This is a genomic window from Bradyrhizobium sp. LM2.9 (assembly GCF_054056555.1).
In genome coordinates this window covers 5238709-5295398 of sequence record NZ_JBSRYJ010000002.1, presented here as the reverse complement: position 1 = coordinate 5295398, position 56690 = coordinate 5238709, and the positions used below count along the sequence as shown (strand labels likewise).

51 protein-coding genes and 6 pseudogenes (1 of these 57 running past the window's edge) are annotated in these 56690 nt (G+C 61.7%); 36 read left to right on the top strand and 21 right to left on the bottom strand.

What is annotated here, in order from left to right:
- Positions 1-155, top strand: the final stretch of a protein-coding gene (locus tag ACVWW3_RS27465) for an efflux RND transporter periplasmic adaptor subunit (protein WP_456672201.1). 1102 nt of this gene lie to the left of the window's left edge; 155 of the gene's 1257 nt are visible here — the last part of the coding sequence; its start codon lies off the left edge, out of view; it ends in the stop codon at positions 153-155.
- The gene (locus ACVWW3_RS27460) at positions 152-3325 is read left to right on the top strand and encodes an efflux RND transporter permease subunit (RefSeq protein ID WP_456672200.1); all 3174 of its coding nucleotides are present in this window, start codon (positions 152-154) and stop codon (positions 3323-3325) included. Before ACVWW3_RS27465 ends, ACVWW3_RS27460 begins: the two co-directional genes overlap by 4 nt.
- A gap of 357 nt (positions 3326-3682) precedes the next feature.
- On the opposite strand, the gene ACVWW3_RS27455 is transcribed toward ACVWW3_RS27460, so the two are convergent.
- Positions 3683-3877 carry a hypothetical protein gene (locus ACVWW3_RS27455; protein ID WP_456648051.1) on the bottom strand — a complete coding sequence of 65 codons (195 nt, stop codon included), beginning with the start codon at positions 3875-3877 and terminating at the stop codon, positions 3683-3685.
- 514 nt (positions 3878-4391) lie between these two features.
- Here ACVWW3_RS27455 and ACVWW3_RS27450 point away from each other — a divergent pair.
- Both ACVWW3_RS27450 and ACVWW3_RS27445 read left to right on the top strand, forming a co-directional pair.
- Positions 4392-9988, top strand: a pseudogene (locus ACVWW3_RS27450) (AAA family ATPase).
- A complete protein-coding gene (locus tag ACVWW3_RS27445; protein WP_456672199.1) occupies positions 9960-10274 on the top strand; it encodes a sensor histidine kinase in 315 nt (104 codons plus the stop codon). Before ACVWW3_RS27450 ends, ACVWW3_RS27445 begins: the two are co-directional and overlap by 29 nt.
- Here the strand turns inward: ACVWW3_RS27445 and ACVWW3_RS27440 are convergent.
- Positions 10269-10661, bottom strand: a complete 393-nt coding sequence (locus tag ACVWW3_RS27440) for a response regulator transcription factor (RefSeq protein ID WP_456672198.1) — start codon at positions 10659-10661, stop codon at positions 10269-10271. The genes ACVWW3_RS27445 and ACVWW3_RS27440 overlap by 6 nt on opposite strands.
- A gap of 222 nt (positions 10662-10883) precedes the next feature.
- Between ACVWW3_RS27440 and ACVWW3_RS27435 the strand changes: the two genes are divergently transcribed.
- The 13 genes from ACVWW3_RS27435 to ACVWW3_RS27375 all read left to right on the top strand — a co-directional run bounded on the left by ACVWW3_RS27435 (position 10884) and on the right by ACVWW3_RS27375 (position 21380).
- On the top strand, positions 10884-11519 hold the full coding sequence (locus ACVWW3_RS27435) for a response regulator transcription factor (RefSeq protein WP_456672197.1): 636 nt from the start codon (positions 10884-10886) through the stop codon (positions 11517-11519).
- Between the two features lie 356 nt (positions 11520-11875).
- Positions 11876-12130, top strand: coding sequence for a hypothetical protein (locus ACVWW3_RS27430; RefSeq protein ID WP_456648054.1), 255 nt, complete (start codon positions 11876-11878; stop codon positions 12128-12130).
- 290 nt (positions 12131-12420) lie between these two features.
- Positions 12421-12822 carry an SPW repeat domain-containing protein gene (locus ACVWW3_RS27425; RefSeq protein ID WP_456648055.1) on the top strand — a complete coding sequence of 134 codons (402 nt, stop codon included), beginning with the start codon at positions 12421-12423 and terminating at the stop codon, positions 12820-12822.
- 154 nt (positions 12823-12976) lie between these two features.
- Complete coding sequence (locus tag ACVWW3_RS27420; RefSeq protein ID WP_456648056.1) at positions 12977-14002, top strand: hypothetical protein; 1026 nt, start codon at positions 12977-12979, stop codon at positions 14000-14002.
- Between the two features lie 379 nt (positions 14003-14381).
- Positions 14382-14681 (top strand): BufA1 family periplasmic bufferin-type metallophore, encoded by a 300-nt coding sequence (locus ACVWW3_RS27415; protein WP_456648057.1) that lies wholly within the window; start codon positions 14382-14384, stop codon positions 14679-14681.
- A gap of 82 nt (positions 14682-14763) precedes the next feature.
- The gene (gene bufB, locus ACVWW3_RS27410) at positions 14764-15639 is read left to right on the top strand and encodes an MNIO family bufferin maturase (RefSeq protein WP_456649737.1); all 876 of its coding nucleotides are present in this window, start codon (positions 14764-14766) and stop codon (positions 15637-15639) included.
- Positions 15626-16411, top strand: a complete 786-nt coding sequence (locus ACVWW3_RS27405; RefSeq protein ID WP_456672196.1) for an HvfC/BufC family peptide modification chaperone — start codon at positions 15626-15628, stop codon at positions 16409-16411. The genes bufB and ACVWW3_RS27405 overlap by 14 nt, the downstream gene beginning before the upstream one ends.
- Complete coding sequence (locus ACVWW3_RS27400) at positions 16411-16920, top strand: DoxX family protein (RefSeq protein ID WP_456648059.1); 510 nt, start codon at positions 16411-16413, stop codon at positions 16918-16920. The genes ACVWW3_RS27405 and ACVWW3_RS27400 overlap by 1 nt, the downstream gene beginning before the upstream one ends.
- Positions 16921-17249: 329 nt before the next feature.
- Positions 17250-17603 carry an NAD(P)-binding protein gene (locus ACVWW3_RS27395; RefSeq protein ID WP_456672195.1) on the top strand — a complete coding sequence of 118 codons (354 nt, stop codon included), beginning with the start codon at positions 17250-17252 and terminating at the stop codon, positions 17601-17603.
- Positions 17494-18846, top strand: a complete 1353-nt coding sequence (locus ACVWW3_RS27390) for a GMC family oxidoreductase (protein ID WP_456672194.1) — start codon at positions 17494-17496, stop codon at positions 18844-18846. The genes ACVWW3_RS27395 and ACVWW3_RS27390 overlap by 110 nt, the downstream gene beginning before the upstream one ends.
- A gap of 218 nt (positions 18847-19064) precedes the next feature.
- Positions 19065-19580 (top strand): Dps family protein, encoded by a 516-nt coding sequence (locus ACVWW3_RS27385; protein ID WP_456648061.1) that lies wholly within the window; start codon positions 19065-19067, stop codon positions 19578-19580.
- A gap of 529 nt (positions 19581-20109) precedes the next feature.
- Positions 20110-20577, top strand: a complete 468-nt coding sequence (locus ACVWW3_RS27380; protein ID WP_456672193.1) for a DUF3095 family protein — start codon at positions 20110-20112, stop codon at positions 20575-20577.
- Positions 20460-21380: a DUF3095 family protein gene (locus ACVWW3_RS27375; protein ID WP_456672426.1), complete on the top strand. Its 921-nt coding sequence runs from the start codon at positions 20460-20462 to the stop codon at positions 21378-21380. The genes ACVWW3_RS27380 and ACVWW3_RS27375 overlap by 118 nt, the downstream gene beginning before the upstream one ends.
- 68 nt (positions 21381-21448) lie before the next feature.
- On the opposite strand, the gene ACVWW3_RS27370 is transcribed toward ACVWW3_RS27375, so the two are convergent.
- The 6 genes from ACVWW3_RS27370 to ACVWW3_RS27345 form a co-directional block, all read right to left on the bottom strand.
- Positions 21449-22456, bottom strand: coding sequence for an AraC family transcriptional regulator (locus tag ACVWW3_RS27370; RefSeq protein WP_456648063.1), 1008 nt, complete (start codon positions 22454-22456; stop codon positions 21449-21451).
- 526 nt (positions 22457-22982) lie between these two features.
- Complete coding sequence (locus ACVWW3_RS27365) at positions 22983-24395, bottom strand: xanthine dehydrogenase family protein molybdopterin-binding subunit (RefSeq protein WP_456672192.1); 1413 nt, start codon at positions 24393-24395, stop codon at positions 22983-22985.
- Positions 24392-25192: a molybdopterin cofactor-binding domain-containing protein gene (locus ACVWW3_RS27360; protein ID WP_456672191.1), complete on the bottom strand. Its 801-nt coding sequence runs from the start codon at positions 25190-25192 to the stop codon at positions 24392-24394. The genes ACVWW3_RS27365 and ACVWW3_RS27360 overlap by 4 nt, the downstream gene beginning before the upstream one ends.
- Before the next feature lie 4 nt (positions 25193-25196).
- On the bottom strand, positions 25197-25652 hold the full coding sequence (locus tag ACVWW3_RS27355; protein WP_456649738.1) for a (2Fe-2S)-binding protein: 456 nt from the start codon (positions 25650-25652) through the stop codon (positions 25197-25199).
- Positions 25653-26258: 606 nt separating this feature from the next.
- Positions 26259-27857: an OprO/OprP family phosphate-selective porin gene (locus ACVWW3_RS27350; RefSeq protein WP_456648065.1), complete on the bottom strand. Its 1599-nt coding sequence runs from the start codon at positions 27855-27857 to the stop codon at positions 26259-26261.
- 559 nt (positions 27858-28416) lie between these two features.
- On the bottom strand, positions 28417-29394 hold the full coding sequence (locus ACVWW3_RS27345) for a LysR family transcriptional regulator (protein WP_456648066.1): 978 nt from the start codon (positions 29392-29394) through the stop codon (positions 28417-28419).
- Positions 29395-29624: 230 nt separating this feature from the next.
- Here ACVWW3_RS27345 and ACVWW3_RS27340 point away from each other — a divergent pair, with 230 nt between their 5' ends.
- From ACVWW3_RS27340 to ACVWW3_RS27330, 3 genes are read left to right on the top strand one after another with little or no spacing between them, the layout of a single operon-like run.
- Positions 29625-30854: an ABC transporter substrate-binding protein gene (locus tag ACVWW3_RS27340; protein ID WP_456648067.1), complete on the top strand. Its 1230-nt coding sequence runs from the start codon at positions 29625-29627 to the stop codon at positions 30852-30854.
- Positions 30830-31558, top strand: coding sequence for a nitroreductase (locus ACVWW3_RS27335; protein WP_456648068.1), 729 nt, complete (start codon positions 30830-30832; stop codon positions 31556-31558). The genes ACVWW3_RS27340 and ACVWW3_RS27335 overlap by 25 nt, the downstream gene beginning before the upstream one ends.
- A gap of 14 nt (positions 31559-31572) precedes the next feature.
- Positions 31573-32112: a 4-hydroxylaminobenzoate lyase gene (locus ACVWW3_RS27330; RefSeq protein WP_456648069.1), complete on the top strand. Its 540-nt coding sequence runs from the start codon at positions 31573-31575 to the stop codon at positions 32110-32112.
- A gap of 885 nt (positions 32113-32997) precedes the next feature.
- On the opposite strand, the gene ACVWW3_RS27325 is transcribed toward ACVWW3_RS27330, so the two are convergent.
- Positions 32998-33240: a hypothetical protein gene (locus ACVWW3_RS27325; RefSeq protein ID WP_456648071.1), complete on the bottom strand. Its 243-nt coding sequence runs from the start codon at positions 33238-33240 to the stop codon at positions 32998-33000.
- Between the two features lie 777 nt (positions 33241-34017).
- Between ACVWW3_RS27325 and ACVWW3_RS27320 the strand changes: the two genes are divergently transcribed.
- Both ACVWW3_RS27320 and ACVWW3_RS27315 read left to right on the top strand, forming a co-directional pair.
- On the top strand, positions 34018-34200 hold the full coding sequence (locus tag ACVWW3_RS27320) for a helix-turn-helix domain-containing protein (protein ID WP_456649739.1): 183 nt from the start codon (positions 34018-34020) through the stop codon (positions 34198-34200).
- A 353-nt stretch (positions 34201-34553) separates the two neighbouring features.
- Positions 34554-34853: a hypothetical protein gene (locus tag ACVWW3_RS27315; protein WP_456648072.1), complete on the top strand. Its 300-nt coding sequence runs from the start codon at positions 34554-34556 to the stop codon at positions 34851-34853.
- Between the two features lie 119 nt (positions 34854-34972).
- Here the strand turns inward: ACVWW3_RS27315 and ACVWW3_RS27310 are convergent, their stop codons facing one another.
- The gene (locus ACVWW3_RS27310) at positions 34973-35191 is read right to left on the bottom strand and encodes a hypothetical protein (protein WP_456648073.1); all 219 of its coding nucleotides are present in this window, start codon (positions 35189-35191) and stop codon (positions 34973-34975) included.
- Between the two features lie 385 nt (positions 35192-35576).
- Between ACVWW3_RS27310 and ACVWW3_RS27305 the strand changes: the two genes are divergently transcribed.
- Positions 35577-35888 carry a DUF736 domain-containing protein gene (locus ACVWW3_RS27305; RefSeq protein ID WP_354096987.1) on the top strand — a complete coding sequence of 104 codons (312 nt, stop codon included), beginning with the start codon at positions 35577-35579 and terminating at the stop codon, positions 35886-35888.
- 375 nt (positions 35889-36263) lie between these two features.
- Positions 36264-37454: a DUF932 domain-containing protein gene (locus ACVWW3_RS27300; protein WP_456649740.1), complete on the top strand. Its 1191-nt coding sequence runs from the start codon at positions 36264-36266 to the stop codon at positions 37452-37454.
- 181 nt (positions 37455-37635) lie between these two features.
- Here ACVWW3_RS27300 and ACVWW3_RS27295 read toward each other — a convergent pair whose 3' ends face one another.
- Together ACVWW3_RS27295 and ACVWW3_RS27290 are read right to left on the bottom strand one after the other, a co-directional pair.
- Positions 37636-37887, bottom strand: coding sequence for a helix-turn-helix domain-containing protein (locus ACVWW3_RS27295; RefSeq protein WP_208086328.1), 252 nt, complete (start codon positions 37885-37887; stop codon positions 37636-37638).
- 397 nt (positions 37888-38284) lie between these two features.
- Positions 38285-39333, bottom strand: a pseudogene (locus ACVWW3_RS27290) (IS110 family RNA-guided transposase).
- A 278-nt stretch (positions 39334-39611) separates the two neighbouring features.
- Between ACVWW3_RS27290 and ACVWW3_RS27285 the strand changes: the two are divergent.
- From ACVWW3_RS27285 to ACVWW3_RS27265, 5 genes and pseudogenes are all read left to right on the top strand, one after another.
- Positions 39612-40076, top strand: coding sequence for a DUF2840 domain-containing protein (locus ACVWW3_RS27285; protein ID WP_456648074.1), 465 nt, complete (start codon positions 39612-39614; stop codon positions 40074-40076).
- Complete coding sequence (locus ACVWW3_RS27280) at positions 40073-40585, top strand: S26 family signal peptidase (protein WP_456648075.1); 513 nt, start codon at positions 40073-40075, stop codon at positions 40583-40585. The genes ACVWW3_RS27285 and ACVWW3_RS27280 overlap by 4 nt, the downstream gene beginning before the upstream one ends.
- Positions 40582-41481 (top strand): lytic transglycosylase domain-containing protein, encoded by a 900-nt coding sequence (locus ACVWW3_RS27275; protein WP_456648076.1) that lies wholly within the window; start codon positions 40582-40584, stop codon positions 41479-41481. The genes ACVWW3_RS27280 and ACVWW3_RS27275 overlap by 4 nt, the downstream gene beginning before the upstream one ends.
- 250 nt (positions 41482-41731) lie before the next feature.
- A pseudogene (locus ACVWW3_RS27270) lies at positions 41732-43494 on the top strand (relaxase/mobilization nuclease domain-containing protein).
- 36 nt (positions 43495-43530) lie between these two features.
- Positions 43531-44289: pseudogene (locus tag ACVWW3_RS27265) on the top strand (type IV secretory system conjugative DNA transfer family protein); the annotation flags it as partial.
- Here the strand turns inward: ACVWW3_RS27265 and ACVWW3_RS27260 are convergent.
- Together ACVWW3_RS27260 and ACVWW3_RS27255 are read right to left on the bottom strand one after the other, a co-directional pair.
- Positions 44277-44591, bottom strand: a complete 315-nt coding sequence (locus ACVWW3_RS27260; protein WP_456649741.1) for an aldo/keto reductase — start codon at positions 44589-44591, stop codon at positions 44277-44279. The pseudogene ACVWW3_RS27265 and the gene ACVWW3_RS27260 sit on opposite strands and share 13 nt — an antisense overlap.
- Before the next feature lie 206 nt (positions 44592-44797).
- Complete coding sequence (locus ACVWW3_RS27255) at positions 44798-46141, bottom strand: tyrosine-type recombinase/integrase (RefSeq protein WP_456672425.1); 1344 nt, start codon at positions 46139-46141, stop codon at positions 44798-44800.
- On the opposite strand from ACVWW3_RS27255, the pseudogene ACVWW3_RS27250 reads away from it, so the two are divergent.
- Positions 46130-47432: pseudogene (locus tag ACVWW3_RS27250) on the top strand (IS256 family transposase). The gene ACVWW3_RS27255 and the pseudogene ACVWW3_RS27250 overlap by 12 nt on opposite strands.
- Here ACVWW3_RS27250 and ACVWW3_RS27245 read toward each other — a convergent pair.
- On the bottom strand, positions 47416-47649 hold the full coding sequence (locus ACVWW3_RS27245; protein ID WP_456648078.1) for a hypothetical protein: 234 nt from the start codon (positions 47647-47649) through the stop codon (positions 47416-47418). The pseudogene ACVWW3_RS27250 and the gene ACVWW3_RS27245 overlap by 17 nt on opposite strands.
- Before the next feature lie 461 nt (positions 47650-48110).
- On the opposite strand from ACVWW3_RS27245, the pseudogene ACVWW3_RS27240 reads away from it, so the two are divergent.
- A pseudogene (locus tag ACVWW3_RS27240) lies at positions 48111-48651 on the top strand (disulfide bond formation protein B).
- Between the two features lie 3 nt (positions 48652-48654).
- Here ACVWW3_RS27240 and ACVWW3_RS27235 read toward each other — a convergent pair.
- The gene (locus ACVWW3_RS27235; RefSeq protein WP_247445197.1) at positions 48655-49740 is read right to left on the bottom strand and encodes an AbrB family transcriptional regulator; all 1086 of its coding nucleotides are present in this window, start codon (positions 49738-49740) and stop codon (positions 48655-48657) included.
- 99 nt (positions 49741-49839) lie between these two features.
- Positions 49840-50121 carry a PsiF family protein gene (locus ACVWW3_RS27230; RefSeq protein WP_247445196.1) on the bottom strand — a complete coding sequence of 94 codons (282 nt, stop codon included), beginning with the start codon at positions 50119-50121 and terminating at the stop codon, positions 49840-49842.
- Between the two features lie 202 nt (positions 50122-50323).
- Here ACVWW3_RS27230 and ACVWW3_RS27225 point away from each other — a divergent pair, with 202 nt between their 5' ends.
- Entirely contained in the window at positions 50324-50821 is a 498-nt protein-coding gene (locus tag ACVWW3_RS27225; RefSeq protein WP_247445195.1) for a hypothetical protein, read from the top strand.
- Positions 50822-50868: 47 nt separating this feature from the next.
- On the opposite strand, the gene ACVWW3_RS27220 is transcribed toward ACVWW3_RS27225, so the two are convergent.
- The gene (locus tag ACVWW3_RS27220; RefSeq protein WP_247445193.1) at positions 50869-51417 is read right to left on the bottom strand and encodes a TetR/AcrR family transcriptional regulator; all 549 of its coding nucleotides are present in this window, start codon (positions 51415-51417) and stop codon (positions 50869-50871) included.
- 111 nt (positions 51418-51528) lie between these two features.
- On the opposite strand from ACVWW3_RS27220, the gene ACVWW3_RS27215 reads away from it, so the two are divergent.
- The 3 genes from ACVWW3_RS27215 (at position 51529) to ACVWW3_RS27205 (ending at position 53195) form a co-directional block, all read left to right on the top strand.
- Positions 51529-51957 carry an acyl-CoA thioesterase gene (locus tag ACVWW3_RS27215; RefSeq protein WP_456648079.1) on the top strand — a complete coding sequence of 143 codons (429 nt, stop codon included), beginning with the start codon at positions 51529-51531 and terminating at the stop codon, positions 51955-51957.
- A gap of 3 nt (positions 51958-51960) precedes the next feature.
- Positions 51961-52437 (top strand): PaaI family thioesterase, encoded by a 477-nt coding sequence (locus ACVWW3_RS27210; RefSeq protein ID WP_456648080.1) that lies wholly within the window; start codon positions 51961-51963, stop codon positions 52435-52437.
- Positions 52438-52535: 98 nt separating this feature from the next.
- Entirely contained in the window at positions 52536-53195 is a 660-nt protein-coding gene (locus ACVWW3_RS27205; RefSeq protein ID WP_456648081.1) for a DsbA family protein, read from the top strand.
- Between the two features lie 77 nt (positions 53196-53272).
- Here ACVWW3_RS27205 and ACVWW3_RS27200 read toward each other — a convergent pair whose 3' ends face one another.
- Positions 53273-53479 carry a hypothetical protein gene (locus ACVWW3_RS27200; RefSeq protein WP_456648082.1) on the bottom strand — a complete coding sequence of 69 codons (207 nt, stop codon included), beginning with the start codon at positions 53477-53479 and terminating at the stop codon, positions 53273-53275.
- Between the two features lie 187 nt (positions 53480-53666).
- On the opposite strand from ACVWW3_RS27200, the gene ACVWW3_RS27195 reads away from it, so the two are divergent.
- Positions 53667-54566, top strand: coding sequence for a nucleotidyl transferase AbiEii/AbiGii toxin family protein (locus ACVWW3_RS27195; RefSeq protein ID WP_456672190.1), 900 nt, complete (start codon positions 53667-53669; stop codon positions 54564-54566).
- On the opposite strand, the gene ACVWW3_RS27190 is transcribed toward ACVWW3_RS27195, so the two are convergent.
- Both ACVWW3_RS27190 and ACVWW3_RS27185 read right to left on the bottom strand, forming a co-directional pair.
- Positions 54561-55643 carry a phospholipase gene (locus ACVWW3_RS27190; protein WP_456648083.1) on the bottom strand — a complete coding sequence of 361 codons (1083 nt, stop codon included), beginning with the start codon at positions 55641-55643 and terminating at the stop codon, positions 54561-54563. The genes ACVWW3_RS27195 and ACVWW3_RS27190 overlap by 6 nt on opposite strands.
- Before the next feature lie 28 nt (positions 55644-55671).
- Positions 55672-56643, bottom strand: coding sequence for a S1C family serine protease (locus tag ACVWW3_RS27185; protein WP_456648084.1), 972 nt, complete (start codon positions 56641-56643; stop codon positions 55672-55674).
- Positions 56644-56690: the final 47 nt, after the last annotated feature.

Genomic DNA, 56690 nt, shown 5'->3' with positions numbered 1-56690 from the left:
TCGATGACGGGCTGCGCGTGATCCGCGAAGGACTGAACGCGGAGGACCGCGTCATCGTCAACGGCATTCAGCGCGCCCGCGTCGGCGCCAAGGTGACACCGAAAATGGCGCAGCCGCCAGCAGGCGACAAGGCTCCGGCAGGTGCCAAGCCATGAACCTCGGAAAGCTCTCCATCAGTCAGCCTATCCTCGCAATGGTGCTGTCGATCGTGCTTGTGATCGTCGGCACGATCGCTTATCAGACGTTACCGGTGTCGGAATATCCGCAGGCGGTGCCGCCGACCGTCACGGTGACAACACAATATCCGGGCGCCTCCGCGCAGACCGTGTCCGACACGGTCGCAGCTCCGATCGAGCAGGAGATCAACGGCGTCGAGGACATGCTGTATCTCTACAGCCAGGCGACCTCGAACGGCCAGCTCACCATCACCGTCACCTTCAAGCTCGGCACCGACCTCGACAAGGCCCAGGTGCTGGTGCAGAATCGAGTCGCGATCGCGCAACCGCGGCTGCCCGAGGAGGTACAACGCAACGGCGTCGTCACTCGCAAGAATTCGCCAGATATCTTGATGGCCGTCTTCGTGCTGTCGCCCGACGAGAGTTTCGACCAGCTCTACATCTCCAACTACACGCTGCTGCAGGTACGCGACCAGCTACTGCGGCTCGACGGCGTCGGTGACATTCAGATGTTCGGCGCGCGCGACTACTCGATGCGCTTGTGGCTCGATCCCGACAGGATCGCCAATCTCGGCCTGACCTCGACCGAAGTACTGGCGGCGATCCGCGCGCAGAACCTGCAGATCACCGGCGGACAGATCGCGGAGCCGCCGATCGCCGATCGCGCATTCCAGCCGAATCTCACCTTCACAGGACGCCTCAAAGACATCAGGCAGTTCGAGGACGTCGTGGTGAAAGCCGGTTCCGACGGCCGTACCGTACGTCTGCGCGACGTCGCCCGCGTCGAACTCGGTGCGCTGTCCTACGCCACCAGCAGCCGCATATTGCGCAAGTCGGCCGTTGCAATGGTGGTGACGCAACGGCCCGGATCGAATGCGCTCGCGACCGCGAAGAACATCTCCGACACGATGGCGAAGCTGAAGGAGAGTTTTCCGAAGGGGCTCGACTACAATATCGGTTACAATCCCACCGAATTCATCGCCCAGTCCGTTCACGAGCTGATCAAGACGATCTACGAGGCGATGGCGCTCGTCGTCATCGTGGTGCTGGTGTTCCTGCAGGGCTGGCGGCCTGCGATCATCCCGATCATCGCGATCCCGGTGTCGCTGGTAGGTACTTTCGCGGTGATGGCCGCGCTCGGATTCTCGATCAACAATCTGACGCTGTTCGGCCTCGTCCTCGCGGTCGGCATCGTGGTCGACGACGCCATCGTGGTGGTCGAGAATGTCGAACGCCATCTCCGGCGCGGCATGAGCCGGCGCGACGCCGCGCTGAAAACCATGGAGGAGGTCGGCGGCGCGCTGGTCTCGATCGCGCTGGTGCTCTGTGCGGTGTTCGTGCCGACCGCTTTCCTCGGTGGCATCTCCGGACAGTTCTTCCAGCAGTTCGCTGTCACCATCGCGGTCGCGACCGCGATCTCCTGCTTCTGCTCGCTGACGCTGTCACCCGCGCTGGCCTCTCAGATTCTGGTCCCGCATGAGGAGAAGCGGTCCGCAAGGCGTTGGAACGTAATCGCGCGCGGCTGGTCTGCCTTCACTGGTGCTTTCAACCGTGTGTTCGACTGGCTGTCGAATGGCTATGCGGCTGTGGCATCCTTCGTAATCTGGCATTCGACGCCGATGCTGTTGCTCTATGTCGCATTGATCGGCAGCGCCGGCTGGCTGCTCGCGACCACCTCGCAGGGCTTCATCCCGGCGCAGGATCGCGGTTACCTCATAATCTCGGTGCAGTTGCCGGGTGCCGCGTCGCTCGCGCGAACGGCTGCGGTGGTGCGCGAAATCGAGCGGGTTGCGCTGGACACGCCGGGTATCGTCCGTGTCGGGGCGTTCAGCGGCTTTTCCGGCGCAACCCGCACGCAGGCCGGCAACGCCGCGGCGTTGTTCCCTGTGTTCGATGAGCCCGAGGCGCGGATCAAGAAAGGTCTTACCGCTAATGCCATCACGGCCGAGCTGCGCAAACGGCTGTTGGCGATCCAGGGCGCCTTCATCATCGTCATTCCGCCGCCGGCCGTGCCCGGCATCGGCACCGGCGGCGGCTTTGCCATCCGCATCCAGGATCGACAAGGACGCGGCCCCGAATTGCTCGCAGCCGCGACCAACGAGCTCGTCGCCGCGGCGCGGAAGTCGCCAGATATGACCTCTGTTTTCTCGCCGTTCACGGCGAACACGCCGCAGATGTTCGTCGATATCGATCATATCAAGGCGCAGAAGCTCGGCGTCCCCATTGCCAGCATTACCGACACGATCCAGACTTACTTCGGCTCGACCTATGTCAACGATTTCAACCTGTTCGGACGTACCTATCACGTCACCGCCCAGGCAGATCTCCCATTCCGCAAAGAGACTTCCGATCTCGCGCGGCTGCGTACCCGCAACGGGGCCGGCGACATGGTAATGCTCGGCAGCGTCGTGGATTTCAAGGACGTCTCGGGGCCTGATCGTGTCGCACGCTACAATCTATACTCGGCGTCCGAGGTGCAAGGTGAGCCGGCGGCCGGCGTTAGCTCGACGACGGCGCTCAATGCTATCAAACAGCTGGCCGACGAAACGTTGCCGAGCGGCTTTTCCTTCGAATGGACCGATCTGTCCTACCAGCAGGTGACGGGTGGCAATGCCGGCCTCTACGTGTTCCCGATCTGTGTGCTGTTCGTCTATCTGGTGCTGGCGGCGCAATATGGCAGCTGGACGTTGCCGTTCGCGGTGATCCTGATCGTGCCGATGTGTCTGTTGGCCGCCACCATCGGTGTGCGGATCATGGGACAGGACGTCAACATCCTGACCCAGATCGGTTTTGTGGTGCTGGTGGGGCTGGCGGCCAAGAACGCCATTCTGATCGTCGAGTTCGCGCGCGACATCGAGCTTGAGGGCAGGCCGCGGCTGGAAGCGGTCATCGAGGCCTGCCGGCTGCGCCTGCGGCCGATCCTGATGACGTCGTTCGCCTTCATCCTCGGCGTGCTGCCGCTGGTGGTGTCGACCGGTTCGGGCTCGGAGATGCGCCAGGCGGTCGGCGTGGCCGTGTTCTTCGGCATGCTCGGCGTCACGCTGTTCGGCCTGATCTTCACGCCGATCTTCTACGTGGTGGTGCGTAACCTCGCGGAAGGCAAGAACGAGGGCAAGCCGACTCAGACGGCCGCGGCCGCGGCGGAGTGAGTCGCGGTGACTGCGATGCACGATCAAACCGGGACACTCGCGCGACCACTCGAAACGGCAGATCGAGTACGCCGACGATGTGCAGGGGTCGCCTCGCGCGGGCGGCAGAGATGACGTCTATTGTCATGTTCCTCGCCGCCGCGACGTTCGCATCGGCCAGGCTGATCACCTGTTTCGGATGCCGGCGGGGATCGCAACGGTTGCGGTCAAGCCGCACACCAGCGGAAAGTTATTGATCGCGAACTGGACCGCCACGCGTCGCGCCAGACGTCCAGGTGTAGAGGGGACAGACGTTGGCAACCCCAACGTAGCTACCGCTGGGCCGCTGCCGCGACGCTACTCGTCGGCTCACGTATTTCACTCGTAGTAGCAACGGATCGAGCAATCCCGTGCGGCGTCGAGCGAAGCTCTCTTGGCTCGCTGTTCGTAGTTGTCGGCACGAGCCTTAAGCTGAGTCGCAATCACTTGGTCCGTCATGGCTTTGGCAGAGCGAAGCACCGTCTGCGCTTTTCTCAAATACTCTTTGCCTCGTTGTGAGATTTGAACCGTCATGACGCCCTCGCGCGATTTTCCGGCGGCTGGTCGAAAGCGACTCGGAACCAGCCGATTCAACTGTGGTCACCCTAGCGGCGCGCCGTGAAGCGATCGACGCACCTCGGACCTCCTGGCCCACGATCGTTCAACGGAACGCCGACTTCGGTCCGTATCGAGGGCGGGGACGATTGGTTGCAGATTGAATTCAAGTCGGTTGAAAGGAAAGTCACCTCTCGCCATGGAGTTGATAGCTGACCGTTATCGGAACGGCTGGGGCGCGCCTGGGGTTCTGCGCTGAGAGGGCGGCGCTCGTTCCACGAGGATTTCGATTGAGTGGAGCTCTCGGCTCCTTGAGGTTCTCGGCAATAAGGTTGGCTGCCGTGAGGAGGGGAATCCGCATCAGCCGTGTCCGGTAAGACCAAGGGACGGCTGGCATTTCTCGGGCGATGGAGTAGATTTCTCCACGCCGGAGAGGCCGCGCGTGTCGCGCACGAAGAGCTTCAAGCCGATGCCAGACGCCGGAGTCTGACAGATGATGCAGCAGTCGCTGAACGTCGCCTACTCGGACGGTAGTTCTCAGGTGTTGTGGGAGGACGGCGAGCGCGTGTTCAGCCGCGGTTGGCGACCGGACGACAATGGCAACCGGCTTGCCGTGCTGCTTGTTGCCCCTGCCGCCGACCAGCCGTCCCGGTCCACACTCGATCGCCTCACGCACGAATACGAGCTGAAAGATGAGCTCGACGGGACATGGGCGGCGCGGCCGCTGGCCCTCATGCGCGACGCCGGTCGGACCGTGCTAGTGCTTGATGACCTGGGCGGCGAGCCGCTCGAGCGTTTGCTCGGTGGGCCCATGGAGGTAGGACGCTTCCTGCGCCTGGCTATCGCTGCTACCTGGGCTGTGGGCAAGCTTCATCAGCGCGGACTCATCCACAAAGACATTAAGCCGGCTAATATTGTGGTGGACTGCGCGGATGCACACGTGCGGCTCACCGGGTTTGGCATTGCATCGCGCCTGTCCCGCGAGCGGCAGGCGCCCCGAGCCGCCCGAGACCATCGCCGGTACGCTTGCCTACATGGCACCCGAGCAAACCGGACGGATGAACCGCTCGGTCGACGCGCGCAGCGATCTCTACGCCCTCGGTGTCACGCTGTACCAGATGCTAACGGGCGCTCTGCCCTTCACGGCGGTCGAACCGATGGAATGGGTGCACTGCCATATTGCAAGAAAGCCGGTGCCGCCCGGCGAGCGGTTAAAAAACCTCCCAGGCTCTGTCTCTGCGATTATTATGAAGCTGCTCGCCAAGACTGCCGAGGAGCGTTACCAGACGGCTGCAGGCGCCGAGAGCGATCTACGGCATTGCCTTGCTGAATGGGAAACCCGGGGCGATATCGACGATTTCCCGCCAGGGGAACACGACACTCCGGACCGGCTGCTGATCCCCGAGAAATTGTATGGTAGGACAGCCGAGATCGATAGCCTGCTTGCCTCTTTCGACCGTATCGTCGCTGGCGGCAGGCCGGAGTTGGTGTTGGTTTCGCGGATACGCCGGCATCGGCAAGTCCGCGGTCGTCAACGAGCTTCATAAGCCACTTGTTCCGCCCCGCGGTCTTTTTGCATCGGGCAAGTTTGACCAGTACAAGCGCGACATCCCGTACCTCACCCTTGCGCAGGCCTTTCAGAGCCTGATCCGTCCGCTTTTGAGCAAGACCGAAGCGGAGCTGCGGCAATGGCGAGAGGCGCTGCTCGAGGCGCTCGAACCGAACGGTCGGCTCATTGTTGATCTCGTCCCGGAATTGAAGCACATCATCGGCGAACAACCACCGGTCCCCGAGCTGCCGCCACAGGATGCGCAGGGCCGTTTTCGGCTGGTGTTCCGGCGATTTATCAGCGTATTCGCGCGGCCGGAACATCCGCTCGCCCTGTTCCTCGACGATCTCCAATGGCTCGATGTAGCAACGCTCGATTTGCTCGAGGATCTGTTGACCCGGCCGGATGTGCGGAACCTGTTGTTGATTGGCGCTTACCGCGACAACGAAGTCGATCCCATCCATCCGCTGATGCGCAAGCTCGAAGCGATGCGCCTAGCTGGAGCGATATTGCAAGACATCGTGTTGGCACCCCTGACCTGTGAAGACTTGGGACAACTAATCGCGGATTCTGTCCACAGCGAACCAGAGAAAGTCGCGCCGGTGGCGCGGCTGATCCACGAGAAGACAACCGGCAATCCGCTTTTCGCTATTCAGTTCATTTCTGCGCTCGCCGACGAAGCATTGCTCACTTTCGATTATGGCGAGGCGCGATGGTGCTGGGACCTGAATCGCATTCACGCCAAAGGTTACACCGACAATGTGGTGGACCTTATGGTGGGGAGACTGAACCGCCTGTCCGCCGAAACCCGGAACGCATTGCAGAAGCTCGCCTGCCTGGGCAACGACGCAGGGTTCGAGATGTTGCGGATCGTTTACCAGGAGTCCGAAGAGGAGATGCATGGCCGGGTTTGGGAAGCGGTGCGAGCAGGGTTGATCTTTCGTTCGGAAGATTCCTACAAGTTCCTCCACGACCGTGTCCAGGAAGCCGCCTACTCCTTGATCCCGGAGGAATCGCGTGCCGAAGCCCATCTCCGAATAGGGATGCTGCTCGCAGCGCAGACCCCTCCAGAGAAGCTGAAGGAGACGATCTTCGAAATCCTCAATCAGCTCAACCGCGGCTCGCATCTCATCACGTCAACTGAGGAGCTTGAGCGGGTCGCGGAGTTGAATTTCATTGCGGGTAAGCGCGCTAAGAGCTCGACAGCATATGCCTCGGCGCTGAGCTACCTGGTCTCCGGCGTAGCTCTGCTGCGAGGGGACTCTTGGGAGCGCCAGCACGACCTGATCTTTGAGTTAGAGTTGCACCGGGCCGAATGTGAGTTCCTCACTGGTGCACTGGCGGAAGGCGAGCAGCGCCTGGCGTTGCTGTCGGCCCGGGCCGCAACGACGATCGAACGAGCCCGCGTTACGTGCCTGCAGGTGGATCTTTACACGACCCTGGATCAGGCCGGCCGCGCGATCGCAGTCGGTCTCGACTATCTCCGGCACCTGGACATCGACTGGTCGCCGCACCCGACGGAAGACGAGGCTCGGCGCGAGTTTGAGCGGATCTGGTACCAACTCGGCTCCCGCTCGATAGAAAGCCTCATTGATCTGCCTTTGATGAGCAATGCCGCATCGCTCGCGACCCTCGACGTCCTGACGAAGCTCGGGCCGCCAGCTTGGCATACGGATGCGAACCTGGCTTCCCTGGTCATCTGTCGAGCAGTCAATCTCAGCCTCGAGGGTGGCAATTGCGACGGCTCATGTTACGCCTATGCGGTGCTTGGCAGGCTTGCTGGACCGAAATTCGGTGACTACCAGGCGGGACTTCTATTCTGCCGTCTCGGCTATGAACTGGTCGAACAGCGCGGGCTAAAGCGCTTCCAGGCCAGGATCTATCTGAACTTTGGAAGTTTGGTCACGCCCTGGACGAGACATGTCCGGGAAGGTCGTGATCTGCTGCGGCGTGCGTTTGAGGCGGCAAACCAGATCGGTGACCTCACCTTTGCGGCGTACTGCTGCAGCCACCTGAACACGAACCTTCTTGCGGCGGGCGATCCACTCGATGAGGTGCAAAGCGAAGCCGAGCGCGGTCTCGCGTTTGCGCAGAAGATGCGGTTCGGCCTTCTGATTGACTCCATCGCCGGCCAGCTTGGGCTGATTCGGACACTCCGCGGCTTGACGCCGATTTTCGGTTCCTTTGACGATGGGCAGTTTAGCGAACTCCTACTGGAGTCCCGCTTCTGCAGGAACCCGGATCTGGCGCTCGCCGAGGGCTGGTACTGGGTCCGCAAGTTGCAGGCGCGCTTCTTTGCCGGCGACTATGTGTCGGCCATCGAGGCCTCGTCGCGAGCTCAACGGCTGCTGTGGACGTCGCCGTCAATGTTCGAAACGGCAGAGTATCACTTCTACAGCGCACTCTCCCAAGCGGCATCCTGCGAGTCCGCAGCGGCCGGCCAGCAGCATGTCGAGGCACTGGCCGCGCACCACCGACAGCTCGAGGTCTGGGCGACGGCTTGCCCGGACAACTTCGAGAACCGCGTCGCGCTCGTCGGTGCGGAGATCGCCCGAATCGAAGGCCGCGCGCTCGATGCCGAGCATCTTTATGAGCACGCTATCCACTCGGCACACAAGTACGGCTTGGTCCACAACGAGGCGCTCGCCAACGAAGTCGCTGCACGCTTTTATGCCGCGCGCGGGTTCAAGAAGATCGCGCATGCCTATCTGCGGGACGCGCGGTACGCATACGTCCGTTGGGGAGCCGACGGCAAGGTACGCCAACTCGACGGGTTGTATCCGCATCTCAGGGAGGAAAACCCGGTTACCGGCTCCACAAGCACGATTGGCTCATCCCTCGAACAACTGGATCTAGCTACTGTTATCAAAATCTCGCAAGCCGTGTCGGGCGAGATCGTTCTAGAAAAACTGATCGACACGCTGATGCGCACGGCAATTGAGTACGCGGGTGCCGGGCGAGGTCTGTTGATCCTTGCGGTAGGTGACGGGTACCGGATTGAGGCGGAAGTCACGATCAGCAATGATATGGTGACCGTCGGTCAGCGACAAGCAGGTGTAACCGCTGCAAATCTCCCGGATTCCATTCTACACTACGTGATCCGGACAAAAGAGAGCGTTCTTATCCACGATGCCGCTGTCGCGAACCCGTTTTCCGCCGATGAGTACATCCATAAGCATCGCGCCCATTCAATTCTCTGCCTGCCGTTGCTCAAACAAGGCAAACTGGCCGGGGTACTCTACCTAGAAAACAACTTGGCGGCCCACGTTTTCACACCTGACCGCGTCACAGTGTTGAAGGTGCTTGCGTCGCAGGCCGCAATCTCGCTCGAAAATTCGCGGCTTTATGACGATCTCGCGGATCGGGAAGGGAAGATTAGGCGTTTGGTCGACGCCAACATCATCGGGATCCTCATTGTCGACCGCGAAGGGCGGATCTTCGAAGCTAATGATGCGTTTTTACGTATCGTGGGATATGACCGTGAGGACCTGGTCCGGGGTCGCCTGCACCGGGCTGGGTTGACCCCGCCGGAGTGGCGCGAGCTCGACAAACGTGCCCGGGAAGAACTGAACTCGACTGGAAGGCTTCAGCCCTTCGAGCAGGAATATTTTCGGAAAGACGGCAGCCGCGTGCCTGTGCTTATTGGTGCCGCGCTGTTCAAGGAAGGAGGTGACCAGAGTCTTGCGTTCGTGCTCGATCTGACCGAGCGCAAGCGGGTCGAGGAAGCGCTTAGCCAAGCGCAGAGACTCAGCCGCACTGGCAATTGGATCTATAACGCGAGGACGATGCATTACCTCTATTGGTCGGACGAGAGTTACAGGATCTGGGGGTTTGATCCGCTCCAGGGCCTTCCAAGTCGACAAAGTATGTGGGAACGCATTCACCCAGAGGACCGCGACAGAGTTTGGGGAGCGATTCAGGAGGCCGTGCACCAGAAAAGAGATTTCATGGCCGAGTTCAGACTCCTGCTACCTGATGGAACAATCAAATGGGTCGAAGGAACTAGCCATCATATGTTTTCCCCCCGGGACACGCTGGCTGAGGTTATCACCACAACCGTCGACGTGACGGAACGAAGACGGGCACAGAACGAACATGAAAAGCTGCGCCAGCTCGAGTTGGATTTCACCCATATGAACCGCGTGAACATGATGGGAGAATTGGCCGCCTCGCTGTCTCACGAAATTCTGCATCCCATCGCGACCGCTCGTAACAACGCCCGTGCAGGGATGCGCTTTTTGGAAATGAACCCGCCAAATCTGGATGAGACCAGGGAAGCGCTCGCTTGCGTTGTCAGGGACACGGACCGAGCAAAGGATATCGTCGGACGGATGCGCGATCACATCAAGAAAGCGCCTCTGCGAAAAGAGCGTTTTGATCTCAATTCGGCTATCAACGAAGTAATTTTACTGGCGCAAAGCGTGATCCGCAGGAATCGCGTTTCGGTCCCAAACTCAGCTTGCAGATGGACTGCTTCCGGTTATGGGGGATTGCGTTCAATTGCAACAGGTCTTGCTGAACTTGATTCTGAACGCGGCTGAAGCAATGGGCTCGGTTGAGGAGGGGCCGAGAGAACTGTTGATCAGTGTCGAGGAGGATCAGACGGGCGTCCTCGTAGTCGTACGCGATTCGGGACCGGGCATTGATACGGAGCATCTCGATCGAGTCTTCAACGCCTTCTACACCACGAAGTCCGGTGGAACGGGGATGGGGCTGTCGATATGCCGCTCCATCATCGACGCCCATAGGGGCAAGCTGTGGGCGGAAGCGAACGAGCCTCGCGGCGCTGTATTTCAGTTCAACCTGCCGGCGGATCACGGCTCATGAATTGTCTCCAATCGGCGTACCCGGCTGCAGAGCCGAACGCAGGCATCGTTCGAGATAGTCGTCGTCCACTGGCTTGCTGAGGTAGCAAACAACCCCGTCCTTTAGAGCCTGATCCCTGACGACCTCATCGGGGTAGGCGGTAACGAGGATCGTTGGGATCGCGTACCCTGTATCGACCAAATGCCTGTGCAATTCAATTCCGGTCATCCCGGGCATGTTAACGTCGGTGACCAAGCAGGCGGTTTCAGGCAAGGCACGCGATGCCAGAAAATCGGCCGATGACGGAAACGTTTCGACAGTGTAGCCCAGCAACAGTATGAGTTTTCGCATTGACTCACGATAGGGCTGATCATCGTCGACGATAGATATCAATGTAGGGTTCGACATTGCGGGTTCTAGCGGCCTCCGCCGATCGGCGGGGAAGCACCTCGCGCGGCATGCTACTTAATGTCATGGACATTCCCCAATAGCGCAATGTCGACGTTCCTAAGCGATGGCTTAGGTTTTCGGCTATCCGCTTAGACAACAGATATTGTTCACCTCGACAGATTCGGCTTAGAATGACGCCGCAAATAGGGAAGATGTGCTTCCCAACGCAGGATACCGAGAATGGGCGAGACAAATCCCAGTGTCTTGGTTATCGATGACGATCCGGAGTTTCGCGACTCGGTCGTGCGGCTGTTGCGGACAGTCGGCTTACCTGCCCGACAATTCTCGTCTGTTTCCGATTTTCTAGAAGCCGATCCGCCGGACGGTCCTACGTGCCTGGTGCTCGACGTGAGAATGCCGGGGAGAAGCGGTCTTGAGCTTCAGCGCGACCTTGTCGGCGCAAACAGGCAAGTGCCGATCATCTTCATCACAGCGCACGCCGACGTGCCGATGACCGTGCAAGCGATGAAGGGCGGCGCGATAGAGTTCCTTACAAAGCCATTCCGTGATCAGGATCTGCTCGATGCCATCGAGGCCGGCCTCGCGCGGGATCGTGCCCGTCGAGAGAGTGATAGCGCATTGGCTGCGCTCAAGGAGCGTTTCGACACGCTCAGCTCCCGCGAGCGTGAAGTCATGCGTGGCGTCGTGGCCGGTCGCCTAAACAAACAGGTTGCCAACGATATCGGCATTACCGAATCCACGGTTAAGGTGCATCGCGTGAATCTGATGCGGAAGATGAAGGCACGTTCGCTTCCCGAACTCAGCCGAATGGCGGACCGCCTCAACATAAGACTACAGTCGCCGCAGAACTTCTGAACCCGAAGGCGTGCCCTCGGAATTTCTGTGCGAGGGTGCCGTCTACTCCCAAATCGCGTCTACCGGATTTTGCTGCTCGGCGTGATAGTCGCGCCCGAGCCATGCCACACCTTTCGACGCTCAAGGCCATTCCGCTCGAAGGCTCCTCGGTTTAGCGCGAGGTGCGGCTGCTGGTTGTGCAAGGTCGCCGCTCCTCCCCGGCACTGGACGCTTTCGTCAAGGCCACGCGGCTTCGCGACTGGTCGGTCGTTGTTCGCACGGCGTGAAAATCTTTGAATTTTTCCGGCATCCGAGGAGCGGATGCGGCGCATGCCTTCACCGCGGTTACTTCAAAAAGCCGCCTCAGTGCGCCGCGCATGAAGCGAGCAATGCCGTCGTTCTCGCGCGAAGTCGAGAGCGCTCTAGAGAAATACCTGGGATATGTCAGGAACGCCCAGCTCGATAGAAGCAAGCCGATCGAAGACAACGAGCAAGCGAGGGAGAATTCGCGAGCGACCTGTCCGAAGCGCGGCACCGTTCGCTCGCACTCCGACAACATCGAGAAGCTCTCGGCGATGGACTTCGGGCCGGAGAGCAAGGTCGAGGAGGGCGTAGCGGTAAAGCGAGTCTGATCCCAAGCCTTCCCTGACCTCGACAGCCGGACACTGAAGCACCGCTCTTGGACTGGCGGTCGACGCGCCAAACTAACCCGCTTCCATGGCGCCGGGCCAGTGGAATGGAATCGATAACGACCGGGCATTTCTAATGGTTGGCGTGGTGTCGTACCTTACTGGCCGTCTAACCGGGCTGAGCCCTGCCAGAGTGCTTGCCAGCATAGGACCGCGTAATCGTCGTCTTGGGTGGGATGCACTTTCCGCGTCGCAAGCACCCGCTCGAGCAACCAATCACGAAGGAGTCACAGATGTCGTTCCGCTTCATCACCAAGTCTATCCACGCTTACCTGATCGATTATCCTGTTGCGATCGTCTTGGTCGCGGCGCCGTTCGTGCTGAAGCTCGGCCAGAGCGGACCGGTCGCAATGTGGCTTTCGCTTGTCGTCGGTGTGGCCGCGTTGATCTTGGCCGCCCTGACCGACCATCCCACCGGGGTCGTTCGCGTCATTCCCTACTGGTTGCATCTTTGGGTCGATCGCGCTGTCGGGGTGGTGTTTGTCATCGCACCGTTTGCCTTCAAATTCGCTGGGCTCGACGCCTGGTACTACTGGGTCCTCGCTGCCGCCGTCCTGCTCACGACGTCAGTCTTGAACGCGCCTGAGGAGCCAATAGCGATGCGTTCGGAATTGGGCAGGCGCGCAGCAGGTTGAAAGCGGCGACGGCCGCCGACGCGATTCCCGCGAGGGTGATATTTTAGGGCTTGAGCCGGGATCATTCTTGACAGCGCCAATGGTGGAGGGCTTGCACGGCGCAAGCCTTCGGGCGGTGCGGCCGGATCGCGCGGTTGATATTTAAGGGTTTAAGATGGACGCGTTTGCTCAGCCGCGGGATCGAAGCGCCACGATCGGGCCGCGCTTCGACTATTCGGCGCTGGCTCCCGCAGCCGCGGCCATTTGCTACCCCTTTCTACTCCGTACCTTTCATGCCGTCGTCGGCACCCAGGCCGCAATGCCGTCGCCTCGCGCAATTGTCGCCGCGACCTTGATCCTAGTCGTGGCGTTTTTAGTGCCGTTTCTCGGGCTCGCGCTCGCTTGCCGACCCGACGCCGATCCAGGGGCGCGGCGGCTCGCTTATGCCGCTGTGGCGACCCCAACGCTCTTCGTCCTTCTTGGGGTCGTTCAGGCCCTGATTCATAGCCCTCTACCCGACGAACTCGCGTGGTGCGTGCTTTGGCTCGTGATCACGATTTGGACACAGACCGCAGTCAATCCCGCAGCTGCAACGCGGCCGACCGTGGGACGCTTGCGTGTTGTCCACGGAATGACAGCGGCGGTCTTGTCCCTATACGTGACATTCCATCTAGCCAATCACTTGTATGGTTTGGTCGGCCCCGATGCACATGCGGCCGTCATGAAGATCGGCCGCGTTGTCTACCGCTCTGGCGTAGGAGAACCGCTGTTGGTCGCGGCCATGCTTTTCCAGATCGGCACCGGCCTGTTTCTGGCATGGCGTTGGAGTGCCGCCCCGCAGGGCTTCCATCGGACATTTCAGGTCGCCTCGGGAGCCTACCTCTCACTTTACATCCTCGGGCACATGAACTCGGTTTTCATCTACGCTCGGAGCTTTCTCGGTATACCGACCGATTGGAATTTCGCGATTGGAGCCCCCACCGGGCTCATTCATGACGCATGGAATATCCGCCTATTGCCTCATTACGCACTCGGCGTGTTTTTTGTCCTAAGCCACCTTGCGTCGGGATTGCGGGTGGTGCTGATCGCGCATGGCGTCAATCGATGCGCCGCAAATCGTCTTTGGGGCGCGGGCGTCGCAGCAAGCGCCGTTATCTCGGCCGCGATCATTGCGGGTATGTGCGGGGTTCGAATCAGATAGGCGACGGTGGCGGCCTGCGGGGCACGCGGCCCGCAAGGGTGAACGTGGCCACCACCACGGCGGCAAACGTAAAAGGACCCAGCAACTCCTTTCGTCATGCCCGACGACGCAGTTCGCGCTCGACCTGCGGCTTCTCGGCGGAATCTGGATCGAGCCACGTGAAGATTCGCTGATCGCAATTTCGTCTCAGACAATTGAAGAGACTCGAACGTCGGTTTCGAAGTGCGATGCGGATGGCGGCATACTTCGCTACGGCATCACGCGGCGCGGCGAGCGGCAATAACGATTGTCTATCGACTCTATGGCGAGAGGTGATTTCCCTCGCCGGCGTTGCAAGGTCACTCTTCGGACGCGACTAACCCCCCGCGTGGAGAGACCAATGAAGACGATGATCAGTTCACTCGTGCTCGCTGGCGCCGTGTCGACCGCGCTTGCGACCATTGCCGTCGCCGCTCCCCTGAGCAAGGCGGAAGCTGATGCTGCGATCGCCGCCAAGAAGGAGAAGTGCTTCGGCGTTGCGCTGAAAGGCCAAAACGATTGCGCCGCAGGTCCCGGAACGACGTGCCAGGGCACTTCGGCCGTCGACTTCCAGAGCAACGCGTGGAAGTTCGTGCGGGGTGGCACCTGCACCAACATTCAGGTGCCGAACGGGAACACGGGCTCGCTTAAGCCGGTCTAGACTGCGCAGCCGGGGCGACGAGTAATCAGGAAAGCGGAGAGACGGCGTGAACGCGGCGATCGCCCCAACCGCGGCGGACGACATGCCTCTTCGCTTTCCCGCGTTTTCAGTTGACGGGCTTGCCGGGACCAGCTTCAAGCATGAGCATTTTGTCGCAATCCTTGCGGAAGGAGTGCGCAGCGGCTTCTTCGAGGTTCACGCCGAGAATTACATGGGCGCCGGTGGGCCGCCGCATCGCGCACTTGAGGCCATGCGCCGCGACCATCCCATATCGCTGCATGGCGTCTGCATGTCGATCGGCGGCCCGCAGGCGCTGGACAAGGCGCATCTTGCGCGCTTCCGCCATCTCGTCGAGCGCTACGAGCCCGTGCTCGTCTCAGAACATCTCGCCTGGTCGACACACGAGACCACGTTCTATAACGACCTGCTACCCTTGCCTTATACGCGAGCGACGCTCGCGCGGGTCTGCAATCATATCGACGAGATACAGGAGGCGATCTGCCGGCCATTGCTGCTGGAAAACCCCTCGAGTTATGTTGCCTTTCGCCAGTCGATCATGAGCGAGACAGACTTCATCCGTGCCGTCGCGTGCCGCACCGGGTGCGGTCTTCTGCTCGACATGAACAACGTGTTCGTGTCCGCCACCAATCACGGCTTCGCCGCCCGCGACTATCTCGCTGACTTTCCGCTCTCGGCTGTCGGAGAGATTCATCTCGCCGGTCATGCCGAGCAGGCCGATGACGAGGGCGCCCCGCTCCTGATCGACAGCCATGATGGGCCGGTCGCCGACGCCGTATGGAAGTTGTACGAGACCGTCATCGCGCGCTGCGGCCCGATTCCGACGCTGATCGAATGGGACAGCAAGATTCCGGATTGGCCGGACCTGAGGGCGGAAGCGGCGGCGGCGCAAGCAATCCTCGACCGCCATCAGCGAGACGTCTCTCATGCAGTCTCTTGAGCAGGAATCGTTATCCTATGCGGCGGCCTTTGCATCGACGTTGATGAATCCTCGGCGCCCGACGCCCACGATTGTCAGTGGTCTCGCAGGGAAGGGCGCGGTCAGGCGCTACAACGTCTATCGCAACAACGTGACGGTTAGCTTGATTGATGCGCTGGCTGCAATCTTCCCCGCGGTTCAGCGGATCACCGGAGTCGAGTTCTTCCGCGCCATGGCGCGTCAATATGTCCGTGCCACGCCGCCGACCTCGCCGCTGCTGCTTGACTATGGCCGCGACTTTCCGGCTCTGATCGAAAGTTACGAGTACGGACAGGCGATGCCGTGGCTCGCCGACGTCGCGCGGATCGAGCGCGCCTGGCTTGATGCCTATCACGCGGCGGACGCCGAGCCGCTCGCGCCTGACGCGCTCGCGGCGGTCCCGCCCGAGCGGCTGCCGGAAGCGGTATTCGTCTCGCACCCGGCCACGCGGATCATGCGCTCGTCCTTCTCGGCGGTCACAATTTTTGCCGCCAATCGCGGCGAGGGCGCATCAGGTCAGATTGATGCAAGCGCACCCGAAGATGCGCTGATCACGCGCCCCGATGCCGAGGTTGTCGTCCGGCATCTGCCCGACGCTGCTGCGGCGTTCCTGACGAGCCTGACGGCCGGGCGCCCGCTTGGCGAGGCCGCTGCATCGGCACTGCGATCTTCGCCGTCTTTCGACCTTGCCGCCAACATCGCCGGCCTGATCCAGGCGGGCGCTTTCGTTTCAGTTTTCTCCGGAAAAACATGATGGGCCTTGATCAGCATATTGGCGTAGGGTTCCTCCGGCTCGGTCTCCGCGTCGACAAGGCCGAGCGCCAGGTTTTGGCGATCGTGTCGCCGTCTTTGGTGCAGTTCGTGATGCGCGTGGCGCTGGCGGTGCCGTTCTGGAAGTCCGGCATCCTGAAATGGGATGGTGTTTTCAAGCTCAGCGACACCGCGGTGACGTTGTTCACTGACGAGTTCATGTTGCATTTGCCGGGCGGCCCCTATCATTTTCCGGTGCCGACGGTGATGGCATTCCTCTCCGGCTGTGGCGAGGTCATGTTTCCGATGCTGCTGGTGCTCGGCTTCGGCACCCGGTTCGCCGCACTCGGGCTGTTGTTCATGACACTGATCGTGGAACTCACCGTGCCCGACGGCTGGCCAATCCATCTAACCTGGGCTGCAATGGCGTTCGGTATCATGGCGTGGGGACCAGGACGGATTTCCGTCGATCACTGGCTGAAGAGGGGGGCCATTGAACCTCGTGAACGATAGCGAAGGAATCAGCGATGCAATGCTCCTGGCGGACGTGTGGAGACTTCGTTGATCGCGGACTCGTCTCAGACTCTTGAAGAGAATAGAACCCGGCTTCGAGGTGCGATGCGGCTGGTGGCGTTCTTCGCTACGGCATCGTGCGGCGCGGCGAGCGACAATAACGATCGTCTATCGACTCCATGGCGAGAGGTGATTTCCCTCGCCGGCGTTGCAAGCTCACCCTCCAAAAGCAACGTCCAATCAGTCGCTGGATCAGGCGCCGCGATAGCGAGGCGCCGGCTAGGGGCGTTGATTGAACGATAAGAATATTGCGAAAGAGAAAGACGCTGATGTCCCGGGAGAGTTACGACATTGTCATTGTTGGCGCGGGCGCGGCCGGCTGCGTCGTTGCGAGTTATCTCGCCGAACACACCGATGCCTCGATCGCGCTGATCGAAGCGGGCGACATGGATCGCGATCCGTTCATCCACATTCCACGCCGGTTTCGCCAATATATTGGTCCACGACCGGCATGTCTGGAAATACGAGACCGTTCCCCAGCATGGCATCAAGCGAGCATATCGCTCAGGCAAGGTGCTCGGCGGCGGCTCCTCGATCAACGCGATGTGCTACGTGCGTGGTCAGATGCGCGACTTCGCCGAATGGCAGGACGCGGTCGGCGACACCGGCAAATGGTCGTATGAAGACCTGCTCCCCGTCTTCATGGCGCAGGAACGCAACGACACCTTCCACGACGAATATCACGGCATCAACGGTGGTCTTGCGGTCCAGTTGCCCAAGGGCATCAACGAGCTGAACCAATATTGCCTAAAGGCCTTCCAGGAATATGGGATTCCTTATAATCCCGACTATAACGGCGAGAGCCAGATCGGCGTCTCGCCGGTGCAGTCGACGGTCGGAAATCAGCGCCGGTGCAGCGCGGTCGACGCTTATCTGCGTCCGCACCTCGCCTCGGGCCGCGTCACTCTTCTCACCGGAAAGACCGTCGTTCGGATTCTTATCGAAAACAAGCGGGCTGCGGGCGTCGAGCTGAAGGACGACAGGCTCGAGAGGATAATGGCCGGCCAGGTCGTCCTGTCGGCGGGGGCCGTCCATAGCCCGAAGATCCTCATGCATTCGGGCGTTGGGCCAGCTGATCAGTTGCGCCAGCACGGCATTGCGGTGATCGTCGATGCTCCGGGTGTAGGCGAAAATCTCCACGACCACCCGATGATACCGGTCCGTGCCTATGTGAAGGGTGATCTCGGCTATCAGGCGGCCGCGCACGGAATCGGCACCGTTAAGGCGGGCCTGCGTTATCTCGTCACCAAGGATGGCCCGGCGTCGGGCAACGGCATCGAGACGGTTACACACTGGAATCCGTCGGACTTCGCCGCCGAACCCACGATCCAATGCTATCACGCTCCTATCATCTTGAACGAGCAACTCGGCCCGACGGGCGACCGCTCGGGCATCACCTTCGAACTCGTGGTGCTTCAGCCCAAGAGCCGCGGCTGGGTACGGCTGGCCGATAGCAACCCGACGTCGATGCCCCTCATCAATCCGAACTTCGTCGGCGAGGAGGAAGACTTAAGGGCCGCGGTGGAATCCGTGCGCGCGATCCGCGAGGTTATGGCCCAAGAGTCGTTGGCGTCGGTGATCGATGAAGAGATGGAACCCGGACCGCATATCCAGTCGGACGAGGAGATCGGCGAATGGGTGAAGCGTGTCGTGACGACGATGTGGCACCCGGTCGGAACGTGCCGGATGGGTCGGGATGGACGAGCGGTTGTTGACGCAAGGCTCAGGGTCCGCGGGGTCGATAGTCTCCGGGTGATCGATGCCTCGATCATGCCAAATATCACCAGCGGCAATACCAACGCTCCGACCCAGGCGCTTGCGCGCCACGCTGCGACGATGCTGGCCGAGGATCTGAAGCGGACCTAGGGAGTTCTGGCGCGAGCGGGCGATAGCGATGGCCGCGGTCTCCCGCCTATGTCCGCCGGGGGCGACGCGGGGAGTGTTTGTGCTCTTGTCTGAAGGATAGGCGGGCGGAGTGTCCGTGATCGTGACCCACTGCCACTCGCGGAACAGTTCGCAAATGTGCTTGTTCAGAGCCATCCCCCCGCGAAAAGCAAGACTGCATCAACCAGGAAGGAATCAAAATGAGTCTAGAAGACGCGAGAAAGCGCCTCGAGGCACCACTCGACACGCCGAGCAATCTTGGCTCCAATGCCACCAAGGATATTTCGGCCGCCCTCACGGCGCTTATGGCAGACGTGTTCGCGCTTTACGTCAAGACCAAGAACTTCCATTGGCACATGTCAGGCCCACATTTCCGGGATTATCACCTCCTTCTCGACGAGCAGGCTGAGCAGATCTTCGCGATGACGGACGAAATCGCCGAAAGAGCCCGCAAGACCGGCGGCACAACGATCCGCTCGATCGGCCACATCGCCAGGGTGAAGCATATCGGGGACAATGATGCGGATTTTGTCACACCCGAAGACATGCTGGCCGAGCTGAAGGAAGACAATCTGGCGCTCACCCAGCGCATGCGGCAGACCCACAATGTCTGCGACGATCATGGCGATGTCGCCACGGCCAGCCTGATCGAAAACTGGATCGACGAGGCGGAACGTCGCACATGGTTTCTGTTCGAGACAACCAGGAGAGCTTAACCCCGAGCGCACGCCAACTCGCGAATCCCGGGTGACTGCCTACGTCTTCTGCAAAAAGAGGTTCAGGGAAGACGTTAGTCCTGTTGGGCTTTGACGTTCGACTCATCGGTTGGATTGGCATTTTGGCGACCGGCGCCCCTTAACACAGTGGGGGATTCAATCGGAGTGCCCACAGTGAAGCCCGTGAGCAGAACCCGCTCAAAGTCGGAGAACGCTGAAGGGTGAACGATGTCAAGGAATCGCGTGTGAAGCTCGAATGAAGCCATTCACTATCAACTCGCCCGATTTTTTCCTCCGTATTGAGGCGCATGTTCACGTTCCAACGCTTCGGCTGCGGCTTCCGCAATGCGCCGCCAGTGCGGCGTAGCGGCGTCGTGCTAACCGCGAATCCAAATTATGCGTCCAGTCGTCCGTCGGGATCGCGGTGGCATAGCCTCCGATGGATAGTGCGAGCTAGGTCATGCTCGATGCGTATGTCGCTGGGCCAGCGGCGCACACCGGGATCCGACGACGACCGAAGGGAGTGCAAATGACGGCGGATCGATCAGAGGCAGCTTTCGAAGTTGGTCTTTTCCAGATAAAGGTTGACGAAGAGGCCGAAGACGACCGCTTCTATGAGGCGCTTGTGCCCTTCGACTTTTTTGATGACGTGGTGCGGCGAGATCGGTATCGCCCTCTACCTGACGACTGGATCATCGCCGTTACGGACGTCAGCCAGTCGACCGAAGCTATTGAACAAGGACGGTACCGCGAGGTGAATACGGCCGGTGCGGCGGTTCTTGCTGCGGTCAGCAATGCACTACCCGACCTACAGTTTTTCCGTCCACGTTCGGAGGAGATGGCGCGAGCTTCGCCGCGCCCGCCGCCTATTCGTCCATCATCAAGGATACGTTGGCAAGAACCGCCGCTTGGGCTGAAGACACATTGGGTCTCACGTTGCGTATTGCGGTCATTCCTATCGCGGACATTCGTGCTCAGCAGTTGGACGTTCTGGTAGCCCGCTTCGCGCCCTCTTCGAATGTCACCTATGCGATGTTCGCCGGCGGAGGACTTGCCTGGGCCGAGCGCGAACTCAAGCAAGGGGGCTATACCGTCCCGCGCGCGCCCATAGGAGTAACAGCCGACCTCACAGGTCTTTCGTGCCGATTTGCGCCGATCGGTACCAAGCACGGCGTCATCTTGTCTCTTATCGTCGTTCCGCGCGATGATCCGCCTTCATTCGTGGAACTCATACCGGAGCTCCTGCGGACGCTCCGTTCAGATGAACCCGGCTTACATCCATTGCCTGCCGAAGGCCCGCAGCCCGCACGGACCGGCGACCATCTTGATCATGCCATCAAGAAAGGCAGCCGAAAGATGCCCTTTGCGGCTTGGGCTGCGAAGTGCTTGCGCACTGTTCCGGCGCGGGTGGGCACCCTACTGGGAATCCCTGTTGGTGGCTTTCATGAAGCTAAGTTCCGACAAGAGCTTATGGAGAATACAGATTACCGAAAATTTGATGACGGCCTGCGGATGACAGTGGACTGCTCATCCGAGCTCGCGGACGTCGTAGACGCACGTTTGGAAGAGGCTCAGCGACGAGGCGCATGCTTTTTTGGAACGCATCGACAGTTGGCCGCGAATCTTACGTGCTTTGTGCCATCACCCACGCGAGCCAGTCACGTGCACTTCGTTGACGGTGCTTCCGGGGGGTACGCCTTCGCCGCGGCCAACTTGAAGCGAAAAGTTGCGAGCGGAGTCGGTACAGAACGAGCTCGTGCTTTGGCTGGACACGTCCAACCCACCCGACATTCCGTCTAGGATGCTTAGTGTATCCATCCTAGAATGGATAGCGCCTACCATGGGATCGCACGTCGTTCTCAGATATCCTACTGGGTTTTGCCCTCCTTGGCTGTCCGCCGATAGTCGCTCGGATCTCGATTGTACGCCTTTCGAAAAGCTCGCACAAAGCTTGAACGGCTCTCGTACCCCGCATTATGAGCAATGACGTCGATCGACATCGTCGTTGTCGTCAAATGGATCGCGGCCTGGCGCATTCTCAAGTCTCGCAAGACGACCATCGGGGATTGTCCAAAGATGTCCGAAAATCGTGCCATGAACGCCGAGCGACTCAAGCCTGCACTGTGGGCCAAGCTCTGAACTGAATGGGCGGCTCCTGGCCGCGCCACCATATCTGCAAAAGCACGAGTGACCTGCCTGTCGGCAAGTATTGAGAATCGCTCAGTCCAACGCTGGGATGACCTGAGGGACCGTCGCACCAATGAGACAACAATTTGCTTGAGCAGAGACGCTGTCATGGCGCCAACGCCGACCTCTTGCTGTAGCAGCTCGTCCATAGCCTCGCGAAGCTTCAGATCGATCTTGTCCGCTGGCTCGAACTGCTCGATCACGGGTTCGCGGAGTTCTCCGAACAGCCTGACAGACTGACCAAAGGATGCATTAAAGAAGCCGCATATCTGAATGATTTCGGGTTTCTCATTCGGCACTGCGACGCGGACGATGCCGTCTTGACGTGTCCAGCAGTCCCTCGAAATGAGCTTCGGTGGGCCACTTCCACCGTCGACCTCGATCGTGAACGGAGTGTTCGGCGGCACGATGATGAGCAAATGAGGGCTCAACGGCATCTCGGGTCCTCCGTTGATCGATATGCGACCCTCGCCACTCAAATTGTAGTGGATCCCGGGTGCGTCAATCATTCCCATTTCGACTCTATGGCCGTGCGGCACCAGAATTTCAGTCAGCGCGATGACATCGATGTCGAGCCCCTGCATCAATTTGTCGAGGTCTGTTGTAGACAGTTTGGTAGTAGAGGCCATGGCCAGCGAAACGTTTTGCCCGAAGAGAGCCTGTGTTGGAACCGCTTTCGAAGTGTGCATGACTGTAGTAGCCCTTTATTGCTCGGCTGCCGGTGCCGATAGTGCTCCGGAAGCCCGTTCTCCGAAGATCATGTTCGTTCGCGCCACTGACTGACTGTCTTCCCGAACCCGAATGGGCAATCATGATCGGAACACCGTAGCATGGAAGTGAAATTCCTGCAGATCAATCCTGAGCCGCCTTCAGATCGAGGCTGACAAGGTCTTCGACGCCGTCACGTAGGGTGCTGCGGGCAAGCCAAAAAGTTGCACTGAGCCACTTCGTCTCTCGCCAATCGAGTCTCGCGATGCCGCGAGACGAAAGTGGGACACTGAACGGATCGGGTCGTAACTCGGTTGCCGGCACTACCGAGGGAGCCCCCGTTCCCGCTTCGAAGCGATCGAGTTTGCAGCCCGAGACGGCGTCCCTCTGAGGGGCGACTGTTCCCGAGCGAAGACCGCGAAACATTTCCATAGCCGTCATGCTCGGTACTTTGGTCTCCGACCGTCCCGTGCACGCCGCGACGCGCGGGGGATGACGGGCAAAGGACTAAGACGACGACTTCAGCGAATTCGTATCGACTGGCAGGCTGCGCACACGCTTGCCGGTCGCGGCGAAGATCGCATTTGTAACCGCCGCACTGACAATGGCTGTTGGAGCTTCACCAACGCCACCTGGAGCTTCTGCGTTCTTGATCAAGTGCGTCTCCACCAGCGGTCCCTCGTCGATACGCATCGGCACATAGGTGTCGAAATTGCTCTGCTCGACGCGTCCATCCTTGAAGGTGATCGAGCCATGGAGCGCAGCGGTCAGCCCAAAAAGCGTTCCACCTTCAATCTGTGCTTCGATCGTATCTGGATTGACGTATATGCCGCAATCAATCGCACAGACGATCCGATTGACTTTGACTGAGCCGTCGCGCGCCACTTCGACCTCGGCGACCTGCGATGTGTAGCTTCCGTATGCGAATTGTACTGAAATCCCGCGGCCATGCCGTGCGGGAAGTGGTGATCCCCACCCTGCTTTTTCCGCAGCAAGCGACAGAACAGCAAGCGCTCGCGGATTATGGCCAAGCAATCCCTTGCGATAGGCGACAGGATCCTGCTTCGCTGCATGCGCGAGCTCATCTATGAAGCTTTCGACCACAAAAACATTGTGAGTCGGTCCGACGCCGCGCCACCAAGACGTCCGGACGCCAGGGGACTCTACCCGGACAAAATCAACGTGGATATTGGGCAGCGCATAGGGCGGCTCGGCCGCCGCTTCCACGGCATCGGGGTCCAATCCGTCCTTGAAGTAAGGGGGATAATAGCGAGCCATGACTGAGGAGCCGGCGATCCGATGCGTCCAGGCAACCGGCTTGCCGGCCGCATCAAGTCCGGCCGACAGCCGATCGAGATAGTACGGCCGATACATATCGTGCTGGATGTCTTCCTCGCGGCTCCAGATCACCTTCACCGGGCCGTCGACGTGCTTGGCGATCTTGACAGCGAGGATCGTGCCATCGGCTTCCAGCCTTCGGCCGAAGCCACCGCCAATCAGATGATTGTGAATTTTGATCGCATCCTTTGGCAGGCCGGTGAGTTCGGCCACCTGAGACTGCGTGATCGTAGGCGCCTGTGTCCCGACCCAAATGTCGCAACAATCCTTCTGCAGATGAACGGTGCAGTTCATCGGCTCCATCGCCGCGTGCGCTAGGAAAGGCACTTGATAGACGGCGTCAAGCCGTTGCGCTGCCTCCGCAAGTGCCTTCCGCACATCACCGACGCTACGGGCAACAGCGCCCGGCTTTGTGGATTCCTCCTCCAATTGCTTGACGATATCGGCGTTGCTGACTTTGCTATTCGGTCCGTCGTCCCACGTGATGTTAGCGGCCTCGAGCCCTTTCTTCGCCGCCCCCATGTGATCCGCTACCACGGCAACCGCTTCACCAATATTGATGACCTTCCGGACGCCCTTCACCGCGCCAGCGCGGCCGTCTCGTCCACCGTTTTCGCTTTGCCACCGAACACGGGTGAAATGGCAACCGCCGCAACCTTCATGCCCGGCAGTCGCGTATCGATGCCGTAGAGCGCGCGCCCATCGACCTTTATTGCTGAATCCACGCGCTTGGCACGCGTGCCGATCAGGGTGAAATCCTTCGGATCCTTCAATTTGACGTTTTCCGCAGGCGGCACAGGCAACTTCGCGGCAGCCTTCGCAAGCTCGCCGTAGCTCAGATGCTTCGAGCCGGATGCATCAAACACGACGCCATCCTTGGCGCGGCAAGTCGCTGGATCGACATTCCAGTGCTTTGCGGCTGCCGCAATCAACAGACTACGACCCACTGCTCCCGCCTGACGCAGCGGTGTCCAGAAGGCGCGGACAGAGGCGGATCCACCTGTATTTTGAATACCTATGATCGAATTGACGTAAAGCGCATGATTTGGCGGCGCATGCTGAACCTGAATCTGGTCAAGCTTCACTTCGAGTTCTTCAGCGAGAAGCATCGACAGCGACGTATAAACCCCCTGTCCCATTTCGATCATCGGAATGATCAGGGTCACGGCGCCGGTCGGATTGATCCGTATAAATCCATTCGGCACGAAAGTACCCGTGACCTCGTCTTCGACCACCTGCGAAGCGGACGCCGCGAATACGGACTCCGTGCTTGCACCGGTCAGCGCAAAACCAAGCAGCAAACCGGTGCCCTGAAGAAAGGCGCGCCGCGACGTCACTGCTTGATCGACGATCTGCTCTTTCAGAACATGCTCATCCATGATCTCAAACTCCTGCAGCGTGCTTGATCGCGGCGCGGATGCGCTGATAGGTGCCGCATCGGCAGACATTGCCCGACATGGCAGCGTCGATGTCATCATCCGTCGGTTTAGGTTTGTCCTTCAGCAGCGCCGCCGCCGACATGATCTGGCCGGACTGGCAGTAGCCGCACTGCACCACCTCCAGTTCCAGCCACGCCTTCTGCAAGGCCGCGCCCTGCGGCGCCTGGCCGATCGCCTCGATCGTTGTGATCGCGCTGTCGCCGACGCTGTCGACCGACGTCTGGCAGGAGCGGACCGGCTGACCGCCGACATGCACCGTGCAGGCGCCGCACAGCGCCTGGCCGCAGCCGAATTTGGTCCCGGTCATGCCGAGTACGTCGCGCAGCACCCACAAAAGTGGAATGTCGCCATCAACGTCGAGCTTATGGGGTGTGCCGTTGATCTTTAACGTGAAAGCCATGGATGCCTCTTGAACGCGTTGGGAGTGAACGGCCGACGAACATCCCGCATTGAAAGTCTTCGGCGGGATCAAATTCCCAAATACGGCATATTCGGGAAGACTGGATTCGGACTGAGGTTGCGCTGGGCGTTGTTCGATAAAATCCGCGCCGCTAGTTCCCATTGATCGCAGCATGGGACGAAGATTTCCAATATCCGGGATGTATAGTTTCCATAGCACCGGGGAATACTGCTGCGACGGTCGTCTCCGCCATTCGTAAATCAAGGCGAGTGTGACAGGTCGGGAGGCATTGATTCCGATACAGCGACCGGACGCGGCCAAAGCTACTGTTCAGAACAGGAGCGTCGGGCTCGTGCGCTGGCGATAGAATTGGCCAACGACGGAATTCGCATCAATATCGACCGCGGCGCCGTCGACGCGCCGATGCTCCCAAGGTAATCCGGCCGGGGGCATCGAGTGGCCCGGATCAGGGCGTGCTGCACGCTCTTGAAACGCAATTTGGCTGCCGAGGATCAAGCCGCCGTTGGCCAGGTCGAGTTAGATTCCCCGCTCTGCGGAGCGCCGACACTGTCGTGCCGGCGTCCAGTCGCCCGACAGGTTCTGACGTTAGAACGCCACCTGGGTCCGCATCGCCACGGCGTCGAATCTTGCGCCGGCGTCGCCACCGTTGACGGCGCTGGTCCGCCTTGTGATGTCGCCGTGCAAGTAATCCAGCATGAAGCGGACGTTTCCGTTGACGTACCAGTTGAGTGCGAGCGTGTAGACGGTCTGCCGTCCGCCGGCGATGCCGGTCGGGGTTGCAAGCTGGTCGTTGAGGTCGATCGTCGAGAAGCGCCCCGCGATCTCCCACGCACCCCAGCCGCCGCCCTCGAGCGAGAACGGATGCGCCGGCTTGACACCGTTATAGGTCGCGTTTGCCGCATTGTAGGTCCGGCTCTCACCCGTCAGCACATAGCCGGCCTGGGCATAGCCGCCCCGGAATTTCACGCTTGGAAAGCCGGTCGGTATCATAGACGTGTTCGCACCGCGATCGACATTGTACCAGAAATACTCGCCCTGCAGGATGAGAGGTCCATAGGTCGCCGCCGTTTCGACGCTGTAGACCTGCGCGCTGGACGCATTGGCGATCGCGCCGGTCGAGACCAGCGTGGTCGGGTCGAGGCGCAATTCCGGACGGTCGCTAAGCGTGACCGTCTGCGTATTCGCGAACAGATTGCGCTGCGGCTGGATCAGCCACTCCGCATCGGCGCCGAGATGGATCGAGTAATCCTTGCCGCTCACGACCTGGCCCGCCACGCGAGCGACCGCGCCATATTGCTCGGAGGCACCGGCCGGCGCGGCGCTCGAGGCGGAGTGAATCGCGCCGGTCGACGGCCCCGTGACATAGGCGCCAGCCCAAAACACGTCATTGTACCAGCGCGTGCCGGCCGCGGAGCGGAAGTCACCGGCAGCTATGTTGACCGCGATGACCTGGGCGGACGAGCGCTCCATGAACAGGATGTCGTTGGAGCTCGTGGCCTCATCGAGCGTGTAGGGAACGTCCATAATGCCGGCCTCGATGGCCATCTTACCGCCGAACGGCTTGAGGCCCGTGTAGCTCAGGTAGGCATTCTCGACGCCGGACACGCCGCCGCCAGGCAGGGAGCCGGCCGCCGTGCCGCCAAAGCCGTCGGACGTGCCTCCGAAGTCGTAAACGAGCGCGTAGTTCCAGTCGCCGAAGAACTTGCCGATGATGCCAATGCGTGCGCGGCGCAAGTTCTCGCCGCTGTCGAGCTTCTGCGGCGACGTCGCGGCGGCGTTGGGGTGGTAGTCGAAGCCGCCCACGTCCCAGTGCACGCGACTGGTAATGGCGATGCAATTCTCGTTGTCCGCAGTGCAGATCGTCGGTCGGTTGTTCGGCATCGTCATTACGACGCTGGAGGGCGCGGCCGGCCCCTTGAGCGGAATAGCTGCACTGGTGCTTGCGACCCGTGCGGCCTTCACGTCTGCTGCCCTCGCGTTTGCGTTCGCGGCGGCCACGGCGGCGGCATTGGCGTTGCCTTGCTTCTGAAGCTTGTCGAGTTTCTCCTCCATGGCGCGCAGCTGCTGCTTCAGGGCCGCGATCTCCGCGTTGTTGCCCGCGGACTGCGCGTAAGCCGGGCCCATACCCGCGGATAACGCCGTTGCGCCGAGCGCGACGATTCCAATTGACCTCAACGACGTCATCAAATTTCCCCCAAATACTGTCCCCGTTCGCCGAAGGATTCGGCTCCGGCAAATGGCGGCAGTTTAGGGCGGGGGCCGCGCAGGTTAGAGTCCACGCATGGTTATCAGTTGAATAACTGGTCGTTATTGATGCCTTGGAAGAAGACCCTTCGCAGTCGAAGCGACGCGAGCGCGAGGCGTTCGTTGCCTAACATCGATGCCGAGAGACGCACGTTTGAGAGACCAGGCCGACCCTGCTACGAGGCGGGGCGCTTAACTGATGCGAACGAACTGCTGAATGACCTCCCGGACCGTCACGAAGGCAGGGCCGCAAACCCAATTTCGCATTTGGACTACGGCGAGTTTCCACCGCGCTGAGCGAGAGATGTTCGATCGCCGTTATCCATCAATTATCTACTGATCCGTGCAGGAACTCGAGTGTTCCGGAACGCGCGGTGTTTCGAAGCCGCCTTTGTCCGCAACAGTAGATATCGGCAAGTCAATCACGCCGCCATTGGGTCGGGCACCATGGCCGCGCGAGAAGCGCCGGCCGGTGATTGCGGCTGAGGCCGTCGGCAAACTAACGCCCGCGCCTCAGCTCTTCGGTCGCGCGCCGGAGCACCTCGTGAAGCCATTCGTGCGATGGCTCGTCCTCGATCCGCTCGTGCCACAGCATCCGCACCTCCACGGGGGTCGTGCTGTAGGGCAGTTCATGGGTCGTGATCGCGTGCGCTTGCTCGAAGGCGCGCGCCAACGGCCGCGGAACGATGGCCGCCAGCTCGGACTCGGCCAGCAGCGCGGGCAAGGCAAGAAAATGCGGCAGCGAGACCGCGATCCGTGGCGGCCGGTCGCTGTCCGACAGCGCCCGTTCGAGCGCGGGGCGGTCGTACATCTCCGAACGCCTGGCGAGCCCGCGCTCGGAGATGAAGCCGCCGATCGCACCCTCCTGCTCTCCACCGAAGGAGACGACAACCAGCGGCAAGGTCGCGAGCTTTGCCTTGTCGAGGCGGCCAAGCTTGCGCTTTCTGCCGACGATCAGCACATCGTCATACTCAAACAGCAGCGCCGTGCGGAAGCGGCTCGGCGGCGACGAGAACACGCCGATGGCGACGTCGATGCGCCCGAGATCGATCTGCTCGGCAAGGTCGATTCGCGTCACCGGCTTGATGGTAAGGTCGATTGCCGGAGCCTCCCGGCTCAAGATCTGCAGCAGCGGCGGCGCCAGCACCATCGTCGTGAAGTCGTTGGCCGCGAGGGTGAACGGCTTGGTGGAGACCGCCGGAGCGAAGGTCGGCAGTTCGACCGCGGCCTCCAGCGATCGCAGCGCCTGGCGAACTTGCGGCGCCATCGCGAGCGCACGCGCCGTCGGCTGCATGCCGGTGGCGGTGCGGACGAAGAGTTCGTCGTCCAGCATCTCGCGCAGCCGCGCCAGCGAGTGGCTGACGGCGGACTGACTCAACGCGACCTTCTGGCTGGCGCGCAGCACGCTGCGCTCCTCCATCACGGCGTCGAACACCTTGAGCAGGTTCAGGTCCAATGTCTTGAAGGAAACCGACACGCTGGGACCCCCGTTTGTAGCGGATCGCGCGCCTTGGCTGGGTTGTGCGATCGCGCGCAGTTAAGGCCAGACGTTCGGCGGATGCAACCGATCGGATTCGCCATCAGCGTACTGGCGTGGCGTCACCGCCGGCCATCTGAAGCCGGTTCAAGATCACCCTGCAAGACTTTCACTTCCGCAACGCGCCGTTCTGGCCAAGATTGCCGCAGCCGGGTTGGAGGAGAAAGATGATGAAGTCCTGGTTGAGGTTGGCTCGAAGCGGCGCACTTAAATCGCTCGGACAGGCGCTGACATTCGTGACGGTGGCGACATCGGCGGTTGCGCAGAATGGGCCGATCAGACTCGGCGTGCTGACCGACATGTCGTCGCTCTACGCCGACAATGGCGGCCAGGGTTCGGTTGTCGCGGCGCAGATGGCGGTGGACGATTTCAACGGCAAGGTGCTGGGCCGGCCGGTTGAGCTCGTCGCTGGCGATCACCAGAACAAGGCGGATATCGGCTCGGCGATTGCCCGGCGCTGGTTGGAGAGCGACAATGTCGAGGCCATTCTCGACGTCCCGAACTCTGCTGTCGCACTGGCCGTGCAGGGCATCACGCGTGACAAGAAGAAGGTGTTTCTCGCCACCGGGGCCGCTACATCCCGGCTGACTGGCGATGAGTGCTCGCCGACCGGCATCCACTGGACCTACGACACCTATGCGCTGGCGCAGGGGACCACGAGGGCGATTTCACGTCTCGGCGCCAAGTCCTGGTTCTTCCTTTCGGCTGACTATTCCCTTGGCGCGCAGCTCGAGGCCGACAGCCGCAAGGTGATCGATGCCACCGGTGGCAAGGTGCTCGGCGCCGTGAAGCACCCGATCAATACGCCCGATTTCTCGTCCTTCCTGTTGCAGGCGCAAGCCTCCAGGGCCGACGTGATCGCGCTCGCCGACTCCGGCGGTGACTTCATCAATGCCGTGAAGCAGGCGGGAGAGTTCGGCGTAACACGTGGACAAAAGCTTGCCGGCCTGATCGTCTTCATCGCCGACATTCACAGCCTCGGGCTGCAAAGCGCGCAAGGTCTGATGCTCACCTCCGCCTTCTACTGGGACCTCAACGATGAAACGCGCGCGTGGTCGAAGCGCTTCATCGACAAGGCCAGGAAGGTCCCCACCATGATCCATGCCGGCACCTATGGCGCGGTGATGCACTATCTCAAGGCGGTCGAAGCTGCAGGCACGCTCGATGGGCCGACCGTCGCCGCCAAGATGCGCGAATTGCCGGTGAACGATGTCATGACCCGTAACGGTAGGATCCGTCCGGACGGCCGGCTGGTCCGCGACGTGTATCTGTTCCGCGTCAAGTCGCCGGAGGAGTCGAAATATCCGTTCGACTACTACCAGCTTCTGGCCACGATCCCCGGAGAAGAAGCCTTCAGACCGATGGAGGACGGCGGATGCTCGTTCGTGAAGAAGTCGTGATCGACCGGGACGCGACTTGCGGAGCTGCGCACAATCCGATCGACGACGTAATTGCCGGCCGGCTCTCATGCCGTGAGTTCTCCGGCCGTCCCCTCTCGCGATCGACGGTCGAGCAGATCCTGCGCGTGGCGCGGTTCGCGCCGAGTGGCGCAAATATTCAACCTTGGCACGTGTACGTGCTGGCGGGCGCCGCCAGGGCCGAATTGTCGGCTGCGCTTCTGCACGCCTATGAGAACGAGCCGAACGAGCACGTCTCCGAATATCAATACTACGCCACCGCTTTCCCCGAGCCCTATCTCGGCCGTCGCCAGGAGTTCGGGCGATTGTTCTATTCTTCGCTCGGCATCGCTCAGAGCGATGCGGCGGCGAGGAGCCGGCAGACCGCGAAGAACTACGCGTTCTTCGGCGCGCCGGTTGGATTGATCGTCACCATCGATCGCCGTCTGGCCATGGGAAGCTGGCTCGACCTCGGCATGTTCATCCAGAACGTGATGCTCGCAGCGGTGGGACGGGGGCTGCAATCCTGTCCCCAGGAAACCTTCGCCAGATTCCACCGGATATTGCGTCCGCTGTTGTCGATCCCTGCCGAGCAATTGGTGATCTGCGGGATCTCGATGGGCCACCCCAGGGAGCAGGCGAGCGGTCGGCTGATGCCGCGCGCGGATGTGGAGGCGTTCGCCTCCTTCAAGGGTTTCGAGGAATAGAACAGGAGAAAGTCATGGGAAGCCGTGAACAGCTGATCGAACGCAGCATTCCGTTTCTGCGCGAGGTCAAGGACATGACGCCGAGCGCGGCGATGGAACGATGGCTCAACGAGACTTATGGAGAGGACAGCGCGCTCTACCAGGATCTCGCCCGTCTCATCAAAGTGGGGGTCGAGGAGGGCTGGGCGGCGAACCAAGAGGTGGATGGCCCGAACTATCGGCGGAGCCGCATCCTTGAGCCGGTCCCCGAGACCTTCCAGTTCAGCATCACCGCGGTCTACATGAACAGCACCGATCCACGCCGCTTCAAGGACGAGGACGATCACGACGTGCTGCGTGGGCAATATCACGGTCATCCCTATGGCGAGCTCAACCTCGTCGTTCCCCTCAACAAGGGGGCGCAGCTGAAGGGATTGCAGGGCTGGCAGGGGCCAGGCTGGACGGCGCCGGATCCCGGTAGTCGGCACTATCCGGAGGTGAGGGGCGGTGCGGTGATCGCCCTGTTCTATCTGCCGGCCGGGCGCATCTCCTACGATTTCAAGGCGCCGGCCTGACGTCGGCGCCGCCCGCATCGGCCGTGGCGGCATTCCGGCTTGGAGAAAGCACATGATGTTGATCTGTCCGATCACTTCGAACAGCGTCCATCCGCCAGAGCTTGGAGGAGCGTTGCCGGGCCGGTTTTCGTCCGGCGTAACGAAGAGATAGAGACCGCCACCGGGTCACGTCAGAAAAATCGGCGGGGCGCCACCATTGTCGAATTTCGGTCGGGCGGCGCGACAGTCGACGTCGGTCCTGATCTGTTTGAGATTGGCGCTCGCCATGACTTTTGCGGGCATCTGCTCAAGTCCGTAGTTCGGTAATGACGAAATTAGCCGTCAACATTTGGTCCCCCCAATACCAACAAGAACAAATGCACGTCTGCAGTGAGTTACACGAGATTAGCCCCATCCATTGTCCCACGATGCCGGGCGAGACAATTACCTCATGCTGGACGACTTCGGGGTCGACGAGACCCGACGCAGAAGGCGCTGATCGCGCGACGCTGATCCGCTATCTGCTGGACGTTCAATGACGATGGCGTGTCAATCTCCGACAATACACTGAACAAGACGCTGCGGATCATGGGCTCGATACTGGCTCTGGCGGCGGACCACTGCGCGGACGGCTTCCGCTCGACCGCGTCGACCCTGCCCAACGAGGAGGGCGCGTTCGACGGCGATGTAGTGGAAGTCCAACTCGCCGACGACACGGAGAAAAAAAGCGCCGGCGGCGCGACGAGGTGGCGCAGCGCCACCTCAGCAAGGGCGACAAGAACAATATCCGCGGCATCACCGTGCTGGCCTATTAGGCCGACCGCGTGCGTTCAATGCGGCATTAGTCTAATCGTCTCGGCAGTCTTTGCAACGGTGCGCCCGCCGTCTCGCTGCGCAGATCGGCGGCTAGCTTGCTCTCGTTTCGAGCCTCGGCAGGGAAGCGTGATATTCATCCACGCTGTCGAGATCGATCATGGTCTTGCCTCCCATCTTGTAGGCACTGATCCTGTCGTGGGCGATCAGCTCATAAGCCTTAGTCTTTCCGAATTTACCATAGCGGCAACCGTCCTTGAACTCGACGAGCCGACGACGCTTGTTGTTATCATTGTCAACCATGGTTCCTGCATGTGCTTCGATGATCTCCGCCACTATCGGATCAAGCTCCGCTGAACGAGATGGGCATTTCCATGGCGCGGAGCCGGAGTCGACGCCATCCGCGCGTAGCCCAATTCCCCGGGATGCGTTGATCTATATCGACTACGATGCCAAACAAAAGGCTCCCGACGTCGCCGCTAACTCCTGCGCGCTGTAGCGTGCGAATCGGACGGACTGGAAGGGCTGCTGGCAAGCTCGTAGCCTGTCGTCCCTGTGCTCACTTGAGGCCCCGCTGGTCAACTTCCGGTGTGCAGGCGCCATTCCAAACTCCGATGCTTGCTATGGTCGTTAGGTTGCTTCAATTGAAGCAGAAAACGGCGCCCCTCTGTATAGCTCCTCTCAAGGCTGAAACAGGGGTTCGATTCCCCTAGGGAGCGCCGGCAAACTCAGGCACTTAGGTCGCCATCAGCCACGTTCGTTGAATAATGGTTGAATAAGACGCTCGTGAACAGCGGCGAACGCTTAGGGAATTTACTGCCTACATTTAGCAGACTGGCCTCGGCGCAATGCCTCGCTGTGGCTGGCGCATTCGCGAAAAATTTCCCTCGTCGCTCCTTTGTGTCCGGGAATATTCAAACCGCCGCTGACGTGCGCTGTCGTACGCGAGCGCCCTCGGGTGCTCGCATTGACGTTGCTCATCGCACAATCAATCCCTTCTGTCGAGCTTTGCGCGAATAGGAGGGCCACGTGAAATACAATCGACGAGAGAAAACTGGCGGACAACGATCACAAGTCAGTCCATCCGTTCCGAAAGCCGCAGAACCCAGTACGATGCCGTTCGCCCAGCGGCTCACCTGCACGATTGGCGATGCATGCGAAGTGACCGGCTTGGGACGCACGAAGCTTTACGAGTTGATAGGAGCTGGGCTTATCGTCACGACAACGATCGGACGTCGGCGACTAGTAGTGGTTCGCTCTCTTCTAGCGCTTCTTGACACCAACATGTCGAACTAATGGACGTGCGACTTAATGGAGCAACCCCACCTTGAACGCGCTCCTCAAGCACTGTGCTCCCTCAGCCGGTCGAACTTGTCCGCCCACCACCGCATCATCCGCACGGCTCCTGCCAGAATTCGGCGGCGTGGGTATAGGCGCCACGGATTTCATTCGCCTCCTGATGCGCAAGTTGACGTTCGATCGCATCCGCTTGTCACTTGCCGCTTTCGTTCGGGAGCGTTGACGCGGTGGATCGCAGGGCATGAATTCGCGCAGGTCCGGCGCTAGGGGCCCTCGTTTGGGGAGGCGCAGTTCCCACATCGTGGCCGCCGATACCTTAATATCGGCTAACAACCTCATTGCCGGACGCGATGGAGTCGAAAGAGTTTTTCGAAGAAATCGGCGATCCTCGCTTCGGCGCCATTGCCGACCAACTCATTCGCTCCAAACCGGTACACCTCATACTGGAGGCAGTCAGTGAAGGTGTGAGCGGCGAGGCTGCCGAGCGAATGGCAGATATGAAGAAGGTCGATATGCCGGAAGCGGCCGAGCAGTTGCTGGCTGCGACCGACTGGCTACCCGCCCTGCTGAGGACAGGTAGGCCGCAAGAGCAATCCGATGCGCCCACTGCTGGGCAAGGCGATGATGCTTATTCAGAGGCTGCCGAATGAGTTATCGGCCGTGGCCGCGCGTGCGGCCCCGGCCAACTATCCAAAATTTCGGCCGCGCGCCTCAGCGCGCGGCCGATTCAACTGATGCAAAGCAGCGACTCAGAGACGCAAATCCGCACCTAGACGCCGGAGCGTAGGTCCAGGTCCTTCCGATCGGTGCCGATCACGGTGAACCGCGAACACATGATCGTCATCTGGCCTGCTTCATCAGCGGCGATGTGCCCTTGGCCGGGTCCTCGATCAAACAAATGACTGCCGCCGTTCGGATCGTCTTTCGGCGAGAGTTCCTTCCAGCGCCGCTCCGATACGCCACGACAGCATACGAAATTGTCGCTCATCGTTCTCTCTTGCGCGTTTCTATCGCCATTGATGCGCTGATGTCAGCGTGTGTTCGACCGATCAAGCCGGGTCCTTGTGCTGCTCGAATGCCGGCAGCCATGGTTATCTCCGTTAGTTCGTTTATGGGCGGCGTCCAACGCAACCTCGAATGGGCTGATCAAGCCCGAGGGGCGGCAAGAGCCTCGATCGCCTTCCCGCAACGGCTACGCCTGCTTTTTTCCCCTGCCGCAAAGGGGCGGCATTCCTCGCGGAAAACAAAAAAGCAGGCTTACGCCGTCCTCCGCTGCGCTGCGGGCCTGACGGCTGCGGGCCGATCGCTCCCCGGGCCAAGGATCGCCATCGAGGCCGCGATGGGCGCGGCCCGAGCAACCAACGGAGATTACCATGGCTACCATCGGCACCTTCACTGCTTCGGACAACGGCTACGTCGGCTCGATCAAGACGCTGACGCTCAACATCAAGGCAAGGTTCGCCCCGTCCGAGAAGGACAACGACAAGGCGCCCGACTTTCGCATCTTCGCCGGCACCACCGAATTCGGTGCCGCCTGGAAAAAGACCGCCCGCGAATCCGATCGCGAGTACCTCTCGGTCAAGCTCGACGATCCGAGCTTCCCGGCGCCGATCTACGCCTCGCTCGTGAAGGTCGAGGGCGACGAGGGCTTCACCCTGATCTGGTCTCGCCGCAACGGCGACTGATCCATCCGGATCATCCGCCCCGCCTCTTCGGAGGCGGGGCTTTTTGCGTTTTTGTTGCCGCTTGGCAGGGAGGAGGAAGAGCATTTTTTTGGAAGTGAATCGCTAAGGGCTCCGCCCTCGCGCGGGCAAGGGTAAAGCACGCTGCGCGTGCCGGCCGGACCGGTATCCCCGGTCTTCCGCGCCATGGATCTCCATGACGACCAAGGTCGTCAGGGCGCGTGCAGACGCGCGCTTATCAAGCGCGCCCTTGTCAGGCGGGTGATCCCCCTCCGCTCCGGCCGCCCTTGCCCTTGCTACCCCAGGTCTCGCCGACGGGCAGGGTTGCAGCGCAGCGCTGCGCTTCAACCTCAGCCCATAGGAGAAACGACCATGAACATGATGACTTTATCGCAAGGCCAACAGTCGGCTTCCGGCGGCTTTCGTGTGGATGTATCGCGCGGCCAACGAATTGGCCGTGTGTCGTCGGAATGGTTTTCGCGACCGGATGACGAACGTTATTTGAACCTGCCGGACCTCTACGACGCCGTGCGCGGTCGCGCCGAGCGCGCGCAGGCGCGGACGGTCGAAAGCCGCGCCATCCGGGTTGAGGTCAACAGCAACAGTTCCGAGCGGTTGGCCTTGATGGTCCCCGGCCGTGACGAGCCGGTGGCGCCCACCCATTGGAGCTTTGGCCAGTTGTGTACGCTGGTCGGCGCGCCGACGTCGTATTTGCGGCAGCTTCCCGCGGCTTTGTCAGGCATCAACCTGCAACATGGCTTGCTGTCACACCGCGTCGAGCTCGTGAAAACCCTCGAAGCCGATAACGGGCGGGTCGAGCTTCGAGCCGTCACCGGGCCGGACTATGGTCGCATCTGGGATCACGAGCTTGTCGCTGCCGTAATGAAGATCGCAGGCAACGGCACCGGCGACACGCGTTGGAAGGTGCCGGGCGTGCTGGATTGGTCCACGATGACACACAATCCTTTTGTGGACGTGACCAAGGACACGACAACGCTATACGACAGCGACCGCGACGTATTTCTGTTTCTGGTCGACGACACAAATCCGATCGAGGCGGGGCGCTTGGCGGATGGATCGCCGGACTTGTATTTCCGGGGATTTTATTGCTGGAACAGCGAAGTCGGTAGCAAGACGCTCGGCATTGCGAGCTTCTACCTTCGCGCCGTCTGCTTGAACCGCAATCTTTGGGGCGTCGAGAATTTCGAGCAGATCACAATCCGGCATTCGAAATTTGCCGCGCAACGTTTTGCGCATGAAGCTGCGCCGGCGCTGACGAGCTTCGCCAATTCCTCGCCCTCGCCATTCGTTGCGGGCATCAAGGCCGCGCGCGAGCGGATCGTTGCGCGGACGGACGAAGACCGGGAAAGCTTCCTCCGCAAGGGCGGGTTTTCCAGATCGGAGACGACGAAGATCATCGAAACGGTTCTAGGTGAAGAAGATCGCAAGCCGGAAAGCATTTTTGATTTTGTGCAGGGGATTACGGCGCTGGCCCGCACCAAGTTGCATCAGGACGCGAGGCTTGAACTGGAAGGGAAGGCAAAGCGCTTGATGGAACGCGCGATCTAGAGGCGAGCCGCGCAATCGGAATCGGTTGCGCGGCTACTTCCCGGTAGCCTACGCATCGCCGCCGGTCCGGCAAACCGGATCGGCGGCGATGACGCGTATCCGCGTCCGGTGCTCGCCGGGCCTTCGGCCCGGCTCGCGAAAGTCACGGTCTACGATTGTTCAAAATTGGCTTTGTACCCGATCATTTTCGCTTTGCAGGTTTTGATCGCTCGCTTCGCGCCTCTTCGTCTGGCAGGACGAGGTCGACGTGACTGACGCCCAATGTGCTTGCCAGTTCAAACAGTGTTACGACAGTTGGATTGCGGCGGCCACGCTCCAGGTCACTGACATACTGTTGGGTAAAGCCGGACGCTTCGGCGAATTTCTCCTGCGTGAAGCGCTTCTGCTTCCGCAGTCTTGCGAAATTCCGACCGACTAACTTGCGCATGTCCATCGGCGCAAGTTGCGGCTTTACATACTATGAGGTTTATCTCCTATAATATGTATTCAACTGTCGCCAATGCACGCGCGTCAACGCGATCGCGCGCAAATCTGCGCGATCGCCGACGTCAACATCATCGCCTGGTGCGCGTCACATCCTTTTGCAGCCACTCGCTCGTCGAGGAGAACTTGCTAACATCCGTGGTTGGCACGATGGCCACCACAAGCCGGAATCTGAGGAAAGGGCGGTCAGGCTAACCAGCGCCGTGCGTGATGGCTTCAAACGTCGTCATGAAGCCGCCGGCAAGAAAAGTTGCGATCTCACCCAAATCCCCGTCTCCTCGGGAGACGCTGCTCCGCCGTGGCGGAAGGAAAAGGCGCGCGTGGAAGCGGCCGGGTCGCGGAGGCCCTTACACCGCCGCAGCGACCCGGCCGCGCTTGCCGCCGGCGCCAAACCGGAACGTGGTGCCATCGATCCAGATCTTGTGCAGCAGCACGGCGAGCGCGCGCGCCACCGCGGTCGCCGCGCGCTTCAGACCCTTCTTCCTGGCCAGCCGCAGGCCCCACAGCCTCAGCTTAAAATGCTTCGGAATGCGCGTGAGGATCGCGATCGCTGCCTCGTACAGCATCGCTCGCGTCAGCTCATCGCCGCATTTGGAGATGCTGCCGATCCGGTCGGTCTGGCCGAATTGATAGCGCCGCGGCGTCAAGCCGAAATGGGCGCCGACATTGGTCGACTTCCTGAATCGCGTCGGATCGTCAACGGTGGCTCGGAATGTCAGCGCCACGAGTGCGCCGACGCCGGGCACTGTCATCATCCGCCGCACCGCGCTGTCGCTGCGCGCCGCCGTCAGCGCCACCCGGTGCAGTTTTGCCAACTGCAGCCGCATCGCATTGCGCGCGTCGAGCAGCGGCGTGACGATCGCCTCCAATCCCTCTTCCCGGCCAAGAGATCGCGCACCCGCGTGTCAAAACGGCCGACCGAGATCTCGCCGACTTTCAGGCCAAACGGGCGCAACAGGCCACGGATCATGTTCTCCATGTCCAGCACCTTGCCGAGCATCGCCTTGCGCCCGACCAGCAGCGCCCGCAGCGTTTGCGCGGCCTCCGACTTGACGTGCACCGCGCGGAACCAGCCGGTCCGCATCATCTGCGCGATCCCCTTCGCGTCATTCCGATCGGTCTTGTTCGGCATCGCGTTCAGCGCCGCCTTGGCATGCCGGGTCTCGATACAGATCACGGGCAGGCCCTTTTCGGAAAGCGCCGTGAACGGCCAGGCACTGTACGAGAACGCCTCCAGCCCGACGCGCTTCCATTGGATGCCCCATTCCGCCAGGAACAGCTCGATCGCGTCCGGATCGGTATCGAGTTTCGCTTCCCGGACGACCTTGCCGCCGCCGTCCACCACGCAAATGTTGGTCGCCTCCAGCGACACGTCGAGCCCTGCATAGAAGTCCATGATGCGCCTCCACCGCCGATCGCCGGACCGCACCGCGCGTTCCGTTCGCGAATCGCTGTGAAGCATTTTCGCAGCAGCACGGCCGGCGAGGGGGCACAGGTCAGTACCCCGGCTAACCAGAAATCCTTCGGATTTCCTCTAACGGACCAAGCCGGAAACCGCATCGCAAGCGACTGGCAACCGCGGGCCGTCAATCCTTCTTGTCGGCAGAAGCCGTACAGGTGCTTCACCCCCGCCAATGCTTACGGCTCCCCATTCCCGTCTTCGGGAGCGGCGGCATGAGCGATCTCACCGAAGTAGAAGTGCTGTGGCTCGAGAAACGTATCAAAAACCGCATTCGGTTCGGCCGCATCATCGAGGAACGGAAGATTGATCGCCACCGACGTGTGCTGTCATTCGCGCCGGGCAGCATCTTTGCTTTCGTTCGTTGGACGTCCAATGACTTTGGAACGGTCATTTCGCGGATTGACATCTTGCGCGCGGTTGCACCGGGACAGCGCTGCTCGACCGTACCGTATGTGACACCCGGTGGAGAGATTCTGCTGCGTCTCTCTGGCTGGCCAAAGGTCGAGAGAGTGTTGCAGATGACCGATGCCGTTGAGGCGCTCGGAATCGATCCCGCCGACGTCGCTCCTGATCATTGGCATCACGTTCACAACCGCCTGTCCGTCAACGAAAACCCGCGTCCGTATACGAAAGCGCGTCACCAGGCTTGGCTTCATCGTCAAAAGGTGATGCGATGACACGCCGCCTGATGATGCTGATAACGACGTTCGCGGTTGCTGCTGCGCTCGTCTCCACGATCGCCCTGGAGCCTCTTCCACTCTACATTTGGAACGCATCGGCGAGCGTGCCAATCGGTCTCTATAGCTTACGATCGGCGAAGCGCTTCCATGTCACCGAGCTGGTCGCCATTCAGCCGCCGGAGCCGCTTGCGACCTTTCTCGACCTGAACGGCTATCTGCCGGTCGGCATCCCCATGCTCAAGCGGGTCTTGGCGCTGCCAGGGCAGACGGTCTGCAGAAACGGGCTCTCGATTTCCGTCGATGAAATTGTAGTGGGCGAGGCGCGAGATCGCGACCGGCGCGGCCGGCCGCTGCCGAAATGGCAGGGTTGCCGCGTGGTCGGCGACGGTGAGCTGTTCCTCATGAACTGGCAGTCGGACGACTCCCTTGACGGCCGATATTTCGGATTCCTTCCGGCGTCGGCCGTGATCGGCCGTGCGCTCCCGGTGTGGACGTGGGAGGAATGATCGTGCGTGTTCTTCGTTCCCGTCCTGCCATTCCTCTGTTCGACCAAGTGCAGGACCATTCCTCCGTCCCGACCAAAGCTTGCAAGGCCGACGCGCGCAGCGGCGGTCCAGGGCGGCCGAAAGGCCGGCGCGAAGCGGCTTTACGCCGGACGGGCGCGAGCACGGCGGCACGCTTGCGTTTGTTCGAGAGGAGCCTGCTCGCTGTTGTACCGTTGTTCGCTGCGCTGACCGTGAGCAACGTTCCTGCTGTCGCCGAGACGCAACCCGCGGACCGCACAGCAAGGTATGCAACTGGCGAGCCATTTGCGGATTTCGTCGAGCAAGCCTCACGTCGCTTCGGCGTGCCGGAGCGTTGGATACGCACAGTCATAGACGTCGAAGGTGCCGGAGACGTGCGTGCCAGGTCACCGAAAGGCGCCATGGGGCTGATGCAGATCATGCCGGAGACGTGGGCAGAACTACGCCTGCGGTACGACCTCGGCAATAATCCCTACGATCCCCGCGATAACATTCTTGCGGGGACTGCCTACCTTCGGGACCTGCACGACCGGTACGGCTCTCCGGGCTTCCTTGCGGCCTACAACGCGGGACCTGGTCGCTACGAGGAACATCTCACCGGTCGTCCACTGCCGGCTGAGACCAAAGCCTATTTGCAGAAACTTGTGCCTCTTATCGGTAGCGACATCGCAGCTTCTAGTGCCGTCGCGGGTCTGCGGCCACCAGCAGCGGCGCTCTTTGTTGCTCGATTTGAAAGTTCGAACACCGCTGACGCGCTGCAGCCTGGGCGCTCGCCAAATCGAGCTCTGACGGCGGCCTCCGTTCGCGACATCTCGGCTATCGTGCCACAGGCAACAGGGTTGTTCGTCGAGAGATCTGATGCAGGGAGCTCGCGATGATCGAATGCGCAAGCTGGCATGCAGTGGCGTACGTTGGAGATTAATGGGCGGAAAGGCGAGCGCAGTGGGTAGGCACGACATTAGGACGGCGAGATAAAAGGGGCTCGCCGCTCGAACCGCAAGCCATTGACATGGCTTGGGTTCCGGCGTGCCGGTCGGTCGGGGCGCGTGCCGCGCCTTGCGTTTTGATCAATGCAATCAAGGACATTTTCGGCACTGCAGGTGCTCTTGTGCCTTTTGAGGCCCGGCCATGACGGTGGGCGACAGCGATCTGCGTATTCGACCCGGGCGCATTCGCAGCACCCGCGCGCCGAAACCGAAGAGCTTCATCAACCAGGTACTACGCGCCGCGAAGAAAGCCGGACACACCTCGGTCAGGCCTTGGCTGGCAGGCGTTCTACGGCCTTTGGGCGCTCGACGTTTGGCCGCGGCCGGCTTTCCATTAGCCGCAGCCGATTATTCGGCCCGGCGCGGCGAGTTGTGGTGAAGGCGCGTGTTGTCCGCCACAACGGGCGAGCCTTCCGCTCAGCACCGCTGACGGCCCATCTCTCGTACCTGAAGCGCGATGGCGTGACGCGGAGTGGCGAGCGGGCCGAGATGTTCGATGCCAGCAGCGACCGTGCCGATGGCGCGGCTTTCGCGGAACGGTGCCAGGACGACCGCCATCATTTCCGGTTCATCGTCTCGCCTGAGGACGCCAGCGATATGACTGAACTCAGGCATTTCACCCGCGACCTGGCCAAACAGATGGAGATCGACCTTGGCACGCGGCTCGATTGGGTGGCCGTCGACCACTGGAACACGGACAACCCACACATCCATCTTCTCGTCCGCGGCATCGACGAAGAGGGCGCGGATCTCGTGATCTCCCGCGACTATATCAGCCGGGGTTTCCGCTCTCGCGCCGAGGAACTTGTCTCTATCGAACTCGGCCCTAAGCCGGAGCAGGAAATTCGCAGTGCGCTGGAGAGGGAAGTCACCGCAGAGCGATGGACGCGGCTCGATCGGGAGATCCGGCTGGGGGCCGATGAGACCGGGTATGTCGATCTTCGCCCGGAGGATCCGGGCAGATCCGATCCCGGGATCCGGCGCCTGATGGTCGGCCGACTTCAACATCTGGAGAAGATGGGCCTGGCCGCATCCGCCGCACCGGGGGAATGGATGGTCGGGCTCGAGGCCGAGCCTTGCCTGCGCGACCTCGGCATGCACGGCGACATCATCAACACCATGCATCGCGCATTTACTCAGCGTGGGGAAGCTCGTGGCGTTTCCGACTTCGTCATCGAAGCTGGACAGCCGATGTCCGGGATCATCGGACGACTTGTCGATCGGGGATTGCATGACGAGCTCACCGGCGAGGCTTACGCCCTGATCGACGGGACAGACGGTCGCGCCCACCATGTCCGCTTCCGCGGGATCGAGGCCTTCGAACATACTCCGCCGGTCGGCGGGTTCGTTGAAGTCCGGCGCTTCGGCGAGGCCGACGACCCGCGACCGACCCTGGTACTGGCGATCCGCTCCGATCTCGACCTCGCCGGGCAGGTCACCGCCAAAGGCGCGACCTGGCTCGATCACCGGCTGGTCGAGCGCGATCCCATGCCGCTCGCCATGGGGGGATTTGGTCGCGAGGCGCGCGATGCCATGGAAGCCCGTACCGAGCATCTGATTCAGGAAGGTCTGGCGCGGCGTCAGGGCCAGCGCATCATCCTGCAGCGCGACCTATTGAATACGTTGCGCGGACGCGAACTGGACGAGGTGGGAGCAAAGGTCTCGGTCGACACCGGCCTGCCTCACGTGAAGGCGGCGTCCGGGGAGCATGTGGCAGGTACGTATCGCCAGCGGCTGACGCTGACGTCGGGGCGTTTCGCCATGATCGATGACGGACTTGGCTTTCAGCTCGTGCCCTGGTCTCGCGAGCTCGAGAAGAAGTTCGGCCAGCACGTCTCCGGCGTCGCGAAGGACGGCGGCGGCATCGAATGGGGGTTTGGTCGCAAGCGCGACCTGGGCCTCTAGCCATCTCACCAATGCGATTGCGGAAGGGGGCTCGGGATGTCCGGAACCAAAATCCTCTGGGGACAGGTGACCGTCGTCGTTCTGATCGTTTTGCTGGCCATTTGGGGAGCAACCGAGTGGACTGCTTGGCGGCTCGCCTACCAGCCGGAGCTCGGGCGGCCCTGGTTCGAGCTATCGGGCTGGAAGGTCTATTACCCACCAGTCTTCTTCTGGTGGTGGTTCGTCTACGATGCCTATGCACCTCAGGTCTTTGTCGAGGGTGCCTTCATCGCGGCGTCAGGGGCCTTCGTTTCGATCGCGCTGGCGATCGGCATGTCGGTCTGGCGAGCCCGCGAGGCCAAGAATGTCGAGACCTATGGCTCGGCGCGCTGGGCGGATGCAAGGGAAATCAGAGCGGCCGGTCTTCTCGGTCCGGATGGCGTGGTGCTGGGTAAGCTCGACGATGACTACCTCCGCCATGACGGACCGGAACATGTGTTGTGCTTTGCGCCCACCCGGTCCGGCAAAGGCGTCGGCCTCGTCGTTCCCTCGTTGTTGGCCTGGCCGGGTTCGGCCATCGTTCACGACATCAAGGGTGAGAACTGGGAGCTGACCGCTGGTTTCCGCGCCCGTCACGGCCGCGTCCTGTTGTTCGATCCGACCAACCCAAAATCCTCGGCGTATAATCCGCTGCTCGAGGTCCGGCGTGGGGAGTGGGAGGTGCGCGATGTCCAGAATGTCGCCGACGTCCTGGTTGACCCCGAGGGTTCACTCGACAAGCGGAACCATTGGGAGAAGACCAGTCATTCGCTCCTAGGGATGAATCGAATGGCCGCCGAAGATGCGCTCTCGCGGCAGGTCGAAGATGAAGTAGGGGTTGAGCATTGGCGGGGCGCCCACTGCATCAAGGCGTGCCTCTTGTTCTGGCGACAGGTGATGTCCAGCGGCCCTATGTTCTGCGCTAGCTGCTCGGGACGACTCGCGCCGATGAGGGCCGTCAATAAGCCGGGTCGTTTCACCGGCCAGGCGAGTGCCACTTGCGCCATTGGCCGGCCGAGCTCGTCGGCAACTGCGCGGAGTTCATCGACGATGCGGAAATTCCCCTCGGTGAACAGCATCCCGCCGTACGGGTTGTCGCCGTTGAGCCTTCCGTTACTCCCGCCATCGGGGGTCTCGCTGGTACTCGTGGGAAGGTTCCCAGCCGGCCCGGCTTGCGCGATCTTTTTGCGGCCGTACTTGCCGGTGAGCAGCCGTCCGCAGATACGCAGAAATCCTGCTTCCCGACCCCTTGCTACGGATCGAAACAGGGCAGCATTAACCACGCCTAATGTTCGGTGCCTCGGGCCTGCGTGCCGCGTTTGATCGGCATCACCTTCTTGGGATCGAGCCAGTGGTCGATCCGGTCAGCCCAATGCTGCATCAACTTCGTGCGCGAGCCAATCAGCGCGAGCGGTCCGTGCTTCTTGTAGAGCCCTTCCACAGTCGAATTATCGAGATGCGCGAGCTGCAGCTCGACAACATCGCCATCCCATGCCTTGGCGTCCTTGATCTCTTCGTGGTGAGACAGGGTCGAGAAGGTGGTCCGGAATCCGTGGGCACAATGATCAGTCTTGGTGTCAATGCCAAGCAGCCGCAAGCGCTTGTTGAGCGTGTTGTTTGATAAAGGCGCGTCCTTCGAGCAGGAAAACGCGTACCGGCGATGTCCGGTCAGCTTCTGAACGCTGCGCAGGATTGCGAGTGCCTGCCGTGACAAAGGCACGACATGGTCCCAACCGGTCTTCATTTTGGCGGCTGGAATAGTCCAGCGTTCGGCATCCCAATCGACCTCGCTCCACTCCATTTCATTGACCATGCCGGGGCGGGGAATGGTCAGAGCGTCGAAGCGCAAAGCAAGGCCAACAACGTCACTAAACCTCGCTCTCGTCCACGGTGCGCTGATGAGCTTGAACACGCGCGTCACGTCGCGTGGTTCGGTGACGCCGGGACGCGGCGTCGAAATGTTGGCAATCATCTGCCCATTCAGGTTGCGGAATGGATTGTAGCCGTCGCCTTCGACATCGGCATAGTTGCAGATTTGCTCACCGATGCTGCGCACGCGGTCGCGAGTTTCCAGCTTTCCCTCGGCTTCATATGAACGCATGAAAGCGAGCACGTCCGGACGCTTGATGTCCTGCCTGCACAGCTTGCCGAAGCGTTTCTTGACGTAGCCGACGCGCAGCTCAAGCACCTCGATGGTCTTGGGGTCGCGCACCGCAACGATCCTGCCGCGTTTGACTTTCTCCACCTTCTTCTTCGCAAGCCACTCGTCGGCCCATTGCCCGAAAGGCCGGGCGGCCGTCTGCCTGTACTTGTCGAGTTGCTTCTCGGTGCTCGGGTCTTTGCCTTCCTTGAGCAGATCTTTGGCCTTGTCGCGCTCGCGCCGGGCGTCGGCGAGCGAGAACGTGCCATCCTTGCCGTTGCCGTAAGGGCCGATGGAGTAGGTTTTCTGGCGGTTGTGGAAGCGATAGCCCAACCGCCAGAGCTTGGACGCAGCGTTACCTGGCTTGCTCTTGTCTGGGGGGATGTCCCGGGTTCTGTTGAATTTCTGAAGAGGTCGGCGTTGCCCACCTTGAGCCGGTAGGCTCGGGGTGCTGATTCCACAAAGGAGAGCAACGCCATGACGAGAGATATCACACTGGCTGGTTCGCCGGCGACCGGGGCTGTGGACGAAGCTTTTGCAGAAGTGCGGGCGAGCTTCGATCGGTTCTGCCTTGCGGCAGGGATCGAGGCGCTCGGCACGATGATGGAGGCGGATGTCACGGCAGCCTGCGGGCTGCGCCACGGTCGCGACGCGGCGCGGCGGGCGCACCGTTGGGGCCGAACGCGGGGACGGATCGGCTTCCACGGCGGCAAGATCGAGGTCGAGCGCCCGCGGGCCCGGGGCGTGGACGGCCGCGAGGTCACGATCCCGAGCTGGGAAACGGCGGCGCAGGAGGATTGGCTCGGTCGCTGGGCGATGAACCTGATGCTGATCAATGTGTCGACGCGCCGGTTCGGCCGCGCTGTCCGGCTGCCCGAGGGTGACGTGCCGGCACCGCCCGGATCGGGGGTTTCGAAGTCGGCGGCCTCGCGGAGGTTCGTAGCGCTGTCGGCGGCGCGGCTGGCCGACTTCATGGCTGCCGACCTGTCCGCGCTCGACCTTCTAGTGGTCCAAATCGATGGGCTGCATCTCGGCGACGATCTCGTGCTGGTCGCCGCGATCGGGATTGACGGCGAAGGCAACAAGCATCCGCTGGCTCTGGTGGAAGGGGCGACCGAGAATGCCGCAACGGTTCAGGCCCTGCTGGACAACCTGGTCTCGCGCGGGCTCGACCCGACGGTGCCAAGACTGTTCATCGCCGACGGCGCGAAAGCGTTGTCGAAGGCGATCCGCCGCACCTTCCCCCCCCCCCCAACCCCCCCCCCCCCCTGGTTCGGCCGCTGCGATCCAGCGCTGCCAGATCCACAAGGCGCGCAACATCGTGGAACGCCTGCCGAAAGAACATCATGCGGCCACCCGTCGGGTGCTGCGCCAGGCCTGGGAGCTCGATGACGCCGACAAGGCTGAAAAATTGATCCGCAATCTCGCGCGTCGACTCGACCAGCAATGGCCCGGCGTAGCGGCCAGCATCCTCGAAGGCCTCGACGAAATCCTGACTGTCGTCCGGTTGAAGCTGCCGAAGGAGCTTCGTCGATCGCTCGCCTGTACCAACATCGCCGAGAACATGATGGGCACCATTCGCCGCGTCACGCGCAACGTCAAACGCTGGCGGGATGCCGGTATGGCCTTGCGATGGGTCGCGGCCGGCATGATCGAGGCCAACAAGGGCTTCCGACGATTGAAGGCGCATAAGCAATTGTCGGTTCTGCGTGCGGCCCTTCAAGCTCACCACGATCGCATGACGATCAAGCCCGTTGCCCACGTCACGAGGGCCGCGTAACATTCACTCCGGCAACGTCGGCCCGACGTAGTTCAACACCGATCGGGACATCCCCCTTGTCTGGCGTGACGAAGAGATAGAGCCCGCCGCCGGTCGCGTCGGAAACCTTGGCGGGAGTCCACGCGTCCTTGTCGAATTTCGGTCGAGCGGCGCGGCAGTCAACGTCGGTCCTGATCTGCTTCGGGTTGGCGCACGCGCCACCGTTCTTGCGGGCCATCTGCTCGATTCCTTCGATCGGAAGGCGAAAGTCACCGTGAACGTTTGTTCTCCCGATACCAACGCGATACCAACAAAAATACCAACAAATCGGGCGGCTGGGACCGGAGGAGAACAAACGGTGACGAACACCGATGTACGCAGAAAGGCCTGTTTTTCAAGAGGTTCTGAGCACTGAGCGGACGATTGCGGGCGGTTTAGAACGGGCTCGAACAGCCTAGTTGGTGCCCCTGGCCGGAATCGAACCAGCACTCCTTGCGGAACTCGATTTTGACGTCGAGCGCGTCTACCAGTTCCGCCACAGGGGCCCTCGGTCAGCCCCAAACAGGGCGTCGCGAAGCCGGCGGACTATAGCCATGGACCGGACGGGGTCAACCCGCGCCAAAGTGATCCCAGCGTTCTCGACAGCCGCATGGGGCGGAGCTAGAGGCTTAGGTCTGGGTCCATCCGAAAGAGGCTGCCGTGACGAGCCACAGTGCCGCAATACCTGCGTTCAAACCGGCGGCCACGAACCCAGCGCTGACCGCTTCGCTCGCGGTGACGCTGATTGCAGCCGCGACCATCGCGGGCGCCTGGTTCTTCCAACTGGTGCTCGGGATCGTGCCCTGTCCGCTCTGCCTGGAGCAGCGCTACGCCTATTACCTCGCGATCCCGCTCGGCCTGCTCATCGCTCTCGCGGCGCGGGGCGGTGCGCCGCGGCCGCTGCTGCTCGCGGGCCTTGCGATCCTTGCGCTGGCGAGTCTCGCCAATGCCGGGCTCGGCAGCTATCACGCCCGGCGTCGAATGGGGCTTTTGGAAGGGACCGACGGACTGCTCCGGTCCCGTCGGCAATCTCGGCAGCGCCACCGACCTGCTGTCGCGGCTCGACAGCGTGAAGGTGGTCCGCTGCGACGAGGTGCAGTGGCGCTTCCTCGGCCTCTCGCTTGCGGGCTACAATTTGCTGATCTCGCTCTTGATGGCCGCGATCGCCGCGTGGGGATTTGTGGCGGCGGCGAAGCGCTAAGGCTCAATCATCCACGTCGTCCTGCGTGCGGCCGAACAGGTGCACAATGCCAGGCGTCGCGATCGTCACGAAGACGAAACGCGAGAGGTGATGTGCGCCGACGAAGATCGGGTCGATGTGCAGCGTCAGGGCCAGCGCCAGCATGGCGTCCATCGCGCCTGGTGCGTAGGCGACCACGACGTCGGAGAACTTCACCTGTGTGGTGAGCGCCACGATGCCGACGAAGATCGCGGAGACGGCGATGGCGACAGTAAACGAGCCCAGCGCAGCATTGATGTGACCGGCGAGCGTCTTGATCCGCATCCGCGCGAAGCGGCTGCCGATCAAGGCGCCGATGCCGACCAGCGCCACGCCGCGCACCCAGTCCGGCAGGCCGCCCTCGACCCAGCCTGCGCCATGCAGCACGCTCGAGCCGATCATCGCACCGAACATCCAGCTCGCCGGAAACTTGATCAGCCGCAGGAGGAGCGCCGCGGCCAGCGAGGCCGCGACCAACTCGACGAGGTCGAGCGGCGAGGCGATCGTCGTCGTCAGCGACGGTGCGACGGAGGCCGCGACGCCGGAGAACGCCAGCACCATCGGCAGCGCCGCGGTGAGGATGATCACGCGCATGGTCTGCACCACCGCGATGCCCGGCAGGTCGGCGCCGCGCTCGACCGCCAAAATCGTGATCTGCGACAGCGCGCCGGGACTGCCGGCGAGGAAGGCCGAGGTGCGGTCCCAGCCGTGGACGCGCTGAAGATAATAGCTCGAGCCGAAGGTCGAGCAGAAGGTCGCGAGCGCAAGCAGGCCGATGGTGAGCGGATAGGCGCCGACCTGTTGAAGCAGATGGCGCGAGACGACGGACCCTAACGAAATGCCGAGCAGCACCAGCACGGTCTGGGTCAGGATCGGCGGCAGCGTCAATTGGCGTCCGGCGATCGCAGCGATCCCGACCGCGATCATCGAGCCCGAGATCAATCCGCCGGGAAGGCCCGCGAGCAGAAACGCGAGGCCTCCCGCGGTGCCGATGACGAGCGTTTCCACTGTGCTCAAGATCTTGGCACGGCTTGGCAACTCGAACGGCAGGGAGGCGGTGATTTGCTTCACACCGCCTTATCGCAAATCAGCAAGAGGCGCACAATTGCGGCCACGTCATGCCGCAATGCGCGCGCCTCTCGCCGAGAGCCGGCAAAGACCGTGATGGGTTTACTTCTTGTCAGCGGGGGCGGCGGTCGTGCCGGCCTTGGCTTCCTTCATGCATTCGCGGCGGAATTTCTTGCGCTCCTTGCCCTTCAATGCCTTGGCATCCGCCTGCTTCGAGCATTCGAGTGACTCGGCCGAGTGCTCCTTCGGCGCCTTTTTATCGGCGGGCGCGGCAGTGGTCTTGGTGTCGGCTTTGGCCGCCGGCGCGGCAGTCTGCGCGAAGGCGGTGCCGGTGGCGAGCAGGGAGGCGAGGGCGACGACAGCGAGGCGAGATGTGAAGGTCATGGTGCTGCACTCTTCTTGCGGGAATTGCGAAGGGCGCGAAAGTCGGCTCGCCTTGCTGAACGCGACATGAATAATTCGAACGGGCGGGACCACTATATTTTAGCGGCAGGAGCCATCGCTTCCTTGTCGCGAGCCGGCAGCACGCTAGGATAGCAATCCTCGGTCAACTTCCCTCGGGGGAAGATCAAGGAGGAGATCAAGGATGACCATTCAATCAAAGTTGCTGTGTGCAGTTGCGCTGTCGGGCTTTGCCGCTTTGGTGGCGAGTGCGCCGGCGCAGGCGCTGACCTCGCAGGAGTGCAGCGCGAAATATCAGGCAGCCAAGAAGGACGGCTCGCTCGGCACCACGAAGTGGAATGACTTCCGCAAGGCCCAGTGCGGTGCGGACGCAACACCCGCGGCTGCGCCCAGCGCGGCCGCTCCTGCTGCGCCCGCCGCTCCCGCCGAGCCGAAGCAGGCGAAGAAGGAAGCCGCCCCCGCTGCCGCTCCGGCACCGACCCTGCCGGCCGGCCCCGCGATCTATCCGAACGCGGTCGATCCGAAATACGCCAAGGAGACCCCCGGCAAAGGTCGCCTGCACACCTGCGTCGACCAGTACAACGCCAACAAGGCCACCAACGGCAATGGCGGCATGAAGTGGATCGAGAAGGGCGGCGGCTATTACAGCGAATGCAACAAGAAGCTGAAGGGCGCCGCCTGACGCTTCGCGTCGATGCAGAGGCCGGGGCCAAGCTCCGGCCTCTTGCGTTAATCCAGTAGTTTCTCGGCCGATTTCGCCACGAGCTGCGATCGCTTGCGCGGGCCGCGCTCGACGAACAGCAGGCTCTGGCCGAAGATGAAGCAGTAGAACAGGAAGGCCTGCGCTTCAGCCGCCTCGGCTTCCAGGCCAGTCGCGCGGTAGAGCTCGGCGACGTGCTTCAGCCGCGCTGCGTCCACGCTTGCCACCGCTGCCGCGGCGCCCTCGTCCGAACGGGCCCATTGCCGGATCGCAAGCTCGATGGCCATCCCGTCCGGATTGAGCCGCTCGGAATAGAGCTGGATCACAGCCCTCAGCCGCTCACGGGGCTCTTCGCCATCGAGGCTGGTCTGCTGCGCGATCGCCATTGAGCGCCCCTCGCGCCAGCGTTCCAGCATGGCACCGAGCAGTGCGGCACGGTCGGCGAAGCGGCGGTAGAAGCCGCCCTTGGTGACGCCCAGGTTCTTGGCGAGCACCTCGACCCGCACCCCCTCGACCCCCGATCGGGCGAGCTCGGTGAACCCCGCCTCGACCCAGACATCGCCCTTGCCGTCGCTCATGAAGGAAGCCTCACTGGTGCTTGATACGGTGCCGTATTGCTAGCGCGGGAGGAGGCTGATACGCTACCGTATCAGCAATCAAAGGCCGGAAAAGGGCAGGGAGAAATTGCGATGGAGCAGGAGGCGACCTATCGCGGCACGGTCTATCCGTGGCAGTGCGATCACGTCGGCCACATGAACATCATGTGGTATGTCGGCAAATTCGACGAGGCCAACTGGAATCTGTTCGCCCGTCTCGGGCTGACGCCGAGCTATCTGCGCGGCTCCGGCCGCGGCATGGCCGCCGTGCAGCAGAACGTCACCTACAAGCGCGAGCGGCTCGCCGGCGACATCGTCGGGATCCGCAGTCATCTGCTCGAGATCCGGGACAAATCGATCCGCTTCCGGCACGACATGACCAATGCCGAGACCGGTGAGATCGCCGCATTCTGCGAGATCACGGTCGTGCACATGGACAGTAGCCAATGCAAATCGGTGCCGTTCACGGATGCCATCCGCGAGATCGTCATGAGGCATCTCGCCGAGCCGGCGGAGGCCTGAGCCATGGCCGCATACGAGCCGAAGAACCCGGGTTATCGCGCGGCTGCCGTCGCCATGTTCGACGGCCAGCCGGCGATGCACACGCTCGGCATTGTGATCGTCCGCCTGGCACCGGGCGAGGTTGAGCTGGCCATGCTGCACTCGCCGGCCCTCACGCAGCAGAACGGTTTTATCCACGCCGGCATTATTACAGCTGGGCTCGATAATGCCTGCTGCGTCGCCGCCTTCACCCTGATGCCGCGCGAGGCGGACATCCTCACCGTCGAGTTTAAGACGACGCTGCTCGCACCGGCCCGGGGCGAGCGTTTCGTCTTCAAGGCAGAGGTGGTCAAGCCCGGCCGCACGCTGACCTTTTGCGAGGCCAAGGCGTTTGCCGAGCAGGACGGCAAGAGCAAGTTGATCGCCACGATGACCGGAACGCTGATGGCGATGCTGCCCCGCGTTACGGCTTCGCAAGCTCCGGCCGCGATCCCCGCATAGCGCGGCGATGACATCGCGCCCGCAACGCATTATATGACGCGTAACAATTCCCGGCCCCGAGCCGTATTTGCGGCGATGGGACCGAAACGGGGCGAGATATGGCCGGAATCAGGAATAAGAGCCTTTTGCCGACGCGGCGCGCGGCATTGACGCTGATCGGAGCCGGCGCGCTCGCGACAGGCGCGATCGCCTCGGCGTTGGCGGCCACCGACAATGACGAGGTGCTGACCGAATCCAAGGTGCTGCGCGACCCCGACGTTCCCGTCGCCGGTAATCCCGACGGCAACATCAGCATTATCGAATGGTCGGACTACAATTGCCCCTATTGCCGCAAGCTCGAGCCGGAGCTGCGTCAGGTCGTCCAGGACGACGGCAAGGTCAGGCTGGTGATGAAGGACTGGCCGATTCTCGGGCCCGTTTCGGTCACGGCCGCCCGGATCGCTCTCGCGGCAAAATACCAGGACAAATACCATCCGGCCCACGACGCCATGATGGGTGTCAGCTCGCGCCTGACCGAGCCGCGCATCGACGAGCTGCTCGCGGCCGCCGGCGTCGACATGAACCGCCTGAAGCGCGACCTCACCGACCATGGCAAGGACATCGATGCCGTGCTCAAGCGCAATAACGAACAGGCTGAGGCCTTCGGCTTCCGCGGCACGCCATCCTTTATCGTCGGCAAGTACCGCGTGCCGGGCGTGCTCAGCATCAACGACTTCGAGCAGATCATCGCCGACGCCCGCAAGGCCAAGATGAACTGACGCGCGTGATATTCACCGCGCAACACAAAGGCGCCGCCGCGGACCCGCGACGGCGCCTTGTTCATGATACGGCGTTGTTACTTCGAGGAGATGCGGACCCAGTCCTTGTGCGCGCGATCGCGCAACGCGTCCCAGTCGGCCTTGGCGACATCCCAGTTTACGATGGTGCGATTGGTGGTCGCGACCTCGCCATTGGCGACCGACGACGTCTGCATGGAGTCATAGGCGTACACGCCGCAGCCGAGCAGCAGCGCGCCCAAGATCATTCCGAAAAAAATCTGCATGGCGAACCTCCGGTGACGGGCGATAACGTGGATCGCCAAGGACAGTTCCGTCGGCAACCGGGAGGCAAGTTCGGACCGGATCGGCCGTATGGTCGTGGATTAAGGTGGCTGGAAACGCTATACTCCTACCAATGACAAGCGACACTGCACAAAGCCTGATCCGCGAGCTCGGCCGCAAATATCTCTGGTGGCGACCGGTCGACGGGGAGCCATTTGCCGAGCGGCGCATCGTTTCGCAAATCATGAACCTCGGAACGTACGACGACATTCTCCAGTTGGAGGCAGCGCTGGGGAGCGCGCATCTCGTCGATGTCATGCTGCACGCGGAGCCCGGTTGGTTCAGCGATCGTTCCTGGGAATTCTGGCGCGGGCGCCTGTCCTTTGCGACAGGTGCAGCGCTGCCGGAGCATGCGCCACGAAGGGCGTTCGATGCCGCGACCGTTTTGAGCCAAAATTATCGATCCTGCCTGCCGCTCAGCGCGAAGTTTGGCCCTTACTTGCTCCGGCGCTGCGTCTGCGACTCGTCCTCTATGGCGGCACCGCCGTGGCGCTCCAACTCGGACATCGAGAGTCGCTCGATTTCGACTTCTTTTGCTCCGCTCCACTGGACAAGGGGGACGTCCGCGCGCAGTTCGGCTTCCTCAACGGCGCAGCCATCCTTCAGGATGCGCCCAATACGATGGTCATCTTGGCCGATATGCCCTCGGGCTCGGTGAAAATTTCCTTTTTCGGACATATCGGATTTGGTCGCGTCAACGACCCGATGCAGACGGCCGACGGCATGATACTCGTGGCGTCGTTGGAAGACTTGCTGGCGACCAAGCTCAAGGCCACGCTCGATCGTGCTGAGGCCAAGGACTATCGGGACATTGCTGAAATGGTTTCTGCCGGAGTGTCGCTGCCACGCGGGCTCGCAGCATTCAGGGGAATGTTTGGCGGTGAGCCAGCGCAAGTGCTGCGCGCGTTAGGCTTCTTCGAGGATGGAGATCTTCGCAGCTTGGGTGCTGCCGATCGCCGAATCCTGCGTGAGGCTCGGGATCGTGTCGGCGTGTTGCCCGATGTGTCTCTGCGGCAGGGCTTGCTATGATGGCGTCGGCCATGCGTTCAGCCACTGCACCACTTCCGCGTTGATCTCGCGCGGATAGGTGTGGCTGAGGTCGTCGATCTCGCGATAGGTGATAACGGCGCCGGCGGCGGAGAGCGTGGCCTGGGTCTGCCGCGCGGTCTGCACCGGAAACATCCAGTCGAGCTTGCCGTGGGTGATGAAGATCGGCAGACGCTGCAGGCGTTTGGCGTCGGCCATCTCCGCCATCAGCGGATGAAAGGTCGCCGACACCGGCGCGAGATGTGTGAAGGGCGAGGCGGCCTCTAGCCCGGTGACGTAGCAGAAGGTGCCGCCGTCGCTCATGCCGGTGAGCAGCATGCGCGAGGCGTCGATGGTCCAGCGGTTGCGCACGGTTTCGAGAATGCGCATGAGGTTGGGCGTGTCGGAGTCGTCACCCATCAGCGCCCAGGTCGGGCCCGTCGCGGTCGGCGCCACCAGGATCGCACCAAGACTGCGGGCGTCGCGCAGCCAGCTCCATAGAAAGCCGCGGCCGTTGCCGCTGCCGCCGTGCAGCGCCATCACCAGCGGCATGGCGCGGTCGGGCGTGTAATATTCGGGCACGTAGACCGAAAAGCCGCCGCGGCTGCCGGGCTCGTTGTGGTCGTGGATGATGCCGGTGTGCTCGCCCGCGCCGGCTTCCAGCCGCGACAACAGGTCCGCATTCTCGCGATTGGCGGCGTTGAGGAAGAAGCCGCTCACCGGCGGAAACTGCGCCGTCAGCGGATAAAGTGCCTCCTGCGCGCGCGGCACGTGGCGTAGCGCGCGGAAGACCGCAACGAGATCGCCATTGCCGCGCTCGACCTCGCGTATGCCGGCAAAGGCGGCGAGCGTCTCGTCGCAGGCACGATCGAGCCGCTCGCGCAGTCCGGTGAACTGTTCCGGCCAGGCGTTGATCGCCGCGCGTGCTGTTTGCAGCGCCTCGTCCGGCGCGCCGATCGCATTCATCACGGTGGCAAAGGCCGGCGGGTGCAAATGTCGCTGGAAGAAGCCGAGTGCTTCCAGCGCGTTGAGCAGCGGCGGCAACACGGCCACGATGTCGTCAACGACGGCCTCGGTCATCGTCGCTTCCTTGCTTGAGTTCGGTTTGTCAGTGCAGCTTCGGCGCCTTCAAGAGCTTGAAGCGATCGGTCGAGGTCACCGTGACGTCGAAGGTGACGCCTTCATGATGGACAGTCAGCGGCACGTCGACGCCGGCTGCGCCCAGCCCCCACATCTTGTTGTAGAAGCCGGTCTGGCTCGTGACCTTCTCGCCGTCCACGGCAAGGATGACGTCGCCGGTCTTGAGCTCGGCACGGGCGGCCGGACCGCTGGCGGAGATCCCGATCACCACCACGCGGTTGTCGATCTCTGTCGAATAGAGTCCGAGCCATGGCCGTGCCGGCTTGTTGACGCGGCCGAACTTGCGCAAATCATCTAGGATCGGTTTCAACAGGTCGATCGGTACGATCATGTTGACGTGCTCGGCTTTGCCGTCGCGCTCGCGTTCGAGCTGGAGCGAGCCGATGCCGATCAGCTCGCCGCGCTCGTTGAGAAGCGCCGTGCCGCCCCAGTTCGGGTGTGCGGGAAGGGTGAAGATGGCCTCGTCCAGCAGATATTCCCAATAGCCGGCGAACTCCTGCTTGGCCACGATCTGGCTCGCAACCGAACGCGTGCGTCCGCCGGCGCCGCCGACCACGACGCGGTCGCCGAGCCGGGTCGCGGCCGAGATGCCCAGCGGCAAGGGTTCGACGTCGAGCTGGCCGAGCGCCTGCACCAGGCCAAAGCCAGTGACAGCATCGAAGCCGAGCACATGTCCCTCCACCACGCGCCCGTCTCCGACATGCAGCCACACGGACTCTGCTTCGGTGATCAGATAACCGATGGTGAGCACCAGCCCGTCGTCGATCACGACGCCGTTGCCGGCGCGTTCGGTGCCCAGTGTCTCGGCGCTGAAGGCGTCCGGCGGGATGATGGCATGCAGGCCGACGACGGACGCGAGCGCGCGGTCGAGATCGAAACCATAATCGCTCGCACGCGGCTGATTGGCCAGCGGTACTCTCCATTCGGTCAGGGCGGGCATCGAGTTCTCCTGGCTGAGAGCATTGCTCCGCCGTGGCTAGCGGAACG

Bases quoted from the DNA above. Each gene is read 5' to 3' on its own strand.
- ACVWW3_RS27340 (WP_456648067.1), top strand. From the start codon at position 29,625: ATGAAGTCCTGGTTGAGGTTGGCTCGAAGCGGCGCACTTAAATCGCTC.
- bufB (WP_456649737.1), top strand. From the start codon at position 14,764: ATGCCTCTTCGCTTTCCCGCGTTTTCAGTTGACGGGCTTGCCGGGACC.
- ACVWW3_RS27350 (WP_456648065.1), bottom strand. From the start codon at position 27,857: ATGACGTCGTTGAGGTCAATTGGAATCGTCGCGCTCGGCGCAACGGCG.
- ACVWW3_RS27385 (WP_456648061.1), top strand. From the start codon at position 19,065: ATGAGTCTAGAAGACGCGAGAAAGCGCCTCGAGGCACCACTCGACACG.
- ACVWW3_RS27245 (WP_456648078.1), bottom strand. From the start codon at position 47,649: ATGGCCCGCAAGAACGGTGGCGCGTGCGCCAACCCGAAGCAGATCAGG.
- ACVWW3_RS27275 (WP_456648076.1), top strand. From the start codon at position 40,582: ATGATCGTGCGTGTTCTTCGTTCCCGTCCTGCCATTCCTCTGTTCGAC.
- ACVWW3_RS27230 (WP_247445196.1), bottom strand. From the start codon at position 50,121: ATGACCTTCACATCTCGCCTCGCTGTCGTCGCCCTCGCCTCCCTGCTC.
- ACVWW3_RS27310 (WP_456648073.1), bottom strand. From the start codon at position 35,191: ATGAGCGACAATTTCGTATGCTGTCGTGGCGTATCGGAGCGGCGCTGG.
- ACVWW3_RS27370 (WP_456648063.1), bottom strand. From the start codon at position 22,456: ATGCACACTTCGAAAGCGGTTCCAACACAGGCTCTCTTCGGGCAAAAC.
- ACVWW3_RS27420 (WP_456648056.1), top strand. From the start codon at position 12,977: ATGGACGCGTTTGCTCAGCCGCGGGATCGAAGCGCCACGATCGGGCCG.
- ACVWW3_RS27380 (WP_456672193.1), top strand. From the start codon at position 20,110: ATGACGGCGGATCGATCAGAGGCAGCTTTCGAAGTTGGTCTTTTCCAG.
- ACVWW3_RS27210 (WP_456648080.1), top strand. From the start codon at position 51,961: ATGGCCGCATACGAGCCGAAGAACCCGGGTTATCGCGCGGCTGCCGTC.
- ACVWW3_RS27360 (WP_456672191.1), bottom strand. From the start codon at position 25,192: ATGGATGAGCATGTTCTGAAAGAGCAGATCGTCGATCAAGCAGTGACG.
- ACVWW3_RS27205 (WP_456648081.1), top strand. From the start codon at position 52,536: ATGGCCGGAATCAGGAATAAGAGCCTTTTGCCGACGCGGCGCGCGGCA.
- ACVWW3_RS27400 (WP_456648059.1), top strand. From the start codon at position 16,411: ATGGGCCTTGATCAGCATATTGGCGTAGGGTTCCTCCGGCTCGGTCTC.
- ACVWW3_RS27315 (WP_456648072.1), top strand. From the start codon at position 34,554: ATGGAGTCGAAAGAGTTTTTCGAAGAAATCGGCGATCCTCGCTTCGGC.
- ACVWW3_RS27430 (WP_456648054.1), top strand. From the start codon at position 11,876: ATGAAGCGAGCAATGCCGTCGTTCTCGCGCGAAGTCGAGAGCGCTCTA.
- ACVWW3_RS27300 (WP_456649740.1), top strand. From the start codon at position 36,264: ATGATGACTTTATCGCAAGGCCAACAGTCGGCTTCCGGCGGCTTTCGT.
- ACVWW3_RS27220 (WP_247445193.1), bottom strand. From the start codon at position 51,417: ATGAGCGACGGCAAGGGCGATGTCTGGGTCGAGGCGGGGTTCACCGAG.
- ACVWW3_RS27215 (WP_456648079.1), top strand. From the start codon at position 51,529: ATGGAGCAGGAGGCGACCTATCGCGGCACGGTCTATCCGTGGCAGTGC.
- ACVWW3_RS27225 (WP_247445195.1), top strand. From the start codon at position 50,324: ATGACCATTCAATCAAAGTTGCTGTGTGCAGTTGCGCTGTCGGGCTTT.
- ACVWW3_RS27440 (WP_456672198.1), bottom strand. From the start codon at position 10,661: ATGTCGAACCCTACATTGATATCTATCGTCGACGATGATCAGCCCTAT.
- ACVWW3_RS27460 (WP_456672200.1), top strand. From the start codon at position 152: ATGAACCTCGGAAAGCTCTCCATCAGTCAGCCTATCCTCGCAATGGTG.
- ACVWW3_RS27285 (WP_456648074.1), top strand. From the start codon at position 39,612: ATGAGCGATCTCACCGAAGTAGAAGTGCTGTGGCTCGAGAAACGTATC.
- ACVWW3_RS27305 (WP_354096987.1), top strand. From the start codon at position 35,577: ATGGCTACCATCGGCACCTTCACTGCTTCGGACAACGGCTACGTCGGC.
- ACVWW3_RS27280 (WP_456648075.1), top strand. From the start codon at position 40,073: ATGACACGCCGCCTGATGATGCTGATAACGACGTTCGCGGTTGCTGCT.
- ACVWW3_RS27190 (WP_456648083.1), bottom strand. From the start codon at position 55,643: ATGACCGAGGCCGTCGTTGACGACATCGTGGCCGTGTTGCCGCCGCTG.
- ACVWW3_RS27260 (WP_456649741.1), bottom strand. From the start codon at position 44,591: ATGCTGTTCACCGAGGGGAATTTCCGCATCGTCGATGAACTCCGCGCA.
- ACVWW3_RS27355 (WP_456649738.1), bottom strand. From the start codon at position 25,652: ATGGCTTTCACGTTAAAGATCAACGGCACACCCCATAAGCTCGACGTT.
- ACVWW3_RS27335 (WP_456648068.1), top strand. From the start codon at position 30,830: ATGCTCGTTCGTGAAGAAGTCGTGATCGACCGGGACGCGACTTGCGGA.
- ACVWW3_RS27455 (WP_456648051.1), bottom strand. From the start codon at position 3,877: ATGACGGTTCAAATCTCACAACGAGGCAAAGAGTATTTGAGAAAAGCG.
- ACVWW3_RS27395 (WP_456672195.1), top strand. From the start codon at position 17,250: ATGTCCCGGGAGAGTTACGACATTGTCATTGTTGGCGCGGGCGCGGCC.
- ACVWW3_RS27200 (WP_456648082.1), bottom strand. From the start codon at position 53,479: ATGCAGATTTTTTTCGGAATGATCTTGGGCGCGCTGCTGCTCGGCTGC.
- ACVWW3_RS27295 (WP_208086328.1), bottom strand. From the start codon at position 37,887: ATGGACATGCGCAAGTTAGTCGGTCGGAATTTCGCAAGACTGCGGAAG.
- ACVWW3_RS27415 (WP_456648057.1), top strand. From the start codon at position 14,382: ATGAAGACGATGATCAGTTCACTCGTGCTCGCTGGCGCCGTGTCGACC.
- ACVWW3_RS27330 (WP_456648069.1), top strand. From the start codon at position 31,573: ATGGGAAGCCGTGAACAGCTGATCGAACGCAGCATTCCGTTTCTGCGC.
- ACVWW3_RS27320 (WP_456649739.1), top strand. From the start codon at position 34,018: ATGCCGTTCGCCCAGCGGCTCACCTGCACGATTGGCGATGCATGCGAA.
- ACVWW3_RS27185 (WP_456648084.1), bottom strand. From the start codon at position 56,643: ATGCCCGCCCTGACCGAATGGAGAGTACCGCTGGCCAATCAGCCGCGT.
- ACVWW3_RS27435 (WP_456672197.1), top strand. From the start codon at position 10,884: ATGGGCGAGACAAATCCCAGTGTCTTGGTTATCGATGACGATCCGGAG.
- ACVWW3_RS27405 (WP_456672196.1), top strand. From the start codon at position 15,626: ATGCAGTCTCTTGAGCAGGAATCGTTATCCTATGCGGCGGCCTTTGCA.
- ACVWW3_RS27425 (WP_456648055.1), top strand. From the start codon at position 12,421: ATGTCGTTCCGCTTCATCACCAAGTCTATCCACGCTTACCTGATCGAT.